This window comes from Chryseobacterium sp. WX, assembly GCF_029542485.1.
Lineage (GTDB): Bacteria > Bacteroidota > Bacteroidia > Flavobacteriales > Weeksellaceae > Chryseobacterium > Chryseobacterium cucumeris.
Window position 1 is genome coordinate 57672 of the sequence record NZ_CP120710.1, and the last position, 57671, is coordinate 115342.

General features: G+C 37.3%; 49 protein-coding genes (2 of these 49 cut by a window edge). 26 read left to right on the top strand and 23 right to left on the bottom strand.

Going from position 1 to position 57671, the window contains the following annotated elements; all coding sequences use genetic code 11:
- A protein-coding gene (locus PZ898_RS00240) for a phosphoenolpyruvate carboxylase (protein WP_277694481.1) crosses the window boundary here: on the top strand, window positions 1-1690 show its 3' portion. The gene continues 845 nt to the left of window position 1, outside the view; 1690 of the gene's 2535 nt are visible here — the last part of the coding sequence; its start codon lies off the left edge, out of view; its stop codon occupies window positions 1688-1690.
- Window positions 1691-1910: 220 nt separating this feature from the next.
- On the opposite strand, the gene PZ898_RS00245 is transcribed toward PZ898_RS00240, so the two are convergent.
- Complete coding sequence (locus PZ898_RS00245) at window positions 1911-3512, bottom strand: S8/S53 family peptidase (protein WP_277694482.1); 1602 nt, start codon at window positions 3510-3512, stop codon at window positions 1911-1913.
- A gap of 88 nt (window positions 3513-3600) precedes the next feature.
- Between PZ898_RS00245 and PZ898_RS00250 the strand changes: the two genes are divergently transcribed.
- The 3 genes from PZ898_RS00250 (at window position 3601) to PZ898_RS00260 (ending at window position 6828) form a co-directional block, all read left to right on the top strand.
- A complete protein-coding gene (locus PZ898_RS00250) occupies window positions 3601-4725 on the top strand; it encodes a DegT/DnrJ/EryC1/StrS family aminotransferase (protein WP_277694483.1) in 1125 nt (374 codons plus the stop codon).
- Window positions 4726-5213: 488 nt separating this feature from the next.
- Complete coding sequence (gene galE / locus PZ898_RS00255; RefSeq protein ID WP_216444961.1) at window positions 5214-6236, top strand: UDP-glucose 4-epimerase GalE; 1023 nt, start codon at window positions 5214-5216, stop codon at window positions 6234-6236.
- A gap of 139 nt (window positions 6237-6375) precedes the next feature.
- Window positions 6376-6828, top strand: a complete 453-nt coding sequence (locus PZ898_RS00260) for an adenylyltransferase/cytidyltransferase family protein (RefSeq protein ID WP_062670769.1) — start codon at window positions 6376-6378, stop codon at window positions 6826-6828.
- Between the two features lie 45 nt (window positions 6829-6873).
- Here PZ898_RS00260 and PZ898_RS00265 read toward each other — a convergent pair whose 3' ends face one another.
- The 5 genes from PZ898_RS00265 to pnuC all read right to left on the bottom strand — a co-directional run bounded on the left by PZ898_RS00265 (window position 6874) and on the right by pnuC (window position 12832).
- Window positions 6874-9453 carry a TonB-dependent receptor gene (locus PZ898_RS00265; RefSeq protein WP_062670760.1) on the bottom strand — a complete coding sequence of 860 codons (2580 nt, stop codon included), beginning with the start codon at window positions 9451-9453 and terminating at the stop codon, window positions 6874-6876.
- Window positions 9454-9584: 131 nt separating this feature from the next.
- A complete protein-coding gene (gene mltG, locus PZ898_RS00270) occupies window positions 9585-10610 on the bottom strand; it encodes an endolytic transglycosylase MltG (protein WP_277694484.1) in 1026 nt (341 codons plus the stop codon).
- Between the two features lie 32 nt (window positions 10611-10642).
- Window positions 10643-11410 (bottom strand): diaminopimelate epimerase, encoded by a 768-nt coding sequence (dapF, locus tag PZ898_RS00275; RefSeq protein ID WP_277694485.1) that lies wholly within the window; start codon window positions 11408-11410, stop codon window positions 10643-10645.
- Between the two features lie 89 nt (window positions 11411-11499).
- On the bottom strand, window positions 11500-12165 hold the full coding sequence (locus PZ898_RS00280) for a hypothetical protein (RefSeq protein ID WP_277694486.1): 666 nt from the start codon (window positions 12163-12165) through the stop codon (window positions 11500-11502).
- A gap of 4 nt (window positions 12166-12169) precedes the next feature.
- On the bottom strand, window positions 12170-12832 hold the full coding sequence (gene pnuC / locus PZ898_RS00285; protein WP_062670753.1) for a nicotinamide riboside transporter PnuC: 663 nt from the start codon (window positions 12830-12832) through the stop codon (window positions 12170-12172).
- Window positions 12833-12996: 164 nt separating this feature from the next.
- Between pnuC and PZ898_RS00290 the strand changes: the two genes are divergently transcribed.
- From PZ898_RS00290 to hemN, 3 genes are all read left to right on the top strand, one after another.
- A complete protein-coding gene (locus PZ898_RS00290; RefSeq protein ID WP_062670751.1) occupies window positions 12997-14514 on the top strand; it encodes an amino acid permease in 1518 nt (505 codons plus the stop codon).
- Between the two features lie 49 nt (window positions 14515-14563).
- On the top strand, window positions 14564-15577 hold the full coding sequence (locus PZ898_RS00295) for a glycosyl hydrolase (protein ID WP_277694487.1): 1014 nt from the start codon (window positions 14564-14566) through the stop codon (window positions 15575-15577).
- Window positions 15578-15753: 176 nt separating this feature from the next.
- Entirely contained in the window at window positions 15754-17112 is a 1359-nt protein-coding gene (gene hemN, locus PZ898_RS00300) for an oxygen-independent coproporphyrinogen III oxidase (RefSeq protein ID WP_062670747.1), read from the top strand.
- A 203-nt stretch (window positions 17113-17315) separates the two neighbouring features.
- Here hemN and PZ898_RS00305 read toward each other — a convergent pair whose 3' ends face one another.
- The gene (locus PZ898_RS00305) at window positions 17316-18683 is read right to left on the bottom strand and encodes a PQQ-dependent sugar dehydrogenase (protein ID WP_277694488.1); all 1368 of its coding nucleotides are present in this window, start codon (window positions 18681-18683) and stop codon (window positions 17316-17318) included.
- Between the two features lie 216 nt (window positions 18684-18899).
- On the opposite strand from PZ898_RS00305, the gene secD reads away from it, so the two are divergent.
- The 3 genes from secD (at window position 18900) to PZ898_RS00320 (ending at window position 24138) form a co-directional block, all read left to right on the top strand.
- On the top strand, window positions 18900-21809 hold the full coding sequence (gene secD, locus PZ898_RS00310) for a protein translocase subunit SecD (RefSeq protein ID WP_062670743.1): 2910 nt from the start codon (window positions 18900-18902) through the stop codon (window positions 21807-21809).
- Window positions 21810-21985: 176 nt separating this feature from the next.
- Window positions 21986-23245, top strand: a complete 1260-nt coding sequence (locus tag PZ898_RS00315; protein WP_120230597.1) for a TCR/Tet family MFS transporter — start codon at window positions 21986-21988, stop codon at window positions 23243-23245.
- Window positions 23246-23334: 89 nt separating this feature from the next.
- On the top strand, window positions 23335-24138 hold the full coding sequence (locus PZ898_RS00320; protein ID WP_277694489.1) for an arylamine N-acetyltransferase: 804 nt from the start codon (window positions 23335-23337) through the stop codon (window positions 24136-24138).
- 75 nt (window positions 24139-24213) lie between these two features.
- On the opposite strand, the gene PZ898_RS00325 is transcribed toward PZ898_RS00320, so the two are convergent.
- On the bottom strand, window positions 24214-25161 hold the full coding sequence (locus PZ898_RS00325) for a hypothetical protein (protein WP_062670738.1): 948 nt from the start codon (window positions 25159-25161) through the stop codon (window positions 24214-24216).
- Between the two features lie 384 nt (window positions 25162-25545).
- Between PZ898_RS00325 and PZ898_RS00330 the strand changes: the two genes are divergently transcribed.
- The 4 genes from PZ898_RS00330 to PZ898_RS00345 all read left to right on the top strand — a co-directional run bounded on the left by PZ898_RS00330 (window position 25546) and on the right by PZ898_RS00345 (window position 27799).
- The gene (locus PZ898_RS00330; RefSeq protein WP_034696279.1) at window positions 25546-25887 is read left to right on the top strand and encodes a twin-arginine translocase TatA/TatE family subunit; all 342 of its coding nucleotides are present in this window, start codon (window positions 25546-25548) and stop codon (window positions 25885-25887) included.
- Between the two features lie 2 nt (window positions 25888-25889).
- Window positions 25890-26456, top strand: a complete 567-nt coding sequence (locus PZ898_RS00335) for a phosphatase PAP2 family protein (protein WP_062670736.1) — start codon at window positions 25890-25892, stop codon at window positions 26454-26456.
- A complete protein-coding gene (locus PZ898_RS00340; RefSeq protein WP_277694490.1) occupies window positions 26453-27265 on the top strand; it encodes a tetratricopeptide repeat protein in 813 nt (270 codons plus the stop codon). Before PZ898_RS00335 ends, PZ898_RS00340 begins: the two co-directional genes overlap by 4 nt.
- A gap of 81 nt (window positions 27266-27346) precedes the next feature.
- Window positions 27347-27799, top strand: a complete 453-nt coding sequence (locus tag PZ898_RS00345; protein ID WP_062670732.1) for a tRNA (cytidine(34)-2'-O)-methyltransferase — start codon at window positions 27347-27349, stop codon at window positions 27797-27799.
- A 157-nt stretch (window positions 27800-27956) separates the two neighbouring features.
- Here the strand turns inward: PZ898_RS00345 and rlmH are convergent, their stop codons facing one another.
- Window positions 27957-28430 carry a 23S rRNA (pseudouridine(1915)-N(3))-methyltransferase RlmH gene (gene rlmH, locus PZ898_RS00350; protein ID WP_062670730.1) on the bottom strand — a complete coding sequence of 158 codons (474 nt, stop codon included), beginning with the start codon at window positions 28428-28430 and terminating at the stop codon, window positions 27957-27959.
- A gap of 229 nt (window positions 28431-28659) precedes the next feature.
- Between rlmH and PZ898_RS00355 the strand changes: the two genes are divergently transcribed.
- Window positions 28660-29673, top strand: a complete 1014-nt coding sequence (locus PZ898_RS00355) for a YihY/virulence factor BrkB family protein (RefSeq protein WP_277694491.1) — start codon at window positions 28660-28662, stop codon at window positions 29671-29673.
- Here PZ898_RS00355 and nhaA read toward each other — a convergent pair.
- From nhaA to PZ898_RS00420, 13 genes are all read right to left on the bottom strand, one after another.
- Window positions 29670-30848, bottom strand: a complete 1179-nt coding sequence (gene nhaA, locus PZ898_RS00360; RefSeq protein WP_277694492.1) for a Na+/H+ antiporter NhaA — start codon at window positions 30846-30848, stop codon at window positions 29670-29672. The genes PZ898_RS00355 and nhaA overlap by 4 nt on opposite strands.
- Window positions 30849-30850: 2 nt before the next feature.
- Window positions 30851-33061, bottom strand: a complete 2211-nt coding sequence (locus PZ898_RS00365; RefSeq protein WP_062670724.1) for a RelA/SpoT family protein — start codon at window positions 33059-33061, stop codon at window positions 30851-30853.
- Between the two features lie 109 nt (window positions 33062-33170).
- On the bottom strand, window positions 33171-33536 hold the full coding sequence (locus PZ898_RS00370; protein ID WP_277694493.1) for a hypothetical protein: 366 nt from the start codon (window positions 33534-33536) through the stop codon (window positions 33171-33173).
- Window positions 33537-33793: 257 nt separating this feature from the next.
- Window positions 33794-35701: an acetate--CoA ligase gene (gene acs, locus PZ898_RS00375; RefSeq protein WP_062670720.1), complete on the bottom strand. Its 1908-nt coding sequence runs from the start codon at window positions 35699-35701 to the stop codon at window positions 33794-33796.
- Window positions 35702-35762: 61 nt separating this feature from the next.
- Entirely contained in the window at window positions 35763-37649 is a 1887-nt protein-coding gene (locus tag PZ898_RS00380; protein ID WP_277694494.1) for an AMP-binding protein, read from the bottom strand.
- A 69-nt stretch (window positions 37650-37718) separates the two neighbouring features.
- Window positions 37719-38078 (bottom strand): response regulator, encoded by a 360-nt coding sequence (locus PZ898_RS00385; protein WP_062670716.1) that lies wholly within the window; start codon window positions 38076-38078, stop codon window positions 37719-37721.
- A 9-nt stretch (window positions 38079-38087) separates the two neighbouring features.
- A complete protein-coding gene (locus PZ898_RS00390) occupies window positions 38088-40793 on the bottom strand; it encodes an ATP-binding protein (protein ID WP_202843850.1) in 2706 nt (901 codons plus the stop codon).
- Entirely contained in the window at window positions 40783-40977 is a 195-nt protein-coding gene (locus PZ898_RS00395) for a hypothetical protein (protein ID WP_062670711.1), read from the bottom strand. Before PZ898_RS00395 ends, PZ898_RS00390 begins: the two co-directional genes overlap by 11 nt.
- A 2-nt stretch (window positions 40978-40979) precedes the next feature.
- The gene (locus PZ898_RS00400; protein ID WP_277694495.1) at window positions 40980-41438 is read right to left on the bottom strand and encodes a GNAT family N-acetyltransferase; all 459 of its coding nucleotides are present in this window, start codon (window positions 41436-41438) and stop codon (window positions 40980-40982) included.
- 64 nt (window positions 41439-41502) lie between these two features.
- Window positions 41503-41730 carry a DUF6814 family protein gene (locus PZ898_RS00405; protein WP_062670707.1) on the bottom strand — a complete coding sequence of 76 codons (228 nt, stop codon included), beginning with the start codon at window positions 41728-41730 and terminating at the stop codon, window positions 41503-41505.
- A 43-nt stretch (window positions 41731-41773) separates the two neighbouring features.
- Window positions 41774-43354 carry an MFS transporter gene (locus PZ898_RS00410; RefSeq protein ID WP_277694496.1) on the bottom strand — a complete coding sequence of 527 codons (1581 nt, stop codon included), beginning with the start codon at window positions 43352-43354 and terminating at the stop codon, window positions 41774-41776.
- Window positions 43355-43420: 66 nt separating this feature from the next.
- On the bottom strand, window positions 43421-44800 hold the full coding sequence (locus PZ898_RS00415; RefSeq protein WP_277694497.1) for a porin: 1380 nt from the start codon (window positions 44798-44800) through the stop codon (window positions 43421-43423).
- A 271-nt stretch (window positions 44801-45071) separates the two neighbouring features.
- A complete protein-coding gene (locus PZ898_RS00420) occupies window positions 45072-45488 on the bottom strand; it encodes a helix-turn-helix domain-containing protein (protein ID WP_062670701.1) in 417 nt (138 codons plus the stop codon).
- Window positions 45489-45648: 160 nt separating this feature from the next.
- On the opposite strand from PZ898_RS00420, the gene PZ898_RS00425 reads away from it, so the two are divergent.
- The 8 genes from PZ898_RS00425 to argH all read left to right on the top strand — a co-directional run bounded on the left by PZ898_RS00425 (window position 45649) and on the right by argH (window position 54248).
- Complete coding sequence (locus tag PZ898_RS00425; protein ID WP_062670699.1) at window positions 45649-46314, top strand: GNAT family N-acetyltransferase; 666 nt, start codon at window positions 45649-45651, stop codon at window positions 46312-46314.
- On the top strand, window positions 46286-47482 hold the full coding sequence (gene argG, locus PZ898_RS00430) for an argininosuccinate synthase (RefSeq protein WP_123277955.1): 1197 nt from the start codon (window positions 46286-46288) through the stop codon (window positions 47480-47482). The genes PZ898_RS00425 and argG overlap by 29 nt, the downstream gene beginning before the upstream one ends.
- Window positions 47483-47534: 52 nt before the next feature.
- Complete coding sequence (argC, locus tag PZ898_RS00435; RefSeq protein WP_277694498.1) at window positions 47535-48500, top strand: N-acetyl-gamma-glutamyl-phosphate reductase; 966 nt, start codon at window positions 47535-47537, stop codon at window positions 48498-48500.
- An 84-nt stretch (window positions 48501-48584) separates the two neighbouring features.
- A complete protein-coding gene (locus PZ898_RS00440) occupies window positions 48585-49724 on the top strand; it encodes an aspartate aminotransferase family protein (RefSeq protein ID WP_277694499.1) in 1140 nt (379 codons plus the stop codon).
- 85 nt (window positions 49725-49809) lie between these two features.
- A complete protein-coding gene (locus tag PZ898_RS00445; protein ID WP_277694500.1) occupies window positions 49810-50769 on the top strand; it encodes an N-acetylornithine carbamoyltransferase in 960 nt (319 codons plus the stop codon).
- Between the two features lie 66 nt (window positions 50770-50835).
- Window positions 50836-51630, top strand: a complete 795-nt coding sequence (argB, locus tag PZ898_RS00450) for an acetylglutamate kinase (RefSeq protein ID WP_062670688.1) — start codon at window positions 50836-50838, stop codon at window positions 51628-51630.
- Window positions 51605-52687 (top strand): M20 family metallo-hydrolase, encoded by a 1083-nt coding sequence (locus PZ898_RS00455; RefSeq protein ID WP_277694501.1) that lies wholly within the window; start codon window positions 51605-51607, stop codon window positions 52685-52687. The genes argB and PZ898_RS00455 overlap by 26 nt, the downstream gene beginning before the upstream one ends.
- Window positions 52688-52943: 256 nt before the next feature.
- The gene (gene argH, locus PZ898_RS00460) at window positions 52944-54248 is read left to right on the top strand and encodes an argininosuccinate lyase (RefSeq protein WP_277694502.1); all 1305 of its coding nucleotides are present in this window, start codon (window positions 52944-52946) and stop codon (window positions 54246-54248) included.
- Between the two features lie 437 nt (window positions 54249-54685).
- On the opposite strand, the gene PZ898_RS00465 is transcribed toward argH, so the two are convergent.
- The gene (locus PZ898_RS00465) at window positions 54686-55147 is read right to left on the bottom strand and encodes an Lrp/AsnC family transcriptional regulator (RefSeq protein ID WP_034696246.1); all 462 of its coding nucleotides are present in this window, start codon (window positions 55145-55147) and stop codon (window positions 54686-54688) included.
- Window positions 55148-55386: 239 nt separating this feature from the next.
- On the opposite strand from PZ898_RS00465, the gene PZ898_RS00470 reads away from it, so the two are divergent.
- The 3 genes from PZ898_RS00470 to PZ898_RS00480 form a co-directional block, all read left to right on the top strand.
- The gene (locus PZ898_RS00470; RefSeq protein WP_062670681.1) at window positions 55387-56277 is read left to right on the top strand and encodes an aspartate carbamoyltransferase catalytic subunit; all 891 of its coding nucleotides are present in this window, start codon (window positions 55387-55389) and stop codon (window positions 56275-56277) included.
- A gap of 114 nt (window positions 56278-56391) precedes the next feature.
- The gene (locus PZ898_RS00475) at window positions 56392-57465 is read left to right on the top strand and encodes a carbamoyl phosphate synthase small subunit (protein WP_062670679.1); all 1074 of its coding nucleotides are present in this window, start codon (window positions 56392-56394) and stop codon (window positions 57463-57465) included.
- Between the two features lie 41 nt (window positions 57466-57506).
- Window positions 57507-57671, top strand: partial view of a four helix bundle protein gene (locus tag PZ898_RS00480; protein WP_062670677.1) — the 5' portion only. The gene runs 189 nt beyond the window's last position; 165 of the gene's 354 nt are visible here — the first part of the coding sequence; it begins with the start codon at window positions 57507-57509; the stop codon falls past the right edge of the window.

Here is a 57671-nt window from a genome sequence, read left to right on the forward strand (position 1 = left end):
AAGATTAAGTTTCAGAGGTGTTTCCGAAGTGTTGACCCAGTTAAGTGAAGAGCTGTATGCTGCCATTTTTAACGGGAAAAGCATTAAAGCCGAAGATATTTTAAAGAAAGCCAATGAGGCAGAAAAAATATTGATCAATGAGCATAATTCTTTATTTTTAGATCTTTTGGTCAATTTCAGGGATCGTGTGATGATCTTCGGAACTCACTTTGCTACGCTGGATATTCGCCAGGACAGCAGAATTCATCAGAAAGTTATTGATGAGGTATATGCAAAAGTTTACGGAAATGAAGAGGCTGATTACGAACAGAAGTTCAGTAAACTGATTCAGATGTCAGAAACGGTACATGCGGAGGATTTCGAAGATATTGTAAAAGATACTTTATTAACGGTTTCTCAGGTTACAGAAATCCAGAATCTGAACGGACTGAGAGGAATGAACCGTTATATTATTTCCAATTCTGACGCGGTAAAAGATGTTATGAATGTATATGCCTTCTTTAAAATCTGCGGTTATCGGGATGAAGCGATCAATATGGATATTGTTCCGCTTTTTGAAACCATGGAAGGACTTGCCAATGCAGAAAATGTAATGAATGAGCTGTATCATAATCCTGTTTATAAAAAGCATCTTGAAAAAAGAGGAAATCAGCAGACGATCATGCTTGGATTCTCAGATGGAACCAAAGACGGAGGATATTTAAAAGCCAACTGGGAAATTTATAAAGCCAAAGAAGTACTGACAAAACTTTCCGAGCAGAATAATATTAAAGTGGTATTCTTTGACGGTAGAGGCGGACCACCAGCCAGAGGAGGAGGGAAGACCCACGATTTCTATGCTTCTCAGGGAAAAACAATTGCGAATAATAAAATAGAACTAACAATTCAGGGGCAGACGATTACCAGTATTTTTGGAAATAAAGAACAGGCAAAATACAACTTTGAACAGCTTCTGACCGCCGGTGTAGAAAATGACGTATTCAAAAATTCAAAAAAAGAACTTACCGAAAAAGAAAGAGCTTTGATTATTGAGTTGGCGGATATCAGCTATAAAAAATATTCAGATCTGAAAGCGCATCCTATGTTTGTTCCCTATCTGCAGGAAATGAGTACGCTTGAATATTACGGAAAAACGAATATCGGAAGCCGGCCTTCAAAAAGAGGAAACGGAAGCGAACTGAAGTTTGAAGATCTGAGAGCCATCCCGTTTGTAGGATCATGGTCACAATTGAAGCAGAACGTACCTGGGTTCTTCGGTTTTGGATATGCAATGCAAAAGATGAAAGAACAGGGCAGATTTGAAGAGGTAAGGGAACTTTACAAAGGGTCAGATTTCTTTAAGACTTTAGTTCTGAACTCCATGATGAGTATGAACAAGTCTTACTTCCCATTGACTTACTATATCAAAAATAATCCGAAGTTCGGTGCTTTCTGGAATGTCCTTTTCGATGAATATGAGCTTTCCAGAGACATTATGCTGGAACTGACAGGATTTAAAATGCTTCAGGAAGAAGATCCGTTGTCCAGAAAATCGGTGAAGATCCGCGAGAAGATTGTACTTCCGTTGCTGAGTATTCAGCAATATGCTTTAATGAAGATTCAGAAAGGAGAAGGCAACAAAGAAGCTTATGAAAAGCTGGTAACGCGTTCACTGTTCGGGAATATTAATGCAAGCAGAAACTCTGCATAAGCTATTTTTTTAATAAGAATAATCATAACGAAATGATAATCAATATCAATAAAAAACGGGCTTTAGCCCGTTTTTTATTATAAACCATTCAATGAGCTTTAGCTCAAACTTATTTTTATGTTGTAATACGACAAAAAATAGTAATATATCTCCCATAGATTGTACAGATGTTTATGTTGTATTAAATCTGCTCAATCTGAGTAATCTGCGAGAAACAAAATTATTCCTTTAAGAATTTTTCGTAGAAAACCTTGTCCTTCATCTGAATCTTCAGATAATAAGTTCCTTTGGAAAAATCTTCCACTTTTATAGATTTCTGGTTGTTGCTTTTTCTGATGAGTCTTCCCAGGTTATCATATATTTCTAACGTCTGAACTTCTTGCTCTGACGCAATATTCAGGATGTTTTTTGCAGGATTCGGGAATATGGAGAACTGGGCTTTTTTTACAGTCTCAGAGGTATTTAGAACCAGATTGTATAAACTTCCGAAATTAAGAATTCCAAATCCTGTCTGATCGGTATGGGCAGGATAAAGTGAAGCCGTTTGTCTCAGCTTTGCTCTCATCTGCTCTCTGTTCATTGTTGGGAATGCCTGAATAAGACATGCAACACCGCCTGCGGCAATAGGAGTAGCAATAGAAGTTCCGTTTACAACTAAGGTCGCATTATCATACACGGTTGTTGTACCGCTCCCTTGGGTACTTCCATCCGGTTTTACCACCCCGAGAGCATTAGGCCCGAAAGAAGAAAATCCGGATGCATTTCCGGCTGAATCTACAGATCCGATAGAAAATACTTTTGCATTGTCAGAGGGTGTCATAAGGTAATGCCAGGGCTGTTGTCCGGAGTTTCCTGCAGCAGCAAGAACAAAAATACCCTTGTCAGCGGCAATACCTGCTCCACGGGCAATAAATGAAGTATTCCCGTCCATATTGGCATATGTGTAATTGTAACGGCTTTCGTCAAAAACATTGTATCCTAGTGAAGAAGTAATAATTTCTACTCCTTTTCGATCTGCTTCCTCAGCAGCTTCAATCCAGTAGAGTTCTTCTTCGGGAATCTCTACGGTAGCATTTTCACTGCGGTAAAGATAAAAGTCAGCATCAGGTGCAGCTCCTACAAAAGCGTCTTGAAGATATCCGCCAATAGCACCTAACACGACGGAGCCATGAGTACTGAGAGATGCATTGTAGATGTCTCCGGTTTTGGTTACAAAATCATAAGAGGCTTTGATATGATTATTGGTCCACAATCTTGAAAAAGCAGCACCTGTATTCACCGTTGGAAATCCGGCATCAATCACCGCTATGGAAATTCCTGTTCCCGTATAGCCTGCCAGATGAAGCGGCCGGATATTCACCTGATCTATTTGTCCGGCTCCGGAACCGTAATTAAAATTGGTAAGTATTTTATTGATGCTGGCATCGTCTTTCCATTTTCCTGGTGCTGGTTTCACAGTAGCAGAACTGTTTCTGGCAAAACTTTCAACAGAGGAAACATAAGTTTGAGCCTGAAGTAATGTTTTTTGTGCAGGAGTAGCATTAACTGCTGCACCATTAAGCCATTTTGAATAATCCGTAACAACAAATCCCAAATTTTGAAGATTCTGAAGATAAGACTGTTCAATAGGAGCATCCTGATCATTGAGGGGAATTCCCAGCGCGGTACGCCTGTTGAGTGATTTCTGGCTGAGTTCCGACAGCGGATTGGCGTAAAAAGCAGCTTTATTAGGCTTATCCGTGAAGTAAACAAAGACGAGCTCCGTTTGTGCGGAAACGGCAAGGTAACCAGTTAGGAAACAAAAGAGTAAAAGTTTTTTCATAAAATTTATTTGTATAAAGATAAAAACAAAATCAATAAAATTTTTGATAGGATTTTAAATTCCTTATTTTTACAGAAATATTTAGTATATGAAAAAAATTCAGATGGTTGACTTGCAAAGTCAGTATTACAAAATAAAGAATGATGTAGACAATGCAGTTTTGAATGTAATGGATTCTGCGGCATTTATTAACGGTCCTGAAGTAAAGTCTTTCCAGAATGAATTGGAGTCTTATTTAGACGTAAAACATGTTATTCCGTGTGCCAATGGTACAGATGCATTACAGATTGCCCTGATGGCGTTGGATCTGAAAGAAGGAGACGAAATTATAACAGCTGATTTTACTTTTGCTGCTACAGTAGAAGTTATTCACCTGCTTAAATTAAAGTCTGTACTGGTAGATGTAGATTATGATACATTCACAATCTCTACTGAACAGATTAAAAAAGCAATTACGCCCAAAACAAAAGCGATAATTCCGGTGCATATTTTCGGACAGTGCGCTAATATGGAGGAAATTTTAAAAATTGCTGAAGAGCACAATTTATTTGTTGTTGAAGACAATGCTCAGGCAATCGGTTCAGAATATACATTCTCTGACGGAAGTGTAAAACAGGCAGGAACAATGTCTACTGTGGGAACCACTTCTTTCTTCCCTTCCAAAAACCTGGGATGCTACGGAGACGGAGGTGCTATCTTTACCAATAATGATGAATTAGCCCACCGTTTAAGAGGAATTGTAAACCATGGAATGTACGAAAGATATTACCATGATGAGGTAGGAGTAAACTCACGTTTGGACAGTATTCAGGCTGCGGTTTTAAGAAAGAAACTTCCTCATCTTGATTCTTACAACGAAGCAAGAAGAAAAGCAGCTGATTTTTATGATGAAGCTTTTGAAGGGAACCCGAATATTCTGACTCCAAAAAGAGCGGAAAACTCTACTCACGTATTCCACCAGTATACATTAAGGATACTGAATGGAAAACGTAATGAGCTTCAGAAGTTTTTAGCGGAAAAAGAAATTCCTGCAATGATCTATTATCCGGTAGCATTAAGAAAGCAAAAAGCATACTTCCAGGAAAGCAACGCTGCAGACTTTGTGAATACAGATAAGCTTTTGGATCAGGTAATTTCGTTGCCAATGCATACAGAATTAGACGAAGAACAGCTGAAGTATATTACGGATGCAGTGCTTGAGTTTATGGGATAAAAATAAGTATGAAGGAATTTTTTTTAAAAGGGAGAAAATATAAATTCTTTTTAGGATTTCACCTTTTTATTGTGGGGCTGTATTCAATCTATATCATAAATACATTGAAGTCTTATAATTCCTCATCTTATTCCACATATTATAAAGAGAGTATTTATGAAAATGTCGCAAAATACTCTTTTTATATTATCATAAATTTAATTTCAGGAGGGATCATTTATTTTAGAATAAAACGGGCAAAAACTATCCTCAATTTTTTTGCAGTAATGATCTTTATTCTGGTTTGTTATGCCGAATATACCCTGGTTAAAACTTATGTTAATAACTCATATTATAACTTTGTAATTACTTTTAATACAGGAGTTATAGGTTTTATTGTTTTTTATATTTTTTATCTTAATAAAAAGAGTGAGATAGAAGAAACAGGAATCAATGAAATAGAAAATATAGGAAAAAGCGAAGACTAAGAAAGCGCAAAAGATAAAAAAATGGCAATACTTGTTACCGGCGGACTTGGATATATTGGTTCTCACACTGTTGTAGAACTTCTCAATAACGACTTTGAAGTGGTTATTGTAGATGATTTATCCAATACGGAAAGGTTTATTTTAAAAAATATTGAGGACATTACAGGTAAGAAGCCTGTTTTTTATCCTTTTGATTTAAGAAGAAAAGAACTTCTTACCCAGGTGTTTGATGCTCATCAGATTGATGGCTGTATCAATTTTGCTGCCTCTAAAGCGGTAGGAGAGAGCCAGATCATTCCTGTTGATTATTATGAGAATAATCTGTTTTCTTTGATTAATATTCTTCAGGAATTTAAAGCAAGAAAGATCTCCAACTTTATTTTCAGCTCATCATGTACGGTATACGGACAGGCAGATGTAATGCCGATAGATGAAAATACCCCGTTGAAAACCCCTGAAAGTGTCTATGGGAAAACAAAACAAATGGGAGAGCAGATCCTGATTGATTTTGCAAAAGCCTATCAAAGTAAAATATCACTATTAAGATATTTTAATCCAATCGGAGCACATCCTTCAGGAAAACTGGGAGAATTGCCGATAGGGATTCCTAATAATCTAGTGCCTTATGTGATGCAGACGGCTTCCGGAATTCGTGAGAAATTGAATATATGGGGTGATGATTACCCTACAGAGGATGGAACGGCCGTTCGTGACTATATCTATGTTGTTGACTTGGCAAAAGCACATGTTGCGGCATTAAAGAAACTGATAGAGGATCCTTCATCGGATGCTGTGATAGATGTCTACAACCTGGGAACAGGAAAGGGTTCATCTGTACTGGAAGTGGTAAAAGCTTTTGAAAAAGCCAATCATGTAGAAGTGCCTTATCAGATCTGTGCCAGAAGGGAAGGGGATATCACTATTGCATATGCCAACCCGGATAAAGCTGAGAAAGAACTTCACTGGAAGTCTGAAACCTCGCTTGAAGAAGCTTTAAGAACAGTTTGGGAATGGCAAAAATATCTGAACACCAGAAATTCATAACTTAGCATTGAGAAATGCTTATATAGAAAGAGCAATTTAAACGATCATAAAACAAATTACAAAAACATCTTCCTTGAAATTTGGTGTTTTATCTTTTTAAAAAACATTTATTTCAGCGAAGCTTTAATTTAACATTAATATGAAGACACAGAGAATAGGTATTACATTTTCGTCATTTGACTTATTGCATGCAGGTCACATTAAAATGCTTGAAGAAGCTAAAACTGTATGTGACTATTTAATCGTCGGACTTCAAATCGATCCGTCCCACGATCGTCCAAACAAAAATAAGCCAAGTCAGACTATTGTTGAAAGATATATCCAACTGAAAGCGGTGAATGCTGTGGATGAGATTATTCCTTATTACACAGAAGAAGACCTTTTGGATATTCTTAAATCATTTGTGATTGACGTAAGAATCATCGGGGATGATTACATGGACAAAGACTTTACAGGTAAGAAATACTGTGAAGAAAAAGGAATTGAGCTATTTTTCAACAAAAGAGACCATAGGTTTTCCACCAGCGATCTGAGAAGGAGAATTTATGAAGCTGAAAAAGAAAAATACGCAAAAGCAGAACCTGTAAAATAACAGAAATAAAAAATCCCGAAAGAAACTTTCGGGATTTTTGCTGTATTACATTGGGCCGCCTTGTTCTTCGTCCCCTTTTGTATTAGAATTAATATCTTTCTTCATTTTTGGTTTGGCATCAATCTTCTCACCTTGCTTGAACTTATAAGTGAAGGATAAAGCAAACTGTCTTGGCTGCCATTGCATTTCCATTTCTCTGGTAAATTGGGCATTATCAGAGAAGTTTTTCATTTTTCTGGTATTAAAGATGTCTCTGATGTTGAATCCTATAATTCCGTTTCCTTTCCATATGGTCTGGCTTACTCCTAAGTCTATACCATACATGGCCTTTCTGTTATTCATAGCTGTTTTCTCAGCAGCTCTGTAGAAACTTTGGATTTGAAGGCTTAAGTTTTTAGTAGGCTTAAAAGTATTGTTAAAACGTATTCTGTATGAAAATCCGGAACCTGAGAAATCATTTACAGTTCGTGGATTGTCAGGGAATAGGTTAAAGCTTCCTGTATTTTTATATCCGTAAAGGTCAGCAGAAAGCATTATTTTCCACCAGCTGTAAGGATCGTAAGTTCCATTCAGATCCAAACCATAATTGGTCTCCGTACCCACGTTGAAAGGCATGGTATTGACAGCTCCGGTCTCATCGATGTATTGATATCTGTTTTGCTCATCTTCAGACTTTTTAAAATACAAAGTTGGATTAAACGTAATCTTTTTATTTGAAAGATTGTATCCAAGTTCAAAAGAGTTTTCGTAGGTTGGATTAAGATCCGGGTTTCCTCTGAAGTAGTTTCTGTCATCATCAAAAGACATAAATGGAATCAGGGAGAAAGCTCTCGGACGGTTAATTCTTCTTGAATAGTTTAACAAGATCTGATTGTTCTTTGCGAGGTCATAGCTTAAAAATACAGAAGGGAAGAACTTAGTGTAGTTTTTATTAACCTCTGGAGTATTTGCCGGGTTTCCGTTTACATCATAATTTTGAAAATTAACGTCAATTTTTGAAGTCTCACTTCTTAATCCTAACTGATACGCAAATTTTTCTCCAATTTTACTTTTAAACTGTGCATACACTCCAAGAATATTTTCAGAATATACCGTGTTACTTGTAAAATCAAATCTTGTAAAGGAAGGCTGTCCGTTATTACTTTGGTCCACAAAATAATCATACGTGTTTCTGTTATAATCATAACGTGCTCCTGCTTCTAATTTAGACTTTTCACCTATTGGAAGTTCATAATCAATTTTTCCAATAAAGGTATCCGTTTTAGAATCTGTACTTACATTATTAATAGTACCGGTAGGTTGTAAAAGATTATTGATAAAAGTTCTCTGTACAATCTGATTGGTTCCGTCTGTTTTGTTCGTCTGGTAACTTGCGGATGCGGATAATAACTGGCCGTTATCTCCAATTTTCTGATCAAGTCCAAGATCAAACTGTGTTGCCAGATTTTTGTTATTTCCAAAGCTATTTCTTTCTCTAACAACATCATTTACGGTAGAAGCATCTTTATAAAGCCTTTCATTATAAGTGTTAATTCCGGTTTGATCTGTATCAAAACTTCTGATCATTCCCGAGAAATTGATAGAAGTCTTATCACTGAAGTCATGAGTAAAACCAGCCGTCACGTTATAAGTGTCACTTTCTCTGGTTGTCTTACCATTTTGTTGGGAATACTGAGTAAAAGGGAATGCTGTTGAAGCTAAGCTGCCAATATCATCCTTTCTGGTAGTTGTATTCTTCATGGTACTTTCATTCTTCTGATAACCGCCACCGCCATTTAAAAACCAGGTCCAGTTACCTTTTCTCCAGTTTAGGTTTGCATTAAGATTGGTTCTTGGAAGGTAACCTAAAGTTCCGGTTACGCTACCATTGAATCCCATCTTTTTATCCTTTTTAAGAATGATGTTCAGAATACCGGCTGTTCCACTTGCCTCAAATTTAGAAGAAGGGTTGGTAATTACCTCAATTCTTTCAATCTGATCCGCAGGAATACTTTGCAAAGCATTGGCGCCATCGTCTATTCCAAGAAGAGAAGACGGCTTTCCGTTGATAAGAAACTTTACGTTGGAATTTCCTCTCATCGATACCGTTCCGTCTGTATCTACGGAAACCGAGGGAACGTTGGTCAAAACATCCTGAAGATTTCCTCCTTTACTTACAATATCCTGTGAAGGATCATAAGTTTTCTTATCAAGTTCTACTTTATATGCTTTGGTTGCTGATGCGGTAATAACAACACCCTGTATTTCTTTCGTTTTACCATCTACAGTAGAGGTTGCCTCTGCTTCAATAGATAGAGCACCGATATTACCTGCTTTTGCAATGTTTTTGCTGACTACACTTTTTTTGTAATCAATAGCTTCTACTGTAATGTCATAGTCTCCGGGCATAAGTTGCAGCTGATACTGTCCTTTTTCATCAGTTAGTACAGCATCACTTAAAGTCTTGTTGGCTTTATTGCTGAAAGTTACGGAAGCGTAAGGAACCGGTTGATTTTTTTTGTTGACAATGATTCCTGAAACTCCAGCCTTTTCTTGTGCAAAAGCTAGTGCTGCCGCTGAAAGTACTAAGGTAAGTCCTAAAGTTTTTCTGGTGAAAATAGTGACAATTTCTGTCTTATTCTTCATAGGTTATTTTTTTGTATAAGATCGTGAAAGAATAACCCTTAATATTTTGAGTGTCTATAATAATGTGAACATCAAAACATTATGGTTGTATATTTTTTTCTAACTGTTTAAATTTTCTGGTGCTTCTAAACTTATTTTATATTTTTTGAGTTGAGCCAGTCCTGATAAGCCTTTGCATTCACTGCATGTTCTTCAGCACTTGCAGTAAACTTATGGTATCCGAATCTTGCCGGATCAGCACACATAAATATATAGTTGTTGTTTTCGGCATTTAAAACAGCATCTATTGAATTCTTATCCACTACACAGATAGGTCCCGGAGGAATACCTGCATTGGCATAAGTATTATAAGGTGATGGTGTAGACAAATGCTTATATAATACCCTTTTTATAGGTTCTTTAAAATTAGTCTGCTTATTAATTGCATAAATTACCGTAGGATCAGACTGAAGTTTCATTCCTTTTCTGTAACGGTTTAAATATAATCCTGCAATGGTTTTCATTTCATCCTTTTTCCCTCCTGATTCTTTATAAACAATGGAAGCTAAAGCATAAATCTGATCTCTTGTAAGCCCGGACTGCTGCTCCTTGTTCTTTCTTTCACTCGTCCAGAAATCATTATACTGATTTTCGAACTTCGCAAAAAATTCTCTCGGACTTACTGTCCAGAAAAAATTATACGTATCGATGAAAAAATATTTTTTTAAATCTTCAACATTTTTATAGCCTTTCTCCTGTGCCACGGCATCCAGATCATTCACAAAATGTAATGAATCAATTTCCGTTTTTTTGGTCACCTTACCAATCATCTGATACATATCTCCAAAATCCCCGATTCTGTAAGAGTTTGCAGTCTGGTTACCTGCTTTGATCATATTGACAAGGTTTTTGTTACCTGTTCCGCCCTGAATATGATATCGCCCTGCTTTAAAATTCGTATCAAGGCCTTTTTCCTTAGCTACAGCTTCAAAAGATTCCCTGTCTTTAATATAAGGAGCAATAGAATCGAGGATCTGTTTAAATCCTGCTCTATGAGGAATCAGAACGTAACCATCCTTTTCTACGTTATTTCCTAAGTATTTATTATAAAATCTCAAACTAAAAAATCCTGCCACTACAAAAACCAGCAGAATGACAATGAGAATTGCTTTTTTCATTCTTATCAATGTTGATTAAAAGTTTTTTGTTTTTAAAGAAGATCTGTCTTACCTCTAAAAACTTGCTTTGCAGGACCCTCCAGCCAAATATTCTGGAATGCATCACCGCTTTTTTCAGCATGTACTTTAAGGTTTCCACCTAAAGTTTTAACTTTTACAGAGGTTAGATTATGTTTTTGCAGAAAAGTTAAAGCAGAAGCTGTAACTCCTGTTCCGCAACTGTAAGTTTCGTCCTCAACGCCTCGTTCATAGGTTCTTACAAAAATTTCATTATCGGAAATTTTTTCTACAAAGTTCACATTGATTCCTTTTTCTTTATATTTTTCTGAATTTCTGATGCCATATCCTTCGTCATAAACGTGATAATCTTTCAGATTGTCAACATATTTTACATAATGAGGAGATCCGGTATTCAGAACAAAATCATTTCCGTCGCGGGAGATAGTATCCACATTGATCATTTTTAATTTAATGATTCCGTTATGGATTTCAGCTTCATGTTCACCATCTGTCGCAATGAATTTGCATTTGTCTTCAAAAATGTCAAGGAAAAAAGCAAAAGCGACAAGGCATCTTCCTCCGTTTCCGCACATTGTACTTTCTCCACCATCAGAATTGTAGTACACCATTTTGAAGTCAAAATGAGGATCGTTTTCCAATAGAATAAGACCGTCAGCACCTATTCCGAAACGTCTGTCACATAATTTTTCAATGCTATCTTTATCTTTAGTAAATTGGAGATCACGGTTGTCTACCATTACAAAATCATTCCCTGTTCCCTGATATTTATAAAATTCCATATTTTTTTGTTAAATGAAGAAGCAAAATTACTATATTTTAAATGAAAAACGAACAGTGTTAGCTGTTCGTTTCCTTATTTATAATCGTTTTATCTAAAGCCGCCACCGCCGCTCTGCTGTCTGCTTGAACTGGTGCTTTGGCTGCCCGAGCTATTCCTGAATCCACCGCCGGAAGACTCTGATCTGCTGCCTCCGGAATTTCTGAAACCACTGTTATTCTGGTTTCCCTGGTTGTTCTGATTACTGCTGTTTTGATTTCTGAATCCACTGTTACTGTTGGAGTTTCTGAAACCACTGTTGTTCTGATTTCCCTGATTGTTTTGATAACCACTATTCTGGTTTCTGAATCCGCTGTTGCTGTTAGAGTTTCTATTATTATTGAATCCTCCGTTATTATTGTATGAACCGTTACTGTTCGTTGTACGCGTATTCTTGAATCCGTTTTGAGGTCTTGAAGAAGAAGATGATCTTCTTTCTACATAGACTTTTCTTCTGGAGTTATTATAATTGTCATAATAATAAGGAATGCCATTATCATAGTAATAATTAACGTTGTTTCTGTAATAATAGCCATCATTGCCCCAATATCCTCCGCTTCCGTAGTATCCTGAAGGAGCATAATAATACCCGTTGTTGTAATAGGGATCACCATATCCGTAACCACTATTGCTTCCGTATCCGTCGGTATATGCTAAACAAGAGGTTAAACTGGTAATAGCAAAAATACTGACTGCTATTTTAAATAAATTTTTCATGACTTTATTGTACTTTTTTTTCTTTAAAACTTTTTTTCCAATTGACGTATCCTAAGATAGCCATTATAGTAAATACCAAATATTGAACCGAAGTGATTCCAAGTCCCTTAAAAATCATCATAGGAATACAAATAAGATCTCCGAGAATCCAGAAAATCCAGCTCTCAATGCGCTGTTTGGCCATCAACCACATTCCTACTAAAAATATGGAAGTGGTAAAAATATCCATCCAATTGGCCCAGTCGAGATGATACAATCCCAAATAACCACCTTCTAAATGATCAATATAAGGTTTGCAATAATAAATAAAAGTAACAAATGCCAAACTCAGCACAAAAAGAATACTTGCATGTATCCATTCTTTTCGGGTAGCCCATGTAACTTCTACGTGAACATGATCTTCAGAATTTCTTGCCCATAGAACCCATCCATAAATACTCATGACAGTATAATAGACGTTAATCATACAGTCTCCCAGAAGCCCGGCATTGAAAAGAAGATATACATAGATCAGCGTTGAAATAATGCCGGTAGGATACACCCATATATTTTTCTTTATGGAAAAAAATACGCTCAGTATTCCGAAAATTGCACCTGATGCTTCCAACATAATTTGTAAAGAATCATAGCTTTCATAAGGCTTTACAAAAAGATCATATAAATTCATGCAATCAAAAATAAGCAAAAATATGGACTTTTTAAAATGGATTATATAATGTGTTGTTCAGGTTTTTAAACCTTTAATGTAAAATAAATGAGGAAAGTTTAACGATAAACGTGGGAGTTCCTAAATTTTTTATATTTTCGTAAATCCTTAATAAATAAAAAAACATGTCGAAAATTTGGGTTAAAAAGCCACTAAGTGCCTATGAGGCAGATATGAAGAAAAGTGAGCTGAAAAAAGTCCTTGGAAAATGGAGTTTAACAGCAATTGGAGTAGGTGCTATCATCGGTGGTGGAATCTTTGTTCTTACAGGAACAGGAGCCTATTATCACGCAGGACCAGCACTTGCCATTTCCTTTATCATCGCAGGGATCGCCTGCGTTTTTGCTGCATTATGCTATGCAGAGTTTGCATCCATTATTCCTGTAGAGGGTTCAGCTTATGCTTATGCATATGGAACAGTAGGAGAAATTTTTGCATGGGCCATGGGATGGTGTCTCATCCTCGAGTACGCGATGGCGAGTATGGCCGTCTCCGTGAGTTGGTCCGGTTATTTTAATAAATTTTTGAAAATTTTTAATATTCATTTGCCTGCCTATCTGACATCAGACCCGGCAAGTTATACCGGAGATGGTTTTTCTATGAACCTGCCAGCATTTATTCTGGTTCTTTTAATTACTGCATTATTGGTAAAAGGAACTAAAGAGGCAGCAGGAGCGAATAACCTGATCGTTTTAATGAAAACTTCAGCGGTTATCTTTGTGATTATCGCTGGTGTATACATTATTTTCTCTAATACGGATCTTTACAATGCGGTAGATGGTGTTAAAAACTGGAAGCCTTTTATTCCTGATCCGATAAAGATCAAGAACTCTGAAGGAGATCTGGTTTCTGCCTACGGGATTAAAGGTATTATTTCCGGAGCAGCAGCTATTTTCTTTGCTTATATCGGTTTTGATGCTGTTTCTACACAGGCTGGAGAAGCTATTAACCCTAAAAAAGATGTACCTTTCGCTATCATCGCTTCACTATTGATCTGTACAGCTTTATATATCTGTGTATCTCTTGTATTGACAGGGATGATGCATTATACAGACTTTAATCCTGAAGGAAGATATCCGGATGCCATCAAAGCACCTGTTGCGTATGCTTTTGAAATTGCAGGAAAGCACTGGGCGAGTAATATCGTAACGATTGCTGCTACTGTAGGGTTGATTTCTGTTGTAATGGTAATGATGATGGGGCAGTCCAGAATCTTCATTGGTATGGCAAAAGACGGGTTGATTCCTAAATTCTTCGGACAGCTTCATCCAAAAACAAAAACACCTTACAAAGGAATTATCCTATTGGGAATTGTAGTGGCTTTAATCGCTGCATTTACACCAATTTCTACATTGGCAGATATGACAAGTTTCGGAACCCTGTTTGCATTTACACTGGTTTGTATCGCAGTTTGGGTAATGAGAAAGAAAGAACCTAATCTGATCAGACCTTTTAAAGTTCCTGCGTATAAAATCGTAGTGGCATTAGGAGTAATTATCAACCTATATTTGATCTTTAACCTAAGTGCTCATGCATTGGAACTTTCTGCAGTATGGTTATTCTTAGGAGGTTTGGTATACTTCCTTTACGGAAAATCAAACAGTAAGCTTAACAACCCTGAAAAATATCAGAATCAGGATTAATAATAATATAAACCGCTTCGGCGGTTTTTTTTGTCACAATACTATTACTATGAAAAATATTTTTTCCATTGTATTCCTGTCCGTAGGAATTACAGCGTTTTCCCAGCAGGTGGAAAGCCTTGAAACCATTCTTAACGATAAAATCAGTATCAGGGCTCTTGAACTATATGACAACAAAGTATGGTACAGCGGTACGGATTCCAAATTCGGGTTTGTAGATCTTAAAGACTATAAAAACCAGAAACAGGTCAGGCTATCTGAAGAAAAACTTCAGTTCAGAACACTAGGACAGAATAAAACTTCTTTCTATGCAATCAATATTGAAAGTCCGGCACGTTTTTTCAAAATTGATAAAAAAGATCTGAAATCACAGGTGATTTTTAAAGATACTGCAAAAACAGCGTTTTATGATGCTTTGCATTTCGTGAATGATAAACTTGCCTATACCTTCAGTGACGCAGATAAAGATCACCTGCTGAAACTAGCAGTATATAAGGATGGGAAATGGAACATGTTTAAAAATAATGTAACGTTAAATGATGGCGAAGCTGCTTTTGCCGCCAGCAATACCAATATTTCATCCTCTAAAAAATACTTATGGATTGCGACTGGAGGAAAAGCTTCAAGAATCTTAAGAATGAACCTGAAAGATGATAAAATAGAACTGTTCAATACCCCAATCATACAAGGAGAATCTTCCCAGGGAATGTATTCCATTGATTTTTTTGAAGACCGTTTCGGAATAGCAGCAGGAGGAGATTATACCAAACAGGATGCTAATATCAATAATATTGCAACGTCAAATGATGCAGGAAAAACCTGGCAGATTCAGGCTTCAGGACAGAATGCGGGATATACCACTTGTGTGAAAATAAAACCGGGATCCAAAGGAAAAGAAATAGTGGCAGTGGGAGATAAGCACATCAGTTATTCCTCAGATTTTGGAAAAACATGGACTAAAATTTCTGATGAAAAGGGATTCTTTGTCTGCCAGTGGATTGATGCTAATAAAGTGGTTCTTGCAGGAAATAACAGAATTGCGGTGATGAAATTAAAATTTTAAATAGCAGGAATAGAATTTATCACTATTGGGCAAAAGCCTGATCATACGTATTTAGACTCATTATAAAATAGAACCTAATATAATTCATAGGTTAAAATTCATAACTAATGGTTAATTTTGTAAGATGAATTTTAATTATGTTAAATTTCATAGCCTTATAAAATTTAATTTTCAAAATGAACTCTTTAATAGATAAGTATAATATTCCCGGACCGCGTTACACTTCTTATCCTACCGTTCCGTATTGGGATGAATCAACATTTTCACCGGAACAATGGAAGGAAACCGTAATCAGGTCTTTTCATGAAAGCAATGCAGAGGAGGGAATTTCTATTTATATCCATTTGCCTTTCTGTGAGGCATTGTGTACGTTTTGTGCATGCCATAAGCGTATCACCAAACAGCATAGTGTTGAAATACCTTATCTGGAAAGTGTTTTAAAGGAATGGAAACTGTATCTTGATCTTTTCAACGAAAGACCTAAACTGAAAGAATTACACCTGGGAGGTGGTACTCCTACCTTTTTCTCCCCTGAGAATTTAAGAACATTACTGGAAGGGATCTTTTCATCGGTAGACATTGCAGAGCACCCTGAATTTTCTTTTGAAGGGCATCCAAATAATACGACGAAGGAACATCTTCAGACCTTATATGACCTTGGTTTCAGAAGAGTGAGCTTTGGAGTTCAGGATTACGATCCTAAAGTTCAGAAAGCCATCAACAGAATCCAGCCTTTTGAAAATGTGAAAAACGTTACAGAATGGGCAAAGGAAATAGGGTACAGAGGAATCAGCCATGATCTGGTTTTCGGATTGCCGCACCAGAATTGGGAAGCAATGGAACATACCATCAGAAAGACTATGGAATTGAAACCGGACAGACTGGCATTCTATTCTTACGCACACGTTCCATGGGTGAAAGGTGTCGGACAAAGAGGATTTGATGAAAATGACCTTCCAAGTGGAGAAGAAAAACGCCGTTTGTATGAAGATGGTAAAAAGCTGCTTCAGGATCTAGGATATATTGAGGTTGGGATGGATCACTTCTCTCTTGAGCATGATGATCTGTATCAGTCTCTGATTCATAAAAAACTTCACAGAAATTTTATGGGGTATACCTCTAGTAAAACCCAGCTGATGGTTGGGCTTGGTATGTCTGCTATTTCAGATTCATGGTATGCTTTTGCCCAAAATGTAAAAACAGTGGAAGAATATCAGAAAATGGTTGAACAAGGTGAGATTCCTGTTGTAAAAGGACACGTTCTGAGCGATGAGGATCTTACGGTAAGAAGACATATTCTGAATCTTATGTGTCAGCTTGAAACCACTTTTGATGTTAATAACTCTTTCCCTGAGCTTGACAATGCGCTGGAAATGCTGAAAGAAATGGAAAATGACGGTTTGGTTGAGATCAATGGAACTGAAGTTAAAATTACAGAAGCCGGAAGAGCATTCACAAGGAATGTAGCCATGGTTTTTGACCTGAGGATGATGAGAAACAAACCTGAAACCAGGATTTTCTCAATGACTATATAAAATAAAAGCGGTTCAATTCTGAACCGCTTTTTTATAGACCCGTGGGTTTGTTTTGAACTTGTTTAAACTTTTTTGAAACATTAAGATTGTATTAAGGTGTCTAGAGTAGTCCAATGTTTTTTGCTTGGTGAAAAGCCTTTGCCACCCTTTTTTATAGAATTTAAAAGCCTTAGCGTTTCGTTTGCGTTTAAAACCAGCTACTACTATTTAATAATCAATTTCTGACTATATGATTTCAGTTCCCCGGATTTTAGATTAATATAATACACTCCGGCAGGTATCCCTGAGATATTAATTGCTTTGCCGTTAATAATCTGATCCGTTTCCATCACTTTTCTTCCCTCTGCACTGATGATTTCCAGGGTTGCTTTTTTATCTTTTACCCCATCAATGAAAATTTCTTTTGAAGCAGGATTAGGATAGACCTTTACTGCTTCTAAAGTATTTTCATTAGTTCCTAAAGTTCCTGTAGATATTTTGAAAATTTTTCCATTGCTCAAATCTGCGACATACAATCCTTTTTGATAATCTTCTCCAAAAGTAGAAAAGTTATTTCCGGAATAAGGAGTCGTCCAAGTAATGGTATTATTGGTATCCAGCATTCCGATCTGAGAAGAACAATAATCTGCAAAGAAATATTTTCCCTGAAGTGACGGGTATTGGCTTCCTCTATAGACGTAGCCGCCTGTGATAGAACATTTCCCGCCAGAATGGTTGTATACAGCAACAGGGAAGGTCATGGTAGACTGTGCAGCGCATCCTGCTGTATTGTAAGCATTATTTCCTTCATAACAACGCCAGCCATAATTTAATCCGGCTGTAGTAATGGGCATTTTGTTGATTTCTTCTATTGCTCCCTGTCCAACATCCGCAATCATAGCATTGCCTGTAGTCAGATCAAAAGAAAATTTCCAGGCATTTCTAAGACCATAAGCCCATACCTCGTCTGCACCATCCACTCCGGCTCCGGCAAAAGGATTGTCTGGCGGAATATTGTAAGGGCCGGTAGCATCCACATCGATTCTCAACATTTTCCCTAATAAAACATTTTTATTTTGGGCATTATTATTCGGGTCACCACCACTTCCTCCGTCTCCGGTGATGATCCAAAGCTTTCCATCAGGAGCAAAATGAATGCTTCCTCCATTGTGATTGTCGAATGGTTTGGGAATATTCAACAGTATTTTTTCAGAAGCAGGATCTGCTACGTTTGGGTCTGTAGAGCTCACACTGTATCTGGCAACAATAATATTGCCTGAAAGGTTGTTGTAATACACAAAAAAATACCCGTTGGTAGAGTATTGAGGATGAAATGCAAGACCAAGAAGGCCTCTTTCACCGCCGAAAGTAATTTTTGATCCGATATTCAGAAAGTTGGTTGTGTTAATAGTCCCATTGGGTTGAATAATTTTAATGATGCCGTCTTGTTGAACCACAAAAAGGCGGCTGTCATTGGCGTTCGTAATCTCTACAGGGCTGGTAAGTCCTGTCACAAATTCTTCCAAATTAATGCTTTGAGAATTAACAATTAAGGAAGAAAAAACACTGATGCTAAAAAGTAATTTTTTCATAATATTTTGAGAGTTAGTGTGTTGGAAAAGTAAATGAAAATTTTATACCAATCGATTTTGAAGACTTCATTATGATAGTATGAAAAAATTGTTAAATCTTAAATAGAAATCACGATACCAATATATCTGGAAATAAACCATTTCTGTTGTTAAAAATTCATAAAATACAAGAAAATCATTATATTTGCCGACTTAATTTAACGTAGTTATAACAAAATGCAAGGAAAAGGACTTATTACAATTGTCGCTATTGTACTAGGGTTGATTTGCTTAAACGAGCTATTACCAACATGGTACGCCAGCAAAATTGAAAAGCAGGCAACTGCTATTGCAGGAGACAATCCGGAGAAGTATCAAAAAGAAATCGCAAGACTTTCTAAGGATACTTTGAATTTAGGATTCACAAAACTTTATTACACTAAAGCCAAAGACAAGGAAATGAAACTTGGTCTTGACTTGAAAGGAGGGATCAACGTTCTTTTGGAAATCAACCAAAGAGATCTTGTGAATGATTTAACCAATTATTCTACAAATCCTGTTCTTATTGAGGCTTTAAACAAAACTGATGAAGCACAGAAGAATTCTACTAAACCTTACATCGACAACTTCTTTGAGCAGTTCGATGTAATTAACAAAGCTAAAGGGGCAAATCTTAAGTTGGCGGATCCGGAAATTTTCGGAAATACAACCCTTACTGAGGTGAAGTACAACACACCTGATGAGCAGGTGAAAAGCATTGTTAAAAGAAAAATCGATGCATCTGTAGGAACAGCTTTCGAGGTAATCAGAACGAGAATTGACAAACTTGGAGCTATCCAGCCAAACGTTCAGAGAGTACCTGGTACAGCGAGGATTTCTGTGGAAATGCCTGGTATGAAGGACATCGATAAAGTGAAGAAAATGCTTCAGACTTCTGCAAAACTTCAGTTCTGGGAAGTACAGCAGGTTCCTGAAATTGCACCTTATTTCCAGACTTTGACAACTATGGTTGCTGCAAAAGGAGATTCTATGGGAGTGGCAAAGAATGTGAACTTCATGAGCCTTTTACAGCTTGACAAATTAAGAACAAATGGTGTTGCTAACGTAAAATTATCCGATACTGCAGTTGTAAACAAAATTTTAAACAGCAAAGTAGGTCAGTCTTTACGTCCGGCTAACATTAAATATACTCAGTTCATGTGGGGTTACAAACCTGAAGCTACCGATACTGAAAGTTTAGTATTGTATGCGATCAGAGGTAACATTAACCAGAAAGCTCCGGTAGACGGTGCTGTAGAAACTGCAAACATCAGCTACGATGAACTAAGCAGAGTAGTGGTAGATATGCAGATGGACTCTAAAGGAGCAAAAGAATGGAAAACATTAACTGAGAAAAACGTTGGAAAACCAGTTGCCGTAACTCTTGATAACAGAGTATACACAGCTCCTAACGTTGTAAATGCTATCCCTAACGGTAGAACTCAGATCTCTGGTAACTTCTCTCAGGAAGAAGCTAAAGAACTGGTAGATGTGTTAGGTGCTGGTAAATTGCCTGCAGGTGCAAAAGTAGTTCAGGCTACCGTTGTAGGTCCATCTTTAGGACAAGAGGCTATTGATTCTGGTTTAATGTCGTTTATCATTGCATTTGCTATTATCATTGTTTATATCATTTTCTACTACGGTGGAGCTGGTGTATACGCGGTAATTGCGATGGTGATCAACTTATTCTATATTTTCGGTATTATGGATTCGGGTGACTTTACCCTTACGCTTCCAGGTATCGCGGGTATCGTTCTTACCATGGCAGTAGCGGTGGATACGAACGTTATCATTTATGAAAGAACTAAAGAAGAATTATTCGCTGGGAAAAGTATTCTTGAAGCTTACAAAGATGGTTTCAAACATGCATTAAATGCGATTATCGATGGTCACACTACGACTTTCTTAACGGCAGTTGTATTGTTCTTCTTCGGAACAGGGCCTATTAAAGGTTTTGCATTGACGTTGATGATCGGTATCTTAATGACATTATTTACGTCTGTATTGCTTTCAAGAGTAATGATTTTCTCAAGATTAAATAAAGGAAAAGGACTTTCTGTTTGGACTCCGGCTACGAAGAACCTATTCAGAAATACCTGGATCGATTTCATCGGAAAGAGAAAATATGCTTACATCGTTTCTGCTGTTCTTACAGTTATTTGTATTGTTTCAATCGCTACACACGGTTTCAAATATGGTATCGATTTTACCGGTGGTAGAAACTATGTGGTAAGATTTGATAAAGATGTAAAAGCTGAAGATGTTGAAGAAAAATTAGTAGCATTATTCAAAACTGAAGACGGTAAGAACTCTTCTGTAGAAGCTAAGACTTTCGGAAACAATAAACAATTAAAGATCTCTACAGATTACCTTATCGAGGATGAATCTTTAAAGGCTGACCAGATTATCGAACAGAAATTATTCGAAGGTTTAAAATCAAACTTACCGGCAGGAACAACATTGAAAGATTTCAAATCTGCTGATAAAGACCACGCAGGAATCATTTCTTCTGAGAAAGTAGGACCTTCTGTTGCTGATGATATCCAGACCCACGGTATCTATGCGGTATTAGCTGCATTAGCAATGATCTTCATCTACATCCTGGTAAGATTTAGAAAATGGCAGTTCTCTCTTGGAGCAGTTGCTGCTCTATTCCACGATGCGGTAATTATTTTAGGAGCATATTCATTGCTTCACAAATATATGCCGTTCAACATGGAGATCAATCAGGACTTCATTGCTGCGATTCTTACTGTGTTAGGATATTCAATTAACGATACGGTAATTATCTTCGACAGAATCAGAGAATACCTGAGAGAGAAAAAATCATTAACATTAGCTGGTCTGTTTGATGACTCTATTTCAAGTACGTTGGGTAGAACATTCAACACTTCATTCACTACGATTTTGGTGATCCTTGCGATCTTCATATTCGGAGGTGATAACTTAAGAGGATTCATGTTTGCGATGCTAATCGGTATTGGATTTGGTACTTATTCATCCATCTTTGTGGCGTCTGCAATTGCTTATGACTTCCTTAAGACTGGGAAAGAAGAAGAGGTACATGGAAAATCTACTTCTGCTAAAGAAGAACTCGCTTCTAAGTAATACAAACTACAATAAATTAGTAAGGGCCGTTTCGAAAGAAACGGCCTTTTTTTAATCAAAACCCCAATAGTGGTCAGCTGTTCGTGCTCGTATTGCTTTACTTTTTTTTAGTATACATATTAACTATTGATAATTTAGAATCATTATTTTTCAGATTTGATTAATTTTGCACCATCATGGAAAATTCAAAGAAAAAAGCAGCTATAGGCTTCATATTTATTACTTTACTGATCGATATTACGGGATGGGGAATCATCATCCCTGTTGTTCCTAAATTAATTGAGGAACTTATTCATGCAGATATTAGTGAAGCTGCAAAATATGGTGGCTGGCTTGGATTTGCCTATGCATTTACGCAATTTATATTCTCTCCGTTAGTCGGAAATCTTAGTGACAAATACGGAAGAAGACCCATCATTCTGATTTCTCTTTTCGGATTTGCAATCGATTATATTTTCCTTGCGCTGGCTCCAACGATCTGGTGGCTGTTTTTAGGAAGGATCATTGCAGGGATTACAGGAGCAAGTGTCACTACCGCCAGTGCCTATATTGCTGATATTTCCACGGATGAAGACAGGGCTAAGAATTTCGGACTGATAGGTGCTGCTTTTGGGCTCGGATTTATCATAGGACCTGTTCTGGGTGGAGTTCTAGGACATTATGGAGCCAGAGTTCCTTTCTATGCCGCAGCAGGTCTGTGTCTGCTTAACTTCTTGTATGGATATTTCATCCTTCCTGAAAGTTTGGATAAAGATAAAAGAAGAGAATTCGACTGGAAACGTGCCAACCCTATTGGTTCATTTAAGTTTTTAGGCAAGCACCCTGAAATTTCAGGTTTGATTGTTTCGTTGATATTGATCTATATTGCAGGCCATGCGGTACAGAGTAACTGGAGCTTCTTTACGATGTATAAATTCAGCTGGACAGAAAGAATGGTAGGAATCTCATTGGGAGTAGTAGGTTTGCTGGTAGGTCTTGTACAGGGCGGGCTTATCAGATATACAACACCCAGACTGGGCGAGCAGAAAAGTATTTATTACGGATTGGCTTTCTATGCAGTAGGAATGTTATTGTTTGCCTTTGCTTCAGAAGGCTGGATGATGTTTGTGTTTCTGGTTCCTTACTGTTTAGGAGGAATTTGCGGACCGGCTTTACAGTCTGTCATCACGAAAAGTGTTCCTTCCAATGAACAGGGAGAACTTCAGGGAGCATTAACGAGTTTAATGAGTGCTACATCCATTATAGGACCTCCGATGATGACTAATTTATTTTACTATTTCACGCATGATGAAGCACCGTTCAAATTTTCAGGGGCACCTTTCTTTTTAGCATTTATTTTAATGGCGGTCAGTGTGGTAATTACTTATTCTGCTTTTCAGAAAAAAAATAAAAATTTAGTTGATGTAACCTCGGAAAAGGATTTTCACAAGTCATAGTTCTATTGATGAACTATAATTGATTTTCGGGTTATCTTTCAATAATTTTACAAGTCTTTTTTATTTATTTTGAAACAAAAAACCAAATTATGAATACATCAGATCTGGAAAAGTATTTGGAACGCATTCATTTCTCCGGAACTCCTGAATTGAGCATGGAAACATTGAGGAAAATACATCAGCTTCATCCTAAATATATTCCATTTGAAAATATAGACTCTTATACTGGAAAAGTGCCTTCTTTGAATGTAGATGATGTTTTCAGAAAGTTGGTTATTGAATCCAGAGGCGGATATTGCTATGAACAGAATCTGCTTTTAAGTGAAGTTTTAAAAACATTAGGATTCAATGTAAAGCTCCAGCTTGGAAGGGTAGTTTGGGGAAGGCAGGAGGATAGTATTGCTGCACAGACGCATCTTTTGCTTATTGTCGATTTTGATGGAGATCAATATGTAGTAGATTGTGGATTTGGAACAGCCACGCTCACTGCACCTGTACTTTTAAATGAAGAAGAGCAGCAGCAAACACCCAACGGAATGTTTAAAGTTTCCCATAAAGAAGAAACCTATACGCTTTGGATGTGGAAGGAGCAGTGGCTTCCTGTGTATCGATTTACTCCTGAAAATGTAGTACCTGTTGACCTTGATATTTCCAACTGGTATTTGTCTACTCATCCGGATTCTCATTTTAAGAACAGACTGATTCTTTCAAAAGTAGATGAGAATGCTCGTTATACCTATGCAGACCATGTGCTGAATATCCGGACTCGTGATGGTGAAAAGGAATCTATAACGATAGAAAATGATATACAGCTGTATGAAATATTGATTAATACTTTTGGACTTAAAGAAAATGCAATAGAAGCACTAAAGTCAAAAGTTAAAATCTGGTAAGACTTATAAAATATAATAAACGGGAAGCTCACTGAGCTTCCCGTTTTGATTAAAATCTGATTTTTATGAAAATAACTATGGATAAAGGGATTTTGTCCCGTTACTTACAATATTGCTGCCTAATCCGGAGAATGATACAGAGAAATTAGTGGAGTTAAAGCTTAAAGAACCTGTTGGTGTACAAAGCCCCAGTGCATAGCGACATTGCCCGTAAGCTCCTGTCTTTTTAGTTATTTTACTTTCGCTTTTTGCTTTCCCTAAGCTTATATAGCCCCAATCACTTACATCTGCATTGGAAACGGTGGATCCTGAATAATAAATGGTAATCTTATATCCGGCTTCACCTCGTTTAGAACCCCAAAGCCAATTGGCTGTCCACCACTGTTTATACCATGTAGAAGCTACTTTTGAAGCTTCTCTGTCAGATGTTTCTGAATTTCCTCGGGTATCCATCATCACAAGTCCTCCGAAGATATTGTCCCAGATAATCCCTGAATCTCCATAAAAACATAAGGTGGTAAATTTTCCGTTTTTACCGTTCCATGTTACTTCCATAACCTGGGTGCCTGCTTTTACTTCTCCGGTGATAGCTTCTTTTAATCCTTGTTGGGCGATTGTTAAATCCTCACCATGATATAAATCTCCAATTTTTCCGATTTTTACAGAGGATGGATCCAAAATATTTCCGGAAGCAATGAACTGATCTTTATCCGTAATCAGTTTTTTAGACAGTTCTACCCCTTGTTGGGTTGAAATTTTTCCCAATACAGCCACTCCCACAATCTGTAAATCATTTTTTAAATACGTTTCGAGATTTTTGGTGGATTCATTCAGTTGAAGCTGTACTGCTTCTGGAATAAGTTGAGAAGACGAAGGAGTAATTTCTTTTTTCAGCTCATCGATGGTTGTCTTAGCCTGAACAGCTTCCTGTTGGTTCATTTCATTGTTTTCATTCTGGCAGCTGTAGAGTGCCATTACCGATAACACGGCGAAAACTTTAAAAGTAGTCACTAGTTTTTTCATAATTAATATTTGTTTGGTTGTGCATTATAAATATACATAATTGTTGCTTAATTCTCATTATTTTGAATTAAATATTTGTTAATTGATATGTCGGGTTTGTAGGTTGCAGGTTGCAGATGTTAGCTAACTAAGTTTGAGAGTGGAAGAGTTTTAGGGTTCAAGGTTCTTAGTTTAAAGTTTGTGGGTAAACAGTAATAAAAAGAAAGAGCAACTCGCCCCACGTAAAAAAAGTAATCTCAAAACCCGCAACCCGTCTAAAAAACCTTAAACCTTGAACTTTAAACCTTGAACCTTGAATCCTGAACTTCATTATAAAATCTTAAAATTTGTTTAAATTTTTAGTTTACAGTCTATAAATGCAATAATCTTTCGTAATTTTACACCATGGAATTAAGCATTGGAGAAATGGCACTCATTGCCATTGCAATCGTTGTATTATTCGGTCCGGATAAGCTGCCCCAGATTGCGCGTGACTTAGGTGCAGGCGTTAGAAAGATGCGTGGAGCAGTAGAAGATATCAAAACTGAAATCATGAAGGAAACAGATAATCCTGTTTCTGAAATCAAACGTGAGATTGAGAAGGTAAAAGATGCTGCAAAGGATTTCAACCCGATGAATGATATTCAGAAAGATATTCTGACGGAACCTTCTTCTGTTGCTTCCAATGAGCCTCCAAAACCGAAGCCTGCAGATGATGAGACTTACGAAGGACCTGTAAGCAGATAAGTATGGAGGAAATCATTCAGGAAGATAAAAAGGTATTTCTTTACCTTAATAATTTGGGCGATTCATCTTTCGACCAGTTTTGGATGCTGATTTCCAGTACCTGGATCTGGGTGCCTCTTTATATTATATTTCTTTATTTTTTATATAAAAACCACAAACTAAGATCATTAGTTTTTATCCTTATATTTTTGGCTATTGGAGCAACGGTTTCTGATCAGTTAGCCAGTGTGTTCAAATATGGTGTGGCAAGGCTGAGACCGTGTCATGATCCTACTTTAGAGCATCACATGAGAATTGTGAAATGTGGTGGACAGTTTGGATTTTATTCTGCTCATGCTTCCAATACATTCTTTTTGGCATCCTTTTTAAGTATTTTATTAAAAAATAAGCTTAAATGGTTTCCATATGCTATATTTGTATGGGCTATAGTGGTTTCCTACAGCCGTATATATTTAGGAGTGCATTTCCCGATAGATATTTTGGTGGGGGCGTTTGTTGGATCTTTATTGGGAGTGATATTTGGTGCACTCGCCAAAAAAGTGATCAACAAACAAACTATAACTTCATGAAAAAAACTTTACCAGTAGTAATTTCCCTCTGTTTTTCTTTAAATTTCTATGCCCAGGATAAAAAACTGGCTGAAGAATGTTTTCAAAAAGCTGATTATAAATGTGCAGAAGAGCAGTATTTAAAATTGGCAGAAAAAGAACAGATCCAAAAATTTCAATCAGAATATTACGATTATCTCGGAACAGCTCAGAGAAGGCTTGGAAAAACGACGCAGGCTTTTAAATCCTACGATTATGCCCTGAAAGCAAATCCGCTGTCGGTTTCTGTATACGTCAATCTTTCGTCGCTTTACAGTCAGAAAGGAAATAAAGTAAAAGCCCTGGAATATATAGAAAAAGGACTTCAGGTAAATGCTGAAACTCCGGATCTGTATCTTACACGTTCCAAAATTTATGACAGTCAGGGGAAAAAAGACCTGGCCATCAAAGACCTTAATCAGATTCTGACTTTTGCTCCTGACAATCTTTTTGCAAAAACAGGACTGGCCAATCTGAAAAAAAATAATGGTGACCTGGACGGAGCTTTAAAAGATTATAATAAACTTCTTTCTGAAAAACCGGAATCACTGCTTTATAATGGAAGAGCAGACGTCTATTTTAAAATGAAAAAATATAAAGAAGCTCTTACAGATGCCAACAAAGCAATTTCCATAGACCCGAAATTTGCCCAATCTTATGTGAGCAAGGCTATGATTCTCATGGACACATCCAAAATTAAAGAAGCTTGTGAAAATCTGGATAAAGCAGTTGCTTTAGGCTATGAAAAAGCAGTCCTGACTGATTCTTATGCTAAATGTGTAAAGAAATAAATTAAAAAACACTCTACCCCAATCATTTAAATAAATCCATACTAAAAAGTCCATACTAAAAAAACGAAAAGAGATAGAAAGATGTTGAATATTGTTCTTGTAGAACCCGAAATACCTAATAATACTGGAAATATTGGAAGATTATGTGTAGGAACTGAAAGCAGATTACACCTGATTCATCCGTTTGGATTTGTAATTAATGATAAAAACCTGAAGCGTTCCGGGTTGGATTATTGGGTACATCTCGATGTTTCTGAATATGCAGATGTAAAAGAATGGATTAAAGTAATTCCTGATGTATCACGAGTATTTTTAATGAGTTCACATGCCGAAAAATCATACCTTGAAACGGACTTTCAGGATGGAGATTGGTTGGTTTTCGGAAAGGAGAGTGTGGGACTGAGTAAAGAGGTCCTGGACCTGTTTGAAAATCATCTCACCATTCCTATGTCGAAACTCATCAGGAGCTTTAATATTGCTAATTCTGTTGCTTTTGTGGTAGGAGAAGCAAAGAGACAGATCAGTCTGAAATAGAGATAAGTTGTTTCAAAAGTCAAATTATTTGGCTTTTGTTATTCTGAACACAGACTGAAAGGCTGCGAACGTAGCTCAGAAATGGAGTGAAGAATCTCATAAATTGTATTGGTGAGATTCTTCTTTCGTCAGAATGACATTCTCGCGAGCCTCTTTTTTAATCGTTATGATAAGGTTTTCCCTGTAAAATCTGGTCCGCACGGTAAAGCTGTTCTACAATAAACAGACGGATCATTTGGTGGGTAAAAGTCATTTTCGATAAAGACATTTTTTCATTCGCTCTACTGTAGATCTCTTCAGAAAAGCCATAAGCTCCTCCAATCAGAATATGTATTTTCTTTACGGAGGAATTCATCCAGGTATCAATTTTCTGAGAAAACTCCCGGCTGGTAAACTGTTTTCCTTTTTCATCAAGAATCACTACCAGATCGTTTTTATCAATATGGTTTAAGAATAACTTGGCTTCTTCCTTTTTAAGAAGATCAGGAGATAGGTTTTTGGCATTTTTTACATCCGGAATTTCTGTAATTTCAAAATTCCAGTGTTTGGGTAAACGGTTGAGATAATAATTGATTAAAGAGGTAATTTCCTTATCATCTGTTTTACCGATACAAAGTAAACTGATTCGCATTGCAAGAATTTTCAGATGGCAAAGATAGGGTTTCGCAGTTAATTTGTTGCTGGTTTTTTGGTTGTAAGTTTTTTAGTTTAAACTCTAAAGTCCTCCCACTCTCAAATTCTCCCTTAATCCCTGTTACCCAACATCAGCGACCTGTTCTCTAATTCCTGCCACCTATCACCTTATATCTTTTCCCTATTTAATTTAATTCCCCTACCTTTGTATAAAGACAAACAGATCGATGAGTGTAAAGGTTCCTAAATTTATTTTAAAGATTCAAGAGTTTTTTGACAGCATCCATATTCCTGTTTTAGGAATATCGCTTTGGCAGATGTTTCAGATCTATATCTCCGGGATTTTTAAAGGAAAAATTGGAAGAAAAGCGGCTGCTATTTCTTGGAGTTTTACCATAAGTCTCTTTCCGTTTATTCTGTTTTTGCTTTCTGTTCTGCCTCATATGCCGCTATATGATGAGCTTCAGTTTTATATTTTTGATGTACTGATGCATAATGTTTTCCCTTCCAACATGGAAGGAGACGTGAAAGGATACATTGTAAGCAATATCATTCCGAATATGAAAGGAATCAGTAACCTGACCATTCTTCTGGCTCTTATTTTTGCGACCAATGGTACATTTTCCCTAATTAATGGTTTTAATGAAAATACAGATGAAAAATTAAGTGATGTAAAAGAGTTTATTCTTTCATTTTTTATCACGATAGGCTTTATTACCATCGTTTTTTTAACACTGTTTGGAGTGTATTACGCAGAGGTTGTAATGAAGCTTTTTACTCCGGCTTATGATGTAACATGGCTTGTAGACAACCTTTCCAAGATTATCGGGTTTGTTTCTTTCCCGCTTTTTTACTTTATACTTCTGACCTTATTTTACTGGCTGGGTACTGTGAAGATTACAAGATTCCGACAAGCAGTTCCGGGAGCTATTCTGACTACAGTATTATTTGTGGTTACAACGTATATTTTTGCTATTTATGTAAAAGATATAGCCCGATATAACGTTCTTTACGGGTCTATAGGAAGCATGATTCTGCTGATGGTTTGGGTGAATGTCAATGTATATCTCCTTTTATTCGGAAATGAGCTAAATATGGCGATCCGAAAACTCAGAATAGAAAAGCTGTTGTCTGACGAGATTGAGAAGGAAGCTTCAGGATATCATACCCAGATTACTGAACATGACTTTGATAGTGATGAGGAGCATAAAAGAAAATTGGAAAACCGGAAGAAAGATTAATTCTCTTCCAGTTCAGGGTTTTCTTTTGAGCTTACGCTAAGTATGGTAAATCCTGCAATGGCAGCGATAAAAGACGCAATCAGGATGGCAAACTTCGCTTCATCCTGAATCGGAATTTCTCCTTTGAAGGAAAGCAATGCAATAAAAATGGACATCGTAAACCCGATTCCGGCTAACAATCCTACACCAATCATCTGTAACCAGTTACTGTTTTGAGGCAGGGAACTGAGTTTTAATTTGATGGCAATCAATGAGAATAAATTGATCCCGATCAGCTTACCCAACACCAATCCACAGATAATTCCCAGACCTAACGTACTTGTCACTCCTGCGACCATTTCACTGGAGAAAGTAATATTGGTATTCGTTAAAGCAAATATGGGCATAATGAGAAAACTTACCGGCATATGAAGCTGATGCTCCAACTTTTCCAATGGTGAAATTTCTACATTCGAAGCATTGGTAGGAATGGAAAATGCAAGCAAAACACCCGCTATCGTAGCATGAATTCCGGAATGATGGAGGAAATACCATAAAAATAATCCCGGAATGATATAAAATATTGTTTTGGTTACTTTTAAAAAGTTTAAAATAAAAAGTAGGGCAGTCACTCCAAAAGATAGGAGAAGATAGCTCCAGTGGATTTGCTCCGTATAGAAAATCGCAATCACGAGGATCGCTCCCAGGTCATCTACAATAGCTAATGCCGCTAAAAATATCTTGATAGAATTAGGAATTTTTTTACCTAACATCGAAATGATAGCCAGAGAAAATGCAATATCGGTTGCCATAGGAATTCCCCAACCATTGCTGTATTCCGTTCCTGTATTGAAAATGCTGTAGATTACTGCAGGGACAAGCATTCCGCCTACTGCTGCAAAAATAGGAAGGGAGGCATTTTTAAAGGATGAAAGTTCGCCTTCTACCAATTCACGTTTTATTTCAAGGCCTACCAGAAGGAAGAAAACCGCCATTAATCCGTCATTGATCCAGATGCTGACAGGATATTCCAAACCAAAAAGATGAGTTCCTACTTCCTGGTCTAAAAAATGCTGAAAGTTCTCTGCAGCAGACGAATTGGCAATAAGCAATGAAATAAGTACACAGAAAATAAGAATAATTCCTGAGGACTGACTGTTGTTGAAAAATTTTTTAAAATAAAGAGATAAATTCATGTTTACGATTGTACTCGTCTCACTCTGGAAACACCATTAATATTTTTAAGTTTTTTAAAGGTCTCTTCTAACTGACCTTTATTTTTGACTTCGAGGTTGATATTTCCTGTGAAAACACCATTGTTGGATTCAATAGACATACTTTTCATATCCATCCCCATACTTCCACTGATGACAGTGGTGATATCATTAATCATACCCATTCTGTCAAGTCCTTCAATTTCAATTTTTACTCTGTTTTTGAAGCTTTCTGCATTCACCCACTTGGCCGGAATAACACGATAATCGTACTGAGCTCTCAGATTGATGGCATTCGGGCAGTTGTCACTATGCACTTTGATTCCGTCTGAAATCGTGATGAATCCGAAAATTTTGTCTCCCGGAATTACGGTACAGCATTTTGCATACGTATAGTTAAGCTTCTCTTCGTCCTTCCCAAAGACAATCATGTCAAGGTTTTCCTCTTTCAGATCCTCGAAATGCTGACTTTTATTAGGCGATTTTCTGAATCTTGAAAGTAAATTGTTGAATACGTTTTTACTTTCTATATATTTTCTCAGGCTGCTTACATCCAGTTCATTACTTTGGAATTTAAGGAAGAGCTCCTGAGATGATTTTAAATTAAAGAACTTTTGCAGTTTATTAATTTCTTCATCATTAAAATTAATTTTCGCATGACGAAGTTTTCTCTGCAGAATTTCTTTTCCTTCTTCCACCAATTGGTTTTTCTGAGAGTTCAGATAACTTTTAATCTTAGATTTGGCTTTCGATGTTACTACGAATTCCAGCCAGTCAGATTTAGGCTTCTGATTCTGTGACGAAAGAATATCTACCTGATCTCCGTTTTGAAGGATGTAGGAAATAGGAACCAGTTTTCCATTGATCTTGGCACCTAAGCATTTCATTCCCAGATCGGAGTGAACAGAGAAGGCAAAATCCAGAGCGGTAGCATTGGTCGGAAGGATTTTAATTTCTCCTTTTGGCGTAAAGACAAATACTTCTTTGGAATATAAGTTAAGCTTAATGTTATCCAGAAGCTCCGAGGTGGAAAGATTCTGCTGCTGTTCCAGTACTTCACGGATCTCGGTTACCCATTTTTCAAAATTTCTGTCATCAGAACTCTGTTTGTAACCTTCTTTGTATTTATAGTGTGCAGCAACTCCTTTCTCAGCAATTTCATCCATTCTTTCCGAACGGATCTGTACTTCAATCCACTTTTTATCAGGGCCTAAAACCGTTAAATGTAAACTTTCATATCCTGTAGAACGGGGCTGGGTAATCCAGTCACGCATTCTGGAAGGGTTACTGTGGTATACATCCGTAACGATAGAGTAGATCTTCCACGCCAGAAATTTTTCATTTTTTGCATCCGATTTATAAATAATTCTGATCGCATAGTTATCAAAAACCTCTTCAAAGGAAACTCCCTGTTTCAGCATTTTTCTGTAGATGGAAGAAATAGCTTTCGCGCGGCCTTTGATTTTAAAGTTTAAGCCTTCTTCATGAAGTCTTTCAGATACTTCTTTTTTAAATTCTTCAATATACCTTTCACGGCTTTCCTTGGCCAGTTCCAACTTCTCCGTGATCTCGTTATAGACTTCGGGATTATTATACTTTAAAGAAAGATCTTCCAGCTCGGATTTGATATTATACAATCCAAGACGGTGAGCCATTGGAGCATAGATGTAAACCGTTTCCGAAGCAATTTTTTTCTGCTTGTCCGGAGCCATGCTTTCCAGAGTCCTCATATTATGGAGACGGTCTGCAATTTTAATCAGAATCACCCTGAAATCCTCAGATAATGTCAGTAAGAGTTTTCTGTAGTTTTCAGACTGTACAGAGATATTCTGATGGTTCATGATGGAAATTTTCGTCAGTCCATTCACGATATTTGCAATCTTCTCACCAAAGATTTTTTTCAGATCTTCGTAGGTATAATCAGAATCTTCAATCACATCGTGCAGAAGTGCACAGGCAATAGAAGTAGCACCCAGACCAATCTCTGTTGCTACAATTTTAGCAACAGCAATAGGGTGGTAGATGTAAGGTTCTCCGGATTTTCTCCTTTGATCCTTGTGGGCATCCAGCGCGATATCGAATGCCTTTCGGATGAGCTTATTATTTTCCTCATCCAATGTTCTGTATGTATTAGAGATCAGGTCCTTATATCTGGCAAGGATCTCTTTATTCTCTTGTTCTAAATCGTAGCTCATTTGTGCACATGCCTATAATTAGACGAAAATACGAAATTTTTTAGTTTTTTCAAACATAAAAGATCCGCAGTATACACTACGGATCTTCGGCTATTAGATTTTATATCGATTAGAATTTGACTTCAGAATTCATACCGTCACTAGATGTTTTGATTTTAATATCAGGGCTGCTGTGGATTTCAGCTCTGTTTCTTGCATCAATATACCTTTTGATGGTATCGTAATTGGTTTCATTGATGTTCATATTTTCAAATAAGTAGGATTTCAATGCTGCATTCTGAACAAATGCATTCCGTGCAAGGTCAATCTGAGTAAGATCATTAACGGTAACACTTGCCAAATATTGGGAACTACCGGAACCATCATTAAGGTATACAATGTAATCTGAAGTTCCGAATCCTAAATTTTCCAGATCACTTTCCAGTTTTTTGTAGTCGCTGTGATGACCAAATACTCCAGCTAATATATGTGACATAGTTAATTGGTTTTAAAGTTCCCATTAAAGTTAGTAATAATTTTCTGATTATCATTGCATTTGAGTCAATATAATTTGTTAATTAATATTTGGTTTTCAATAGATATAGGTAATATTTAAGAATAATTATTGAACGGGTGTTTAATTTTAACAATTGGATAATATTCGTTTCCATCTCCTGATAATTTCCTTGTTCTAAAATAAAAAGCCCTGAAAATAACTTCCAGGGCTTCTATTGGTTAAAAAATTGATGAAATTTAAATTCTTTCGTTTTTGATTTCCTCTACAATTTCAGGATTTAAAAGCGTACTGATGTCTCCGAAATTACTGAAGTCACCTTCGGCAATTTTTCTCAGAATTCTACGCATGATCTTTCCGGAACGGGTTTTCGGAAGCCCGGAAACAAACTGTATCTTATCCAGTTTCGCAATGGGTCCGATCTGATCTGAAATTAACTGATTGATCTCCTTTTTAAGATTTTCTTTATCACGTCCTTCTCCGGTTTCTTTAAGCATTACATAGCCATACAGCGCATTTCCTTTGATGTCATGAGGGTAACCTACAATGGCGGATTCTGCAACAGCCGGATGCTGGTTGATGCTGTCTTCAATAGGTGCTGTTCCAAGATTATGCCCTGAAACGATAATTACATCATCTACACGCCCGGTAATTCTGTAATAGCCCACTTCATCCCTCAAAGCTCCGTCTCCTGTAAAATATTTTCCAGGGAAAGCTGTAAAATAAGTTTCTTTATATCTCTGATGGTCACCCCAGATGGTTCTTGCGATTCCGGGCCATGGAAAACGGATACAAAGATTTCCTGTCACCTGATTTCCTGTGATTTCATTGCGCTTATCATCCATCAGAACAGGTTGTACACCTGGTAAAGGAAGGGTAGCATAAGTAGGCTTTGTAGGCGTTACAAAAGGAAGCGGTGAAATCATGATTCCTCCTGTTTCCGTTTGCCACCATGTATCTACAATCGGACATTTTTTCTTCCCAACATGGTCATTGAACCAGTGCCATGCTTCATCATTGATAGGTTCACCTACTGAGCCAATGACCTTCAGAGAACTTAGATCATGTTTGTCTACCCATTCCGTACTTTCTTTTGCTAAGGAACGGATTGCAGTAGGTGCCGTATAAAACTGAGTGATCTTGTGTTTTTCAATCACTTCCCAGAAGCGGTCCGGTTCCGGATAAGTAGGAACTCCTTCAAAGATCACTGTAGTAGCACCGTTCAACAGCGGCCCGTAAAGAATATAGGAGTGTCCTGTGATCCATCCGATATCTGCCGTACACCAGTAAATATCATTTTCTTTATAGTTGAATACATTTTTAAAAGTATATGCGGTGTACACCATATACCCGGCGCAGGTGTGCAGCATTCCTTTTGGTTTTCCTGTAGATCCGGAAGTATATAGAATAAAAAGAGGATCTTCAGAATCCATAATGACAGTAACGAAATCAGGAGAAGCTTTTTCATACAGATCGGCCATCCAGTAATCTCTTCCTTCTTTCATTTTAATTTCGTTGTGAGTTCTTTTTACAACAAGAACTTTCTCCACGGTCGGCGTTTTTTCCAGCGCATCATCTACAATGCTTTTCAGATCCAGAACTTTATTACCTCTGTAGCTTCCGTCCGATGTGATAACCATTTTGGCTTCACAGTCGTTGACCCTTGAAGCCACTGCTGAAGCTGAGAATCCTGCAAAAATAACAGAATGAACAGCTCCCAGTTTTGCACAGGCAAGCATCGTAACAGCCAATTCAGGAATCATAGGAAGATAAATGCAGACCCTGTCTCCTTTTTCAATACCCATATCACGCAAAACATTGGCAGTTTTATTCACCCGGGTGTATAATTCGTTGTAAGAAATATGCTGTGCTTCTTCCTTAGGATCGTTGGGTTCCCAGATGATTGCTGTTTTTTCCCCTCTTATGGTAAGATGTCTGTCTAGACAGTTTTTGGTAATATTGAGTTTCGCATTTTTAAACCAGGTGATCTTCGCTTCATTCATGTCGTACTTAACAACCTTGCTCCATCTCTGATACCACACGAAGTTTTGATCTGCAACTTTATCCCAGAATTTTTTAGGATTTTTGATAGACTTCTTATAGTCTTCAAAATATTGTGGTAAATCTTCTATTAAGTAATTTCTCATATCCCTTTCGTTTTTTGAAATTTGAATTTATTATATTTTAAATTTATGTTTAATTTCCCGTTTAAGCTCTATAAACCTGGATTTTTTCCTGGATTTCCTCAATGATTTTTTCATCATCAATAGTGGATGGAATCTGAAAATCTTTACCGTCCAGCAGTGTCCGGATCAGCTTTCTTAAAATTTTTCCGGATCTCGTCTTGGGTAAACGTTTGACAACCATTACGTTTTTTAAAAAAGCAACTGCTCCGATTTTGTTGCGAACCATCTGAACGATATCTTTTTCAATATCTTCTTCAGAAATCGCCGAGCCGTTTTTCAAAACCACTGTGGCAAAAGGAACCTGTCCTTTTAAATCATCATCAATACCTACAACGGCACATTCGGCAACATCAGGATGTGAGGAAACAATTTCTTCCATTTCAGAGGTCGAAAGCCTGTGTCCTGCTACATTAATCACATCATCCACTCTTCCTGTAATGAAAATATAGCCGTCTTCATCCTGAATAGCACCGTCTCCCGAAAAATAATACCCTTTATACTGAGACAGGTAACTGCTTTCAAAACGGGCGTAGTCTTTCCATATTCCAAGCATGGCGCCAGGTGGGAGGGGAAGTTTGATCACCAGATAACCTTCATGATGAGGATTGAGTTCGTAACCGTTTTCATCAAATATTTTAATATCATATCCCGGAACAGGCTTTCCTGCAGATGCTCTTTTGATCTGATAATTTTCATCATGAGTCAACAGCCCCAGCATTGGCCAGCCGGATTCTGTCTGCCACCAATGATCTATTGCAGGAACACCAATATGTTCTGCAAACCAGTCCAAAGTGGCAACATCGCATCTTTCACCAGCGAGAAACTGTTTTTTAAAATGGGTTAGATCGTATTTTTTTACCAGTTCTCCGTTCGGATCTTCTTTTTTAATAGCTCTGATAGCAGTAGGGGCCGTAAACATTACCGAAACTTTATATTCTGAGATAATTCTCCAGAAAGTTCCTGCATCAGGAGTCATGATGGGTTTTCCTTCAAAAATAACAGTCGTGTTTCTATTGATTAAGGGTCCGTACACAGAAAAACTATGGCCAACCGCCCATCCGAAGTCTGAAGCAGCCCAATAGGTTTCTCCCGGTTCTACACCATAGATATAAGTCATTGAGAATTGTAATGCAGTGGCATAACCTCCTGTGTCACGAACGATCCCTTTAGGCTTTCCGGTAGTTCCTGAGGTGTAAAGCAGGTAAAGCGGATGAGTGGATTCTACAGAAACGCAGTCCGCAGGAGCTGATTTTTCTACCAGTTCTTCATAATCAATAAGACCTTCAAACATTTCATCCTGATTATCTACTAATTTTCTGTTGTATACAACAATATTGTCTACTTTGTCCTGAGCCAGCTCAATTGCTTTTTCTACCAGTGGCAGATAAGGGATTCTCTTTGCAATTTCGACACCGGCCGTGGCTGTGATTAAAACTTTCGGTTTGCAGTCATCAATTCTGACAACAAGCTCATGAGGAGCAAAGCCTCCGAAAACCACATTGTGAATCACCCCGATTCTTGCGCATGCCAGCATGGCAAAAAGTGTCTGCGGAATCATAGGCATATAAATAACGGCTGTGTCTCCTTTTTTTAACCCTAAAGAAACCAATCCTCCTGCCAGTTTTGCTATTTCCTCTTTTGCCTGATGAAATGTGTAGGTTTTCTTCTGATGGGTTACAGGAGAATCATAAACGATTGCCACCTGATCACCAAAACCGTCTTCAATGTGTCTGTCAATGCATAAGTAACACATATTGAGCTTTCCGTCAGAAAACCATTGTGGGTAATCGTTCTCACCATTGGAAAGAATCTGCTGCGGAAATTCAAACCATTGTATTTTCCCGGCCTGTTCCTTCCAGAAGCCTTCTTTGTTTTCTATGCTTTGTTTAAATAAGGTATCTGTATTCATATCAATATCAAGGTCAATAGTTGTGTTTAGTGTCTGTATGTCATTGCGAGCCGCAGGCGAAGCAATCTCTTAGAACATCTCCTCAATTTGTTGCATCAGTTTTTTTATTGAATAAGGTTTGGTTACATAGGCATCTGCACCCATTTCCAATCCTCTTTCAATATCTCTTGGGTTATTTTTAGCACTTAGAAAGATCACTTTGGTGTCTTTCAGTTTTTCATCCTGTTTAATAAGATCCAGGGTGCTGTAGCCATCAAGATTCGGCATCATGATATCTAGAAGAATCACATCCGGAACCATGGTTTTCAGAAAGTCAAGGACTTCCATTCCGTCACGGGCAATATAAACATCATATCCGTTTTTCTTAAAACTGTATTCCAACGACATCAATATTTTGTGTTCGTCATCCGCAATGATTATCTTTCTCATAAGAAGGTTTTAATGGTGTTCAACTTCATCTGTAATCTCTTTTTTAGTTTTTTTGGGAATGTTGATGGTGAAAGTTACGCCCAGCCCGCTGTTTTCTGCTTTTATACTTCCTCCGTGTGCCTCTACAATTTTTTTGGAAATGGCCAATCCCAGTCCGCTTCCTGTAGGCTTTAATATGTTTTGGTTTTTCGATTGATAAAATTTATCAAAAATCATTTCCAGATCCTCCTCCGGAATATGCTTTCCGGTATTGAAGATGGTAATGATCAGCTGCTGATCTTTTTCAAACAATTTGGTCTGAATGGTGCCATGTTCTTCCGTAAATTTTAAAGCGTTTCCCCAGATATTCTGAAACAGCTGAATCATTCTTGCCTCATCATATTCAAATATAGACTGATTCAGGAGATTAACTTCACTCAAATGAATATTTTTCTGCTGTATCAGGTGAAGAAGCGGGCTCAATGCCTTTTTATACGTGTCAACAATATTGTTTTCCTGAATATGCAGAGAGATTTCACCATGCTGCAATTTATCCAGATAAAGAATATCATTGATGATTTCGCTTAATCTGTCGGATTCTGTGATGATGTTGTTTAAAAACTCCTGTTTGATGTCAAAAGGAATATCATCGTCATCCGCTAGAATTTCTCCTGCTGAACGGATGGCCGTAATCGGAGTTCTTAGCTCGTGAGCGACAGAATCCAGAAAATCGTCTTTTTGGCGGTCTTTAATAATCAGACTTTCATTGGCAGTCCTCAGATCATTAGACAGTTTCTGAAGTTCTGCAGACTGTTCGGTAAGCTTTTTATTTAAGCTGATATTTTCTTGTGATTCTTCGAGAATATTTAAAACTTCTTTTAAAGATATTTTATCTTCCTTGGTTACTCCTTCAATCAATATTTTTGCGGAAGCTGTACCGATTCTTCCGGCCAAAAGGTTTTCTGAGAATTTGATAAACCTTGAATCGGCTGTCTCAGTATTGGAGTCGATGTTATATTTTAAATTAAAAATCCTTAAGGCCTGTTCCGTTTTATTCTTACCTAAGAAACGTTCCAGAATGTTCTGAATATCAGAAATATAGGCTGTTCCTCGCCAGATAAAAGCATTTTCGTGATTCTGAATGTACTTATCGATGTCTACGTAAAGCTCAGCAAAGTTTCTTTCGCGGTAATTTCCTTTTGAACTTACGGAAACAATTGTAAACAGGCTTGTATTGACCAGCATCGACCAGAAAAAGATCTGTGGAATTCTTCCTAAATAAGGAATGGTAAAAAAACCGAAAGCATTATACATATCCCTCAAGACCCCTTTAAATTCCTGATTGTACGAAAAATAATACTGGGGAATAATCAGTCCGAAATAGCAGATTACCAATCCGGCTAAAAGTCCTGTAACAGCACCTTTATAGCTTCCTCTTCTCCAGAATAAAGCTCCGAAAAATGCAGGTGCCAGCTGTGCAATCACGACAAATGAGATTAATCCTACCGAATCCAGGGAAGTTTTCAAAATGAAATACTTGTAGAAGGCAAAAGCCATAATGATCAATGCGAAAATACTGAACTTCCTGATATTGGTGATGATTCTTGTATTTTGCTCCTCGCTTTCAGATTTTAATTTTCCCAGCAATCCGTATGGAATGATGAGATTGTTGGAAAGCATGATGGATAAAGTAATGGCAGAGATAATGATCATGGAAATACATGAGCTCAATCCTCCAAGAAAGACGAATACTGTGATCAAAGTATTGTCGAAATGCTGTGGAATCAGGATAGAGTAGAACTCAGGATTTACTTTCTGTCCGTCAAAAATTAATCTTCCTCCCCAGGCAATCGGGAAAATAAATACAGTAAAGATTAGAAGGTAAAGCGGAAAAAACCAAATAGCTGTTCTGATGTGCTTTTCCTGCCTGTTTTCAACAATAGCAGTGTGGAACTGTCTTGGGAGAATGCAGATCGCTGTTGCGGAAATCATGCAGAGAACCATCCAGTTCAGGGCACCTTCAATTCCGTTGAAGGTGTTTTTTTCTTTAAAATCTTCAAATTTACTGGCTTTCTCATAAATATCTGAGAAACCATCAAAAACATAATAAATGACAAAAAATCCGAGAATAATAATGAAAAACAGCTTTAAAAAACTTTCCAGAGCAATGGCGGAGATAATTCCAAGCCGTTTTTCTGAAGCATCCACATATCGTGTTCCATAATAAGAAGAAAATAAAGCGATTAAAATTACCACGAAAGTTGCATTATCAGTCAGGATATCTTTTGACATCGGAGTTTCAGTTACCAGATGGAAGGTTTCAGAAATGGCTTTAATCTGCAGCCCGATATAAGGAACTATCGCCAGAAGGCAGACTATCGTGATAATGGCACTCAGGCTTCTGCTGTTCCCGTATCTCAATGAAATGAAATCGGCCAGGCTGCTTATTTTGTTGACCCTTGAAATTCTTACAATCCGGGTATTGATATAGATCCATGCCGGAATAATCATAATAGGTCCAATGTAAATTGGCAAATAGTTTAATCCGCTTGTCGCTGCCACACCGATACTTCCATAATACGTCCAGGCAGTACAATATACAGCAAGAGATAAAGCATAGATGTATGGATTATTGATCCAAAGCTTGCTTCTTTTCTTCTCTGCCAGGTAGGCAACTAAGAAAAGGAGAGCCAGATAAAAGAGAACGACAAAAAATAATGCGAAACTACTCATCATGTCTTTTTACAATTACAAAAGAAATCACAATGGAAATCATCCAGACTACGAACAGGTAAATAAGGATCATAGGATAGCCCAAAACTTCCCTGTCACTATTGAAAAGCAGTGAAATAGGAATGCTGAAGGCAATCATAAGCCCTACGCTCAGTATGATAAGTTTTTGTTCGTGTCTTTTTTTCATAATTATTTTATTTCCTTACTGAAGCATATCGCTTCTTCACGTCCGATGTAAATTCCATAATTTTCAATGACCTTATATTCGTTTTTCAGATAAAACTTTACGGCATTGTCATTTTTTTTACGGGTTTCCAGATAGATGTATTTATAGTCGAATTGTTTTGCGGCTTTTTCTAACGCCGAGAGAATCTTTCCGCCTAGGCCTATGTTTTTTTCCAGGGAGAACATGCGTTTAATTTCACATACTTCTGGTGAAAGGGGGCGAAAACCTCCACAGGCTATGGGTTTTTCATCACTTACAGCAATGAGGAACAAAGCTTTCTCCTGAGAAAAGTCATCAAGGTTTGCACTTTTGCTTCCACTCTCACCAGAGATTGTAATAAGAGAAGTATTTAATCTGTGGATGAGGTCAATAACGCTCTTATCCTGAGAAGGACGGGGAATTGCTTTAATCTTGATATCCATTTTTTTATAATTGATAACAGATCATTGATGAATGCCGCATTCATCAATGATCTGTTTTTTGCTTTTAAATTTTATCGTCAGAATATTCTCCTTTTAAGGCGTAATAACCGAAAACTGCCATTCCGCCCGAGATAATGGGCATCAGTACAAAAAGAATGATGATGCCAAAAACCAGATCTTCCTGTTTTCCGGAAGTTATTTTCGGGATTCCCAGTACGGTAATTCCGAAGTAACCCACAATTACTGCTATTGCGATCCAGAGAATGCCTAATATTTTTTTTAGTCCGTTCATTTTAGTAGTTTTAAAATTAATAAAAATTTGAGTGATTCAGTACCTAATCGTGAAGATTATTGTTCTTATTTTTAAGATAAAATAATCCGATGATCAAACATACGGCAGCGACTCCAATCGGGTACCAGAGTCCTTCCAGATACCATGTTGCATGTCCTGCTTCTTTTCCTGTAGTCACCAGATAAGTAGCTACCGCTGGAAGAAGTCCTCCAAATACCCCGTTTCCAATATGATAAGGTAATGACATTGAGGTGTAACGGATTCTCACAGGGAACATTTCAACAAGGAAGGCAGCGATAGGTCCGTAAACCATCGTTACAAAGATCACCTGGATGAAAACAAGGAATACCAGGTACCATTTGGTGTTGTCACTTAATTTTAAACTTTGAGAAACTTTGGCTTCCTCCGGTTTTCCGTCTTTCATAGCAACTCCTGATGGAGACCAATGAAGTACGCTGTCTTTTTTAATTAAAGTTCCGTCTGTATAAAGTGTTTCTTTGTGAAAAGTCACCAGGCTGTCTGTCGCAATATCATTGTGGATTTTAGCCGTTCTTTTTTCTGTAATTCCATTGGCTGCAATCGTTTTGTTTTCGAGGTTTACACTTTTAAACATGCTGTCGTAAATAGGTCTGTACGCTAAAATAGCAATCATCATTCCGGTCATCATCACTGCTTTTCTGCCGATTTTGTCAGAAAGCCATCCAAAGAATACAAAGAAGGGTGTTCCTAAAAATAAAGCCGTAGCCATCAATGAATCTACCTGCGCCGATTCTACATTCATGACCTTTTGAAGGAAACTCATCGCATAGAATTGTCCTGTATACCAGATTACACCTTGCCCCATCGCAGCCCCGAATAAAGCCAATAGTACAAATTTGAAATTGTATTTGTTTCCGAAACTTTCCTTTAAAGGGTTTTTGGACGTTTTTCCCTCGCTTTTGGCTTTCGCAAAAAGGGGAGATTCTTTCATGTTCTTTCTGATAATGTAAGATACAGCAACCATCAGAATAGAAATCCAGAATGGAACTCTCCATCCCCACGTATCGAATTCTTCTGCAGAAAGAGTGGTCTTGGTGATCAGAATAACAATTAATGAAATGAAAAGTCCGGCTGTTGCTGTAGTCTGGATCCAGGAGGTCCAGTATCCGCGGCGATGAGGTTGTGCGTATTCTGCGACATACGTGGCAGCACCTCCGTATTCACCTCCTAAAGCAAGCCCCTGAAGTAATCTTAAAATTAAAACCAAAACCGGCGCCAGAAATCCAATGGTTTCATAACTTGGAATACATCCGATCAGGAAAGTGGAAAATCCCATAATCAGTAACGTAACCAGGAAAGTATATTTTCTTCCGATAAGATCTCCCAGTCTCCCGAAAAATAATGCCCCGAAAGGTCTTACTACAAATCCGGCAGCAAAAGTAGCCAGGGTAGATAAAAATGCGGCAGTAGGATTATCCGCAGGGAAAAATTTGGTCGCTAAAACAACAGCCAGACTTCCAAAGATATAGAAGTCATACCATTCTATCAATGTTCCGAGAGATGAGGCAGTGATCACACTCCAGATGGTGCGGTTTTTCTGCCTGTCGGTCATATTTTCGTAGCTTTCGTGATGATTTTCGCTCATATTGATTAGTTTTTGATGTTAGTGGAATAGGATGTTAATTATAATTTTTTTTGAACCATTAAAACCTTACAGGTAGATCTGAAACTGTACAATAAATTCTCCTTTAGAAGAAGGACTTTCCCTAGGATTTGTATAAACAGGCCTTGTGGAATACTGTGTCGTTATTTTTGCGTGATGTCCGTCTATAAACCAATTGGCTCCGACATCGAACTGAGATGAAGATTTATCAAAAGCCTCAAAACTTTTACGAGTATAAGCAGCAAAAGGCTGTATTCTGATTTTTGGCTTTTCTGCCTGACTCGGTAATAGTAAACCTGCCTGGGCGTAGATAATATTACCTGTTCCAATGGTTGGCTGTAGGTTTCCTGGTCCTGCAATGGCTTTATTCCCTATAAAATTAGGATCAGAGGCGCCAATATTCATGGTTCCCAGATTTCTTACATAGTTCGGTCCGAAATTGTAATTATAATATCCGGCATAGGCAGAAAGGGCCATTTTATTTTTTGCCTTACCCAAAGGAATATCTGCAAACGCATCTACAGCAAAAAGGGTAATATCATGTTTTTCAATGTTTGAATTGACAGAAGTTCTTGTTCCGTCAGCCTGATTATAAAAACCGGCACCTATATTGAAGACTTTCTTTGTTCCCAGGTAAGATCCCACTTTAAAAGGAAGTGTGTTGGATTCTTCATCAAGAAACTGATATTCAACATATCCTGCTTTTGAAAAACTGGGATTTCCGTTATTATCAACAGCGACTGCTTTTGAAGGATCTGTTACATTCACAGGAACAAGATCTGTGGCGAAAGGTTTATTTAAACTGAAACGATATTCCAGTTTTCCATACTTTCCTTTGGCAAACATTCCGAGCTGTCTTGCAAACTGATCTGAATTATCAATCAAAGGCCATGAGAAAACAGGAGAATCTAATGTAAGGAAGTTAAGCGTCGAAGCCATGGTCATACGGGAAAGTCCCATATAGTAGTGTAGTCCGGCCCCTAAAGTTAAACTGAATTTTCCCGCTTCTCCAGGTAAAATAACTGCATATTCGTTCCAGGCATCATGAAAGAACAGCTGGGTTTTCTTTCCGTTTCCATAACCTCCTGTTCCTGAGGTGCCTGAAGCGCCGCCATTGATGAAAGTCTGATTATTAATTCCGAAATGGAGCAGGATCATATATCTCTTAGAGATCTGTGCGTATGTTAATGCACGTAACCTTCTGTTTCCCAGACTCCATGAGTTGTCAGCAGGTTCACCGCCTACCATGGTTCCGGGGTTCATAGATGTATTTCTTACCCAAAACTGGTCCCATAAAATAAATCTGACGAATTTATCCCCGTTTTGGTTGAGGTTAAGTTTTAAGCCACTGCCATAATCAGGAGAGCCTTGTGAATATAAGGAACTGCTGATTAAAGCTAATCCAATGAATGTAAGTAATTTCTTCATAAATTATCAATTTTTGGCGTTGTTTTTTGTGAATGCCAAATTGTAATTAATAATTTATTTATGAAAATTTAATATATATTAGTGGTAATAGTATAGTTAGTATTTAGTAGAATTTGATTTTCGTGATGCGGGGTTCGAGGTTTGGGGTTTAAGATTTTAAAATTATAATTTTTTAAATATTTGATATACAGTTTTTTTGTAAGAGTATTTTCACCTCGGTTTTAAAACTTCATGACTCGCATCCCGCGAAACCCACATCCCGAAACCCGCGCTACTTTTTAAACCGTTCCCACTTAATCAGCATATATTTATCGGCAAATTGTGTGATGATAATTCCGGAGTTTTTAATATTCTCTTCCTGAGCGATATACTCAATCAGTTCGCTTTGCTTTAGTATCTTATAAACAGGATGGAATTCAGAATGGGGCGGCCTTGTGATATTGTATTTTTTAATCCATGAGCTTATGGTAACATGGGAAACACCGATAATTCTTTCAATTTCACGATAACTTAAGCCTTCCAGATAAAGCTGAAGAGCTTTGGTTACATAGTAATCATCTATTTGCTTTCCCAGTTTTTTAACGGTAAAATAATAGTTGCAGTCTTTGCAGTGGAAGCGTTGTTTATTGTTGATGATACCGCTTTTTACTACTTTGATACTCTTGCATTTAGGACAGGTGTTTTCCATAACTATATTATTTTAGCAAATATATAATAAATTAGCAAATGTACATTTTTGTGTAAAGATAATTTTACCTGCTTAAAATTTTAAAACAAAAAAAATATCTTTTTAATTTGGATTTAAAAGAAATTATATTTTAAATTTGCCAAAAAAATTAGATAAATAAATGGAAATAGAAATTTCCTCATGCGAACATCTAATGTATGTGAGTGAAATACAGCAGGAAATGTACGATTCTGCACAGCGCAGAGGAACGGGTATCGCAAAACGTTCTATAGAATATTTGAGTAAAAAGATTTCAGAAGGCAATGCTGTGGTAGCCACTGAAAACGGAGAGTGGGTAGGTTTCTGTTATATAGAGACCTGGTCACATGGGAAGTTTGTGGCTAATTCGGGGCTGATTGTGTCACCGAAATTCAGGAACGGGGGAGTAGCGACTCAGATCAAGCAGAAAGTTTTCCAGTTATCTAGAGATAAATATCCGGATGCGAAAGTGTTTGGATTAACAACCGGTTTGGCAGTAATGAAAATAAATAGTGATTTGGGATATAAACCCGTGATCTATTCTGAACTGACTCAGGATGAAGAATTCTGGAACGGCTGCAAAAATTGTGTAAACTATGAAATTTTAATGATGAAGGAACGTAAAAACTGTCTTTGTACAGCCATGTTATTTGTTCCGGAAAACGATAAAAAAAAAGAGGAGGTAGTGAATAATCTGCCTGAAAATAAATATGATGGAATGATTCAGAAAGATTTTGATGAATTCCATGTGACCATTAATAAAAATAAAAAGAGTCCAGATGAAAAAGAAAGTCATCTTAGCGTTTAGCGGAGGTTTAGATACTTCCTACTGTGCTAAATATCTTAGTGAAACACTAGGGTATGATGTGTATGCCGTTACTGTAAACACCGGAGGTTTTTCAAAAGAAGAAGAAAAAGAGTTGGAAAGAAAAGCCTTAAACCTTGGAGTAAAAGAGTACAGGTGCGTAGACGCTCAGGAAGATTACTATAATTCATGTGTGAAATATTTGATTTTCGGGAATGTATTGAAAAATAATACATATCCTCTATCGGTAAGTGCTGAACGTACTATTCAGGCGCAGGAGATTGCAAAATATGCCATTGAAGTACAGGCAGATGCCATTGCTCACGGAAGTACAGGAGCAGGGAACGATCAGGTTCGTTTTGACTTGATTTTCCAGGTGATGTGTCCAAATATTGAAATTATTACTCCAATTCGTGATATGGCTTTGTCCCGTGAAGAAGAAATTGAGTTTTTGAAAGAACACGGTTATGAAATGGAATTTCAAAAAGCTCAATATTCTGTCAATAAAGGACTTTGGGGAACTTCAGTAGGCGGTAAAGAAACACTGACATCCAGAAATTACCTGCCGGAAGAAGCTTTTCCATCCCAGATTAAAGAAACTCAGCCTTCAGAGCTGGAGATCGAGTTTAAAAACGGAGAAGTGGTAGGAGTCAATGGAGAAAGCTTTGAACATTCAGTATATGCCATTCAAAAAATAGAAGAACTGGCTTCAGCATATGGAATTGGTCGTGATATTCACGTAGGGGATACCATTGTTGGGATTAAAGGACGAGTAGGATTTGAAGCGGCAGCAGCATCGGTGATTATCAAAGCGCATCATTTATTGGAAAAACATACGCTTTCAAAATATCAGCAAATGATGAAGTCGCAGTTATCCGACTGGTATGGAAACTGGCTTCATGAAGCACTTTTCTTAGACCCTGTCATGAGAAATATTGAGTCGTTCTTGGTAGATTCTCAGAAAACAGTAACCGGGAAAGTATTTGTAACCCTTCATCCTTACAGATTTATTCTTAACGGAATTGAATCTGATCATGATCTGATGTCCGACAAATTCGGAAGCTATGGAGAAGCGAACAGAGCATGGACGGGAGAAGATGTAAAAGGATATACGAAGATTGTAAGCAATTCTTTAAATATATACCACCAGATTAACCAAAATATCAACTAGTTCCGCAAGGACGATGTAATGAAAGGCAGAACAAAATGCTGTCAGAATTAAAATGAAGAAAACAGTAGGAATTATTGGTGCCAACGGTTATACAGGAAGTGAGCTGATACGCTTACTGGCTTTTCATCCCCATGTAACATTGAGTTTTTTATATAGTCGTTCGAATTCGGGAACACGTATTTCGGATCTGTACCCGGATTTAACGACGGTTTGTGAAATGGTTTTGACGGATAAGCCTGAAGACGTGGATGTTCTTTTTCTATGTCTTCCTCATAAAGAAAGTCAAAACTGGTTAACGCAGAACCCTGTCAAGGATGAAACGCTGGTGATTGATCTTGGAAACGATTTCCGCTTAGAAGGAAATTTCGGAAACAGAAATTTTATCTACGGATTGCCGGAAATTAATAAAAAACAACTAGTGAGTGTTAAAAGTATTGCGAACCCGGGATGTTTTGCTACGGCCATTCAATTGGCTTTGCTGCCATTGGCAAAGAAAGGAGTGTTAAATGAAGTTTTTACTACAGGAATTACAGGTTCTACAGGAGCCGGGCAGTCTCTGCAGGCAACGACTCATTTTACCTGGAGAAATGATAATGTTTCAGCCTATAAAACATTAACTCATCAACATGTGGATGAGATTTTGCAGCAGCTGATTGCATTCAATAATAAAGAAGTAAACCTGAACTTTGTTCCTTGGAGAGGAGATTTTGCAAGAGGGATTTTTACAAGTTCCACCATGAAGACGGAGCTGGAGTTGGAGGAAATAGAACATTTGTATCAGGATTTTTATGCAGAGGAGCCTTTTGTTACAGTAAGCAGGAAGGCAGTGGATTTAAAGCAGGTTGTCAATACCAATCGCTGTGTGATTCAAATCGAAAAGAGTGGAAATGTTGTCGTTATTCACTCAGCGATTGACAATTTGTTAAAAGGTGCTTCGGGGCAGGCCGTACAGAATATGAATCTGGCTATGAACTGGGAAGAAAATGCAGGATTAAACCTGAAACCGATAGCATTCTAATATAGAAAGTAGATGGATGTATGGGAACTCGAAACCCGAATCCCGCATCATTCATTATTTATCAATTATCATTTATAAAAAGACATGAATTTATTCAACGTATATCCATTATTCAACATAAATCCGGTAAAAGCTCAGGGGTCCTTTCTTTGGGACGATAAGGGAGAACAATATCTTGATTTTTACGGAGGTCATGCTGTGATTTCTATCGGGCACAACCATCCACACTATCAGAATAAGCTGAAAGATCAGCTTGAAAAAATTTCTTTCTATTCCAATTCTGTTCAGAATGAATTACAGACTGAACTGGCAGAAAAATTAGGAAAGCTTTCAGGATATGAAGATTATAACCTTTTCTTATGCAATTCTGGAGCAGAAGCCAATGAAAATGCATTGAAGCTGGCTTCATTTCATAACGGAAAAAGCAAAGTGCTTTACTTTTCAGGCTCATTTCACGGCAGAACTTCTGCAGCGGTTTCAGTGACTGATAATTCGAAAATTGTAGCTCCGGTTAATTTTTCCGATAGATTTATCAAATCAGAATGGAATGATATACAAGAGCTTGAAGAAACCTTTGAAAAATTTGGAAATGAAATTTCATCCGTAATCATCGAAGGAATTCAGGGAGTAGGAGGAATTATGATTCCAACACCGGAATTTTTATCTAAAATCAAAGAATTATGTGAAAAATATGATACTGTTCTTATTTTGGATGAAGTGCAGTCCGGGTATGGGAGAAGCGGATATTTCTTTGCCCATCAGGAATTTGGTGTAGAGGCAGATATTATTACAACGGCCAAAGGAATGGGAAATGGTTTCCCTGTGGGCGGAGTTTTAATCCATCCTAAATTCGAGGCAAGCAATGGTTTACTTGGAACTACATTTGGAGGAAATCATCTGGCTTGTGCAGCTTCAATTGCTGTGCTGGATGTCATGAAAGATGAAAATCTTCTTGAAAATGCACAACAGATGGGTGAGTATATTGAAAATGAAATTAAAGATTTACCACATATTAAATCTATCCGAAGGAAAGGATTGATGATCGGAATAGAACTCGACAGAGACTGTTCAGAAGTAAGGAAAGAATTACTGTTCGATCATCATATTTTCACTGGAAACTCTAATGATAAAAGTGTTTTAAGGATTCTTCCGGCACTGAATATCAAAAAAGAGGAAACAGATCTTTTCATCAGTGCCCTGAAGGGGGTATTGGAAAATATCTAAGGGATTTAAAAACAAAATCTTTAAAATTAATTTAAAATGAAATGGATATTCCATTTGTCCATTGAAAAAAAATAGAAAATACCAAATGAAAAAATTTACCTCTGTAAGTGATGTAGAAAACTTACAGGAAATCATAAAAAAAGCTTTACAGATAAAAGCAGACCCCCTTACTGAAACACAAAAAGGAAAGGGAAAAACAATCGGACTTGTATTTTTAAACTCAAGTTTGAGAACCCGTCTGAGCAGTCAGATTGCAGCTCAAAATTTAGGTTTAAATGTGTTGACGTTAAATGCAGCACAGGAAGCCTGGAATCTTGAATTTGCTGACGGAGCGGTGATGAACGGCGACACTGTAGAACATATCAAAGATGCTATCGAAGTGTTAAATCAATATTGTGATATCATTGCGGTACGTTGTTTTGCAGGGATGAAGAGCAAAGAAGATGATGTGAATGAAAGCATCCTGAGCCAGTTTGAAAAGCATGCAAAAGTACCTGTTATTTCTCTGGAATCAGCTACCCGCCATCCACTACAAAGTTTAGCAGACTGCATCACTATTACAGAAAATTGGAAAAAAGACCATAAACCAAAAGTGGTATTGACCTGGGCACCGCATATCAAACCTATTGCTCATGCCGTTGGAAATTCTTTCGCAGAATGGATGCAGGAAATGGATGTGGACCTGGTAATTGCTAATCCCGAAGGGTATGATTTAGATAAAAACTTCACAAAAGATGTGAAAGTAATCCATGATCAGGATGAAGCATTGAAAGATGCAGACTTTATCTATGTGAAAAACTGGTCTTCTTTTGATGATTACGCAGCAATGCCTGAAGTAAAGGGTGAGTGGATGCTTACGAATGAAAAACTAGCGCATACCAATGATGCAAAAGTAATGCACTGTCTACCGGTTCGTCGTAATGTGGAACTGAGTGATGAAGTGATGGATGGAGATCATTCTATCATTTATCAGCAGGCAAAAAACCGTATATTCTCCGCACAGGCTGTGTTCAGTGAAATTTTAGATGAATTGAAAGCCCAATAATAATCCTTGTCAAGGTTCAAAACGTTGACAAGGATAGAAAAAAGAAAAGATCACAAAACGTTTACAATGAAAGAAAAGTTATACATCATAAAAATTGGCGGAGCTTTAATAGATGATGAGGAATTATTGAGCCAATTCTTAGAACAGTTTTCCGAAATTACTGAAAAGAAAATCCTTGTTCATGGTGGTGGCAAGTTGGCAACAACGCTTGCTGATAAACTGGGTATCGAACAAAAGATGATCAATGGAAGAAGGATTACGGATAAAGAAACACTGGATATTGTAACGATGGTATATGCAGGAGGAATCAATAAAAATATCGTTGAAAAGTTGCAGCAGAAAAGATGCAATGCCATAGGATTCTCAGGAGCAGACGGAAATTTAATTAAAGCTAAGAAAAGAGAACATCCTGAAATCGATTTTGGATTTGTGGGGGATATTACCAAGAAAAGTGTGAACAGAAAGCTGGTTTCAAAACTCATCAAACTGGATCTTGTTCCTGTATTTTCTGCGATTACCCACGACAGAAAAGGAAATCTTTTCAATACCAATGCAGATACCATTGCTTCTGTGATGGCGCAGGCTCTTTCTGAGAAATATGAAGTTGAACTGTTGTATTGTTTTGATAAGGAAGGTGTTTTGGAAGATATAAACGATCCTGAATCTGTGATTAAAAGTGTAACTGAAGAAGATTTTACCACACTAAAAGAAGAAGGAAAACTTCACAAAGGGATTTTGCCCAAACTTGAAAATGCTCTTGGAGCTATAAAAAATAATGTAGACAAAGTGTTTCTGATCAAAGAAACAGAATTGAAAAACCATATAGAAAATCATCATGCAGGAACTGAAATCTGTTTATAATAAAGAAGAGCTATTGAATAATGCGGTCGGATTGCTTAAAAATTTGATTGAGATTCCTTCATTCAGTAAAGATGAGTTTAATACTTCGGTAGAAATTGAAAATTTTTTCAAAAAACACCAGATTCCTACCAAACGTTTTAAAAATAATATCTGGGCGGTAAATAAGCATTTTGATGTCTTTAAACCTTCTATTTTACTGAATACCCATCATGATACGGTAAAGGCAAACAAAGCTTACACGCTGGATCCGTTTGTCCCTATTGAAAAAGATGGAAAATTATTTGGATTGGGAAGTAATGATGCCGGAGCTTCTTTGGTTTCTATGGCACAGGTTTTTTTACATTTTTATAATAAAGAAGATTTAAAATATAATTTAGTTATTGCTTTGACGGCAGAGGAGGAGATTTCAGGATTTGATGGAATAGAGGCTCTGTTTCCGCAGCTACACAACGTAGAACTCGCCATTGTAGGAGAACCCACGCAGATGAATCTGGCGATTGCTGAAAAAGGACTTCTTGTGATTGATGGAGAAATGAAAGGTACTCCTTCTCACGCCGCTCATCCTAATGATGATAACTCAATTGTAAAATGTATGCAGGATCTGCAGAATATTTTAGCCTTTAAATTTCCGAAGGTTTCAGAATATCTGGGCGAAGTTAAAGTGACTTTATCAGGAATCCATGCAGGAGTACAGCATAATGTGGTTCCGGAATCGTGCAATTTTACACTGGATGTGAGGGTAACGGATGAATATTCCAATCAGGAAGCGTTTGATATCATCCAATCTCAGATGAAATCTACATTAACGGCAAGATCGTTCAGGCTGAATTCCTCCAAGATCGAAATGGATCATCCCTTTGTAAAAGCAGGAATTGAAATCGGAAGGACCACCTATGGTTCACCTACTTCCTCAGATCAGGCGATTATTCCATGTACATCAGTGAAAATGGGACCTGGAGACAGTAGGCGCTCTCATACTGCAGATGAATTTATCTATATCCATGAAATAGAAGAAGGAATAGAAATCTACATCAGAATTTTAGAAAAAGTGTTATAAGAATGGAAGATGGGTGTAGGAAGATGGAAGTTATTGCAGTGTGTTATTAGCTTCCAGCCTCCAGCATCAGACTTCCGACTCAATATATGTTTTGACTCCGTCCGGCAGGCATGAAGTTTAGTTTTTAAAAGATTTATGCAAAAAAGAAAATTAGGAATGAAAGCTTCACATAAGGAAATGTTTTTTTATAGTTAATAGTAATAAGGATTGCCTTGCCGGGCTTGTCAAGACCCATCAGTATTTTAAATCAGAGAATATGAAAAAAATATGGCAGAAGGATGACCTTGCTACCAATATACTAGTCAATAACTTTACAGTCGGTAAAGACCTTGACTTTGATGAACGTTTAGCCAAATATGACGTAAAAGGCTCTATGGCCCATTGCAAGATGCTGGCAGAAACCGGAATTATCACTCAGGAAGAGTCAGAACAGATATTATCTGTCTTAAATAGTATCTTAAATCAAATTGAGGATGGGACTTTTGAAATTGATAAAGAAGCTGAGGATATCCATTCTCAGGTAGAAGCAATCTTAATTGAAAAATTAGGAGATACAGGAAAGAAAATCCATACGGCAAGATCAAGAAATGATCAGGTTTTACTGGATATCAAATTGTATTTATTGGATGAAATCCGTGAGATCACAGCCCTTACAGATGAGTTTTTCCAGATTTTAATTCAACTGGCAGATCAGCATAAAAACGTTTTGCTTCCAGGATATACTCACTTGCAGATTGCAATGCCTTCCTCGTTTGGATTATGGTTTGGAGCTTATGCAGAAGCGCTTTTGGATGACGTGGAAATGTTATTTTCAGTAAAGAACATCATTAATAAAAACCCATTAGGATCAGCGGCTGGTTATGGTTCATCTTTCCCGATCAATCGTGAAAGTACCACTTACAATCTAGGCTTCCAGTCGATGAACTATAATTCGGTGTATGCTCAGATGACCCGTGGAAAGTCAGAAAAAATGTTATCAATGGCAATGGCTACTTTAGCTGGAACACTTGGGAAATTTGCTTATGATGTATGTTTGTATCTAAGCCAGAATTTTGATTTTATCAGTTTTCCAAAAGAATTTACTACGGGAAGCAGTATTATGCCGCACAAAAAAAATCCGGATATTTTTGAGCTGGTTCGTGCACGATGCAACAGAATTCAGTCACTTCCAAACGAACTGATCCTTTTAACAAGCAATCTGCCTTCAGGATATCACAGAGATGTACAGTTGACCAAAGAAATTCTTTTCCCGGCTATTGATTCCCTGAAAGAATGTCTGGAGATCCTAAGCTATACTTTACCAAATATTAAGGTAAAAGACGGGATTCTGGAGGACGAAAAATACAAATACCTTTTCAGTGTGGAAAAGATCAATGAAGAGGTGAAAAGCGGAAGCTCTTTCCGTGATGCTTATGTAAAAGTAGGGCAGGAAATTGAAAACAATACGTTTGAATTTGAACCCGGAAATCTTGAACATACCCACCAGGGAAGTATCGGAAATCTTTGCCTGGACAAAATAGAATATCAGTTCAATAAACTGAAAAATAAATTATTGGGTTAGAATCTAAGCCATTAAGGTCGTCAAAAACTTAGGCAAAAATCAGTGGAAATTCTAAAAATATTTTAGCCTGCTGTCTTTTCGTTTGTGGAAACCTTAATCTTTAATAAATCTTAACTGCTTAAGTGATCTTAATGGTTGGATTTTACTCCGCTCTTTGAATTTGATGATTGATCTTTAAACTGACTATGGTTGGAAATTGAGATTAAATCTGCTGTATAAAATTTTATCGGAGATAAAATCCTTGCGCCTTAAAGCATAAAATTAATAAATTTCTTTTGCGTCTTTGCGTTTTCTAAACAAGATAGTAGAAATGAAAATTGTTGGTATACACAAAGGTGCAAGGAATTGTATGATAGATATTACTTTTAAGACGCAAGTAAATCAAAGATTTTCAGCAATTGAAATAGGAATGAATAATGAGTTTAAAATAAGAGGGATTATTCCAGATCAATTTTAAACTTGGTGGATTTTTTCACCTCGTGAAGCACAATAGAACTGTGATATTGTCCGATGTTGGGAAGGTTTGAAATTACGCTCACGGCAAACTCATTATAGGAATTGATATCTTTCGCGATAATTTTCAGCATATAATCATATTCCCCGGAAAGGCTGGTGATTTCCTGAACTTCGTCGTATTTGGAAATGTTGTCCTCAAAGGTCTCCAATACTTTTTTGGATTGCTCCTTAAGACGGACATTGCAATAAACGATGATATTCAGACCCAGTTTTTCACGGTTTAAAAGACCTACGTATTTTTCAATGATGCCCTGCTTCTCCAGTTGTTTGATTCGCTCATACGTAGGAGTAAAGGTAAGACCTATCTTTTCGGAAATTTCTTTAACCGATAATGTAGAATCTTCTTGAATAATACTGAGAATCATTTTGTCTTTTAAATCCATAAATAAAGTTGTGTGCTAACAAAAATATTAATTTTAAATGAGAATAAGGAAAGACTGAAGTTTTTAATTTATTTTAAACATAATTTTTGTAGGTTCATGAAATTGTTGTATCTTTGCACCTAATGAATAAAAAAGCATTTATATCATTAGATTTACCGGGCGAAAGCGCCCTTTACGATATTTATTGTTATTAGCGAAGATTGTTGTCTTCGCTTTTTTTATGCCCAAAAATTAGAATTATGTTTACGATTACAGAACTAAGCACCGAGAGAATCAACAGTATACTGACAGAAGCACTGGCTTTTGCAAATGGTAAAACTGCTAAAATTGAAGGAGAAGTTTTTTGCTCAAACCTTTTCTTCGAAGACAGTACAAGGACGAAGACAAGCTTCGATCTTGCGGAAAGAAAACTAGGACTTCAGGTAGTTCCTTTTGATGCATCACACAGTTCGGTAAACAAAGGTGAGAGTCTTTATGACACTGTAAAGACCATTGAAAGTATAGGAGTGAACCTTGTAGTGATCCGTGATAAGAAAGACAGATACTTCGAGGAATTGAAAAATATTAAGATTCCGGTAATCAACGGAGGAGATGGTACAGGAAACCACCCTTCACAGTGTATGCTGGATCTGATGACCATCTATCAGGAATTCGGAAAGTTTGAAGGATTGAAGGTGGGAATTGTAGGAGATGTAAAACACAGCCGTGTTGCCAATTCAAATGCAGAAGCATTAAGAAGACTGGGAGCAAAAGTATACTTCTCAGGACCGGAACAATGGTTTGATGAAGGAGCCTTGATCAACGGAACGTATATGTCAGTGGATGAGCTGATCGCTGAAGTGGATGTTCTGATGTTATTAAGAATCCAGCATGAAAGACACGATGCAGCAATGAGCTTCACTGCTTCAGAGTACCATAAAAGATATGGTCTGACCAAAGAAAGAGAACAGGCCATGAAAAAAGAAGCAATCGTCATGCATCCGGCTCCGATCAACAGAGGTGTCGAGATAGATTCAGATCTTGTAGAATGTGAAAGATCAAGAGTCTTTAAACAAATGGAAAATGGTGTTTTCGCCAGAATGGCCATTTTGAAAGAAGCGTTGGAAAGTAAGGGGTATACTTTTAAATAAGAAGCAAGGTAAAAGAGCCAGGGTAAAAGTAAAAAGTAAAAAGTAAAAAGGTAAAGAGCCGCGTAGGGGCGACCTGTTAATGACATATAAAATAATAAGAGATAAAAGTTTAAAATGAAGAAAAAATTAATACTGGAGTCCGGTGAAGTGTTTCATGGAGAAGGTTTCGGAGCAGAATTGGAAACTGCAGGGGAAGTAGTTTTCAATACCGGAATGACAGGGTATCAGGAATTGATCTCTGACCCATCATACTGTGGTCAGATAGTTTGTATGACCTATCCGCTTATCGGAAATTATGGTATTAACCGTGATGATTATGAAAGTATCGAGCCGGCAATTAAAGGGCTTATCGTAAAAGAACTGTGCGATCTTCCTTCCAATTTCCGTACTCAGATTACTTTAGATGAATTATTTAAAAAGAAAAACCTTTCAGGAATTTCAGGTATCGACACCAGAAGACTGACAAGAGTTCTTCGTAACCATGGAGTAGTAAAAGGAAAAATTGTAAACGATGATGCTGACGAAGCTGCTGTAGCTTCTGAGTTGAAATCAACAACTTTCCCAACCAATCAGGTAGAGGAGGTTTCTACAAAAACACCTTACGCTAACCCGAACAGAGGTTTCAAAGTGGTCTTAGTAGATTTCGGTGCAAAACTGGGAATTATCAGAGAATTGTCTCAAAGAAACTGTGACATCATCGTGGTTTCTCAAGACACGACTGCAGAAGAAATTCTATTGATGAATCCGGACGGTATCATGCTATCAAACGGTCCTGGTGACCCGGAAGATGTACCACACGCCTTGGATATGATCAGAGGATTATTAGGAAAAGTTCCAATCTTCGGAATCTGTTTAGGACATCAGTTAATTGGTCTTGCTTGTGGAGCGAAAACTTTCAAGCTGAAATTCGGACACAGAGGAGGAAACCACCCGGTATTGGATCTGGAGAAAAATACAGTAGCCATTACTTCTCAAAACCATGGGTATGCTGTTGATCAGGAAAGTTTAAAAGGAACAGACCTTATCGAAACACACATTGCCTTAAATGACAGAACAAACGAAGGATTAAAACACAAAATCCACCCTTGTTTCTCCGTTCAGTATCACCCTGAAGCAAGCCCGGGTCCTGAAGATGCAAATTACCTGTTTGATGAGTTCATTCAAATGATGGAGGACTTTAAGAAATAAGAGTGACTTCAGATATTAGACATCAGATAGCAGACTTTATCATGCATAATTTTGAAAAATTAGTCTTTTGGCAGAAATCTATTGAACTTGCAAAACAGGTTTATATCATTTGTGCGGAGTTACCTAAAGATGAAAAGTTTGGTTTGATCTCTCAAATTAAAAGATCTGTAATCTCTATTCCTTCAAATATAGCTGAAGGTGCAGGA

What these genes read in the sequence shown, in the direction of transcription:
- PZ898_RS00385 (WP_062670716.1), bottom strand. Translation starts at nt 38,078, where the DNA reads ATGAGAAAGATAATCATTGCGGATGACGAACACAAAATATTGATGTCG.
- PZ898_RS00265 (WP_062670760.1), bottom strand. Translation starts at nt 9,453, where the DNA reads ATGAAGAATAAGACAGAAATTGTCACTATTTTCACCAGAAAAACTTTA.
- PZ898_RS00340 (WP_277694490.1), top strand. Translation starts at nt 26,453, where the DNA reads ATGAAAAAAACTTTACCAGTAGTAATTTCCCTCTGTTTTTCTTTAAAT.
- PZ898_RS00320 (WP_277694489.1), top strand. Translation starts at nt 23,335, where the DNA reads ATGAATACATCAGATCTGGAAAAGTATTTGGAACGCATTCATTTCTCC.
- PZ898_RS00440 (WP_277694499.1), top strand. Translation starts at nt 48,585, where the DNA reads ATGAATTTATTCAACGTATATCCATTATTCAACATAAATCCGGTAAAA.
- PZ898_RS00325 (WP_062670738.1), bottom strand. Translation starts at nt 25,161, where the DNA reads ATGAAAAAACTAGTGACTACTTTTAAAGTTTTCGCCGTGTTATCGGTA.
- PZ898_RS00335 (WP_062670736.1), top strand. Translation starts at nt 25,890, where the DNA reads ATGGAGGAAATCATTCAGGAAGATAAAAAGGTATTTCTTTACCTTAAT.
- PZ898_RS00400 (WP_277694495.1), bottom strand. Translation starts at nt 41,438, where the DNA reads ATGGATATCAAGATTAAAGCAATTCCCCGTCCTTCTCAGGATAAGAGC.
- PZ898_RS00295 (WP_277694487.1), top strand. Translation starts at nt 14,564, where the DNA reads ATGAAAAATATTTTTTCCATTGTATTCCTGTCCGTAGGAATTACAGCG.
- PZ898_RS00475 (WP_062670679.1), top strand. Translation starts at nt 56,392, where the DNA reads ATGAAGAAAAAATTAATACTGGAGTCCGGTGAAGTGTTTCATGGAGAA.
- PZ898_RS00420 (WP_062670701.1), bottom strand. Translation starts at nt 45,488, where the DNA reads ATGGAAAACACCTGTCCTAAATGCAAGAGTATCAAAGTAGTAAAAAGC.
- PZ898_RS00470 (WP_062670681.1), top strand. Translation starts at nt 55,387, where the DNA reads ATGTTTACGATTACAGAACTAAGCACCGAGAGAATCAACAGTATACTG.
- rlmH (WP_062670730.1), bottom strand. Translation starts at nt 28,430, where the DNA reads ATGCGAATCAGTTTACTTTGTATCGGTAAAACAGATGATAAGGAAATT.
- PZ898_RS00390 (WP_202843850.1), bottom strand. Translation starts at nt 40,793, where the DNA reads ATGATGAGTAGTTTCGCATTATTTTTTGTCGTTCTCTTTTATCTGGCT.
- PZ898_RS00305 (WP_277694488.1), bottom strand. Translation starts at nt 18,683, where the DNA reads ATGAAAAAATTACTTTTTAGCATCAGTGTTTTTTCTTCCTTAATTGTT.
- PZ898_RS00425 (WP_062670699.1), top strand. Translation starts at nt 45,649, where the DNA reads ATGGAAATAGAAATTTCCTCATGCGAACATCTAATGTATGTGAGTGAA.
- PZ898_RS00250 (WP_277694483.1), top strand. Translation starts at nt 3,601, where the DNA reads ATGAAAAAAATTCAGATGGTTGACTTGCAAAGTCAGTATTACAAAATA.
- PZ898_RS00280 (WP_277694486.1), bottom strand. Translation starts at nt 12,165, where the DNA reads ATGAAAAATTTATTTAAAATAGCAGTCAGTATTTTTGCTATTACCAGT.
- PZ898_RS00370 (WP_277694493.1), bottom strand. Translation starts at nt 33,536, where the DNA reads ATGTCACATATATTAGCTGGAGTATTTGGTCATCACAGCGACTACAAA.
- PZ898_RS00330 (WP_034696279.1), top strand. Translation starts at nt 25,546, where the DNA reads ATGGAATTAAGCATTGGAGAAATGGCACTCATTGCCATTGCAATCGTT.
- PZ898_RS00260 (WP_062670769.1), top strand. Translation starts at nt 6,376, where the DNA reads ATGAAGACACAGAGAATAGGTATTACATTTTCGTCATTTGACTTATTG.
- acs (WP_062670720.1), bottom strand. Translation starts at nt 35,701, where the DNA reads ATGAGAAATTACTTAATAGAAGATTTACCACAATATTTTGAAGACTAT.
- argH (WP_277694502.1), top strand. Translation starts at nt 52,944, where the DNA reads ATGAAAAAAATATGGCAGAAGGATGACCTTGCTACCAATATACTAGTC.
- argG (WP_123277955.1), top strand. Translation starts at nt 46,286, where the DNA reads ATGAAAAAGAAAGTCATCTTAGCGTTTAGCGGAGGTTTAGATACTTCC.
- PZ898_RS00355 (WP_277694491.1), top strand. Translation starts at nt 28,660, where the DNA reads ATGAGTGTAAAGGTTCCTAAATTTATTTTAAAGATTCAAGAGTTTTTT.
- PZ898_RS00410 (WP_277694496.1), bottom strand. Translation starts at nt 43,354, where the DNA reads ATGAGCGAAAATCATCACGAAAGCTACGAAAATATGACCGACAGGCAG.
- PZ898_RS00405 (WP_062670707.1), bottom strand. Translation starts at nt 41,730, where the DNA reads ATGAACGGACTAAAAAAAATATTAGGCATTCTCTGGATCGCAATAGCA.
- PZ898_RS00415 (WP_277694497.1), bottom strand. Translation starts at nt 44,800, where the DNA reads ATGAAGAAATTACTTACATTCATTGGATTAGCTTTAATCAGCAGTTCC.
- PZ898_RS00345 (WP_062670732.1), top strand. Translation starts at nt 27,347, where the DNA reads ATGTTGAATATTGTTCTTGTAGAACCCGAAATACCTAATAATACTGGA.
- argC (WP_277694498.1), top strand. Translation starts at nt 47,535, where the DNA reads ATGAAGAAAACAGTAGGAATTATTGGTGCCAACGGTTATACAGGAAGT.
- PZ898_RS00315 (WP_120230597.1), top strand. Translation starts at nt 21,986, where the DNA reads ATGGAAAATTCAAAGAAAAAAGCAGCTATAGGCTTCATATTTATTACT.
- dapF (WP_277694485.1), bottom strand. Translation starts at nt 11,410, where the DNA reads ATGGAATTTTATAAATATCAGGGAACAGGGAATGATTTTGTAATGGTA.
- pnuC (WP_062670753.1), bottom strand. Translation starts at nt 12,832, where the DNA reads ATGAATTTATATGATCTTTTTGTAAAGCCTTATGAAAGCTATGATTCT.
- PZ898_RS00365 (WP_062670724.1), bottom strand. Translation starts at nt 33,061, where the DNA reads ATGAGCTACGATTTAGAACAAGAGAATAAAGAGATCCTTGCCAGATAT.
- secD (WP_062670743.1), top strand. Translation starts at nt 18,900, where the DNA reads ATGCAAGGAAAAGGACTTATTACAATTGTCGCTATTGTACTAGGGTTG.
- PZ898_RS00380 (WP_277694494.1), bottom strand. Translation starts at nt 37,649, where the DNA reads ATGAATACAGATACCTTATTTAAACAAAGCATAGAAAACAAAGAAGGC.
- PZ898_RS00445 (WP_277694500.1), top strand. Translation starts at nt 49,810, where the DNA reads ATGAAAAAATTTACCTCTGTAAGTGATGTAGAAAACTTACAGGAAATC.
- nhaA (WP_277694492.1), bottom strand. Translation starts at nt 30,848, where the DNA reads ATGAATTTATCTCTTTATTTTAAAAAATTTTTCAACAACAGTCAGTCC.
- mltG (WP_277694484.1), bottom strand. Translation starts at nt 10,610, where the DNA reads ATGAAAAAAGCAATTCTCATTGTCATTCTGCTGGTTTTTGTAGTGGCA.
- galE (WP_216444961.1), top strand. Translation starts at nt 5,214, where the DNA reads ATGGCAATACTTGTTACCGGCGGACTTGGATATATTGGTTCTCACACT.
- PZ898_RS00465 (WP_034696246.1), bottom strand. Translation starts at nt 55,147, where the DNA reads ATGGATTTAAAAGACAAAATGATTCTCAGTATTATTCAAGAAGATTCT.
- hemN (WP_062670747.1), top strand. Translation starts at nt 15,754, where the DNA reads ATGAACTCTTTAATAGATAAGTATAATATTCCCGGACCGCGTTACACT.
- PZ898_RS00245 (WP_277694482.1), bottom strand. Translation starts at nt 3,512, where the DNA reads ATGAAAAAACTTTTACTCTTTTGTTTCCTAACTGGTTACCTTGCCGTT.
- PZ898_RS00455 (WP_277694501.1), top strand. Translation starts at nt 51,605, where the DNA reads ATGCAGGAACTGAAATCTGTTTATAATAAAGAAGAGCTATTGAATAAT.
- argB (WP_062670688.1), top strand. Translation starts at nt 50,836, where the DNA reads ATGAAAGAAAAGTTATACATCATAAAAATTGGCGGAGCTTTAATAGAT.
- PZ898_RS00290 (WP_062670751.1), top strand. Translation starts at nt 12,997, where the DNA reads ATGTCGAAAATTTGGGTTAAAAAGCCACTAAGTGCCTATGAGGCAGAT.
- PZ898_RS00395 (WP_062670711.1), bottom strand. Translation starts at nt 40,977, where the DNA reads ATGAAAAAAAGACACGAACAAAAACTTATCATACTGAGCGTAGGGCTT.